Annotated in this window: 42 protein-coding genes and 2 riboswitches; of the genes, 34 read left to right on the top strand and 8 right to left on the bottom strand. The window is 25.6% G+C overall.

Annotated features, from left to right (window positions below; translation table 11 throughout):
* Positions 1-396 precede the first annotated feature (396 nt).
* Entirely contained in the window at positions 397-1,269 is an 873-nt protein-coding gene (locus QOZ93_RS11595; protein WP_111944324.1) for a patatin-like phospholipase family protein, read from the top strand.
* A gap of 139 nt (positions 1,270-1,408) precedes the next feature.
* On the opposite strand, the gene QOZ93_RS11590 is transcribed toward QOZ93_RS11595, so the two are convergent.
* Entirely contained in the window at positions 1,409-2,152 is a 744-nt protein-coding gene (locus QOZ93_RS11590; RefSeq protein ID WP_307356639.1) for a DUF4184 family protein, read from the bottom strand.
* A 203-nt stretch (positions 2,153-2,355) separates the two neighbouring features.
* Here QOZ93_RS11590 and QOZ93_RS11585 point away from each other — a divergent pair, with 203 nt between their 5' ends.
* The 9 genes from QOZ93_RS11585 (at position 2,356) to QOZ93_RS11545 (ending at position 11,229) form a co-directional block, all read left to right on the top strand.
* Complete coding sequence (locus QOZ93_RS11585) at positions 2,356-3,696, top strand: MATE family efflux transporter (protein ID WP_307356637.1); 1,341 nt, start codon at positions 2,356-2,358, stop codon at positions 3,694-3,696.
* 187 nt (positions 3,697-3,883) lie between these two features.
* Entirely contained in the window at positions 3,884-4,684 is an 801-nt protein-coding gene (locus tag QOZ93_RS11580; RefSeq protein WP_307356635.1) for a M15 family metallopeptidase, read from the top strand.
* 261 nt (positions 4,685-4,945) lie between these two features.
* Positions 4,946-5,278: a hypothetical protein gene (locus QOZ93_RS11575; RefSeq protein WP_111940391.1), complete on the top strand. Its 333-nt coding sequence runs from the start codon at positions 4,946-4,948 to the stop codon at positions 5,276-5,278.
* A gap of 158 nt (positions 5,279-5,436) precedes the next feature.
* A complete protein-coding gene (locus QOZ93_RS11570; RefSeq protein ID WP_111940393.1) occupies positions 5,437-6,168 on the top strand; it encodes an ABC transporter ATP-binding protein in 732 nt (243 codons plus the stop codon).
* Position 6,169: 1 nt separating this feature from the next.
* On the top strand, positions 6,170-7,003 hold the full coding sequence (locus tag QOZ93_RS11565) for a hypothetical protein (RefSeq protein WP_307356634.1): 834 nt from the start codon (positions 6,170-6,172) through the stop codon (positions 7,001-7,003).
* Positions 7,004-7,028: 25 nt separating this feature from the next.
* Complete coding sequence (locus QOZ93_RS11560; protein ID WP_307356633.1) at positions 7,029-7,817, top strand: ABC transporter permease; 789 nt, start codon at positions 7,029-7,031, stop codon at positions 7,815-7,817.
* A gap of 110 nt (positions 7,818-7,927) precedes the next feature.
* Positions 7,928-8,599, top strand: coding sequence for a response regulator transcription factor (locus QOZ93_RS11555; protein ID WP_307356631.1), 672 nt, complete (start codon positions 7,928-7,930; stop codon positions 8,597-8,599).
* The gene (locus tag QOZ93_RS11550; protein WP_307356630.1) at positions 8,581-9,963 is read left to right on the top strand and encodes a HAMP domain-containing sensor histidine kinase; all 1,383 of its coding nucleotides are present in this window, start codon (positions 8,581-8,583) and stop codon (positions 9,961-9,963) included. The genes QOZ93_RS11555 and QOZ93_RS11550 overlap by 19 nt, the downstream gene beginning before the upstream one ends.
* Positions 9,964-10,413: 450 nt before the next feature.
* Complete coding sequence (locus QOZ93_RS11545) at positions 10,414-11,229, top strand: GTP pyrophosphokinase (RefSeq protein ID WP_307356628.1); 816 nt, start codon at positions 10,414-10,416, stop codon at positions 11,227-11,229.
* 86 nt (positions 11,230-11,315) lie between these two features.
* On the opposite strand, the gene QOZ93_RS11540 is transcribed toward QOZ93_RS11545, so the two are convergent.
* Positions 11,316-12,548 carry an MFS transporter gene (locus QOZ93_RS11540; protein ID WP_307356627.1) on the bottom strand — a complete coding sequence of 411 codons (1,233 nt, stop codon included), beginning with the start codon at positions 12,546-12,548 and terminating at the stop codon, positions 11,316-11,318.
* 252 nt (positions 12,549-12,800) lie between these two features.
* Here QOZ93_RS11540 and QOZ93_RS11535 point away from each other — a divergent pair, with 252 nt between their 5' ends.
* From QOZ93_RS11535 to QOZ93_RS11515, 5 genes are all read left to right on the top strand, one after another.
* Positions 12,801-14,897 carry a methyl-accepting chemotaxis protein gene (locus QOZ93_RS11535; protein WP_307356626.1) on the top strand — a complete coding sequence of 699 codons (2,097 nt, stop codon included), beginning with the start codon at positions 12,801-12,803 and terminating at the stop codon, positions 14,895-14,897.
* 291 nt (positions 14,898-15,188) lie between these two features.
* Positions 15,189-17,282, top strand: a complete 2,094-nt coding sequence (locus QOZ93_RS11530) for a methyl-accepting chemotaxis protein (protein WP_307356624.1) — start codon at positions 15,189-15,191, stop codon at positions 17,280-17,282.
* 270 nt (positions 17,283-17,552) lie between these two features.
* Positions 17,553-17,996 carry a MarR family winged helix-turn-helix transcriptional regulator gene (locus QOZ93_RS11525; protein ID WP_111940411.1) on the top strand — a complete coding sequence of 148 codons (444 nt, stop codon included), beginning with the start codon at positions 17,553-17,555 and terminating at the stop codon, positions 17,994-17,996.
* A gap of 49 nt (positions 17,997-18,045) precedes the next feature.
* Positions 18,046-18,417 (top strand): HsmA family protein, encoded by a 372-nt coding sequence (locus QOZ93_RS11520; RefSeq protein WP_307356621.1) that lies wholly within the window; start codon positions 18,046-18,048, stop codon positions 18,415-18,417.
* Positions 18,418-19,202: 785 nt separating this feature from the next.
* A complete protein-coding gene (locus tag QOZ93_RS11515) occupies positions 19,203-20,633 on the top strand; it encodes an APC family permease (RefSeq protein ID WP_307356620.1) in 1,431 nt (476 codons plus the stop codon).
* Between the two features lie 84 nt (positions 20,634-20,717).
* On the opposite strand, the gene ytaF is transcribed toward QOZ93_RS11515, so the two are convergent.
* Positions 20,718-21,341, bottom strand: a complete 624-nt coding sequence (ytaF, locus tag QOZ93_RS11510) for a sporulation membrane protein YtaF (protein ID WP_307356618.1) — start codon at positions 21,339-21,341, stop codon at positions 20,718-20,720.
* A 295-nt stretch (positions 21,342-21,636) separates the two neighbouring features.
* Between ytaF and QOZ93_RS11505 the strand changes: the two genes are divergently transcribed.
* Complete coding sequence (locus QOZ93_RS11505) at positions 21,637-21,816, top strand: hypothetical protein (protein ID WP_307356616.1); 180 nt, start codon at positions 21,637-21,639, stop codon at positions 21,814-21,816.
* 77 nt (positions 21,817-21,893) lie between these two features.
* Here QOZ93_RS11505 and QOZ93_RS11500 read toward each other — a convergent pair whose 3' ends face one another.
* Complete coding sequence (locus tag QOZ93_RS11500; protein ID WP_307356614.1) at positions 21,894-24,347, bottom strand: ABC transporter substrate-binding protein; 2,454 nt, start codon at positions 24,345-24,347, stop codon at positions 21,894-21,896.
* Between the two features lie 344 nt (positions 24,348-24,691).
* Here QOZ93_RS11500 and QOZ93_RS11495 point away from each other — a divergent pair, with 344 nt between their 5' ends.
* The 5 genes from QOZ93_RS11495 (at position 24,692) to QOZ93_RS11475 (ending at position 30,752) form a co-directional block, all read left to right on the top strand.
* Positions 24,692-25,354, top strand: a complete 663-nt coding sequence (locus QOZ93_RS11495; protein ID WP_307356612.1) for a M48 family metallopeptidase — start codon at positions 24,692-24,694, stop codon at positions 25,352-25,354.
* 508 nt (positions 25,355-25,862) lie between these two features.
* Positions 25,863-26,177 carry a nucleoside triphosphate pyrophosphohydrolase gene (locus QOZ93_RS11490; protein WP_307356610.1) on the top strand — a complete coding sequence of 105 codons (315 nt, stop codon included), beginning with the start codon at positions 25,863-25,865 and terminating at the stop codon, positions 26,175-26,177.
* A gap of 215 nt (positions 26,178-26,392) precedes the next feature.
* Positions 26,393-27,577 (top strand): iron-containing alcohol dehydrogenase, encoded by a 1,185-nt coding sequence (locus QOZ93_RS11485; RefSeq protein ID WP_307356608.1) that lies wholly within the window; start codon positions 26,393-26,395, stop codon positions 27,575-27,577.
* Between the two features lie 128 nt (positions 27,578-27,705).
* Positions 27,706-27,807, top strand: a riboswitch (purine riboswitch).
* 130 nt (positions 27,808-27,937) lie between these two features.
* Positions 27,938-29,332: an NCS2 family permease gene (locus QOZ93_RS11480; RefSeq protein WP_307356606.1), complete on the top strand. Its 1,395-nt coding sequence runs from the start codon at positions 27,938-27,940 to the stop codon at positions 29,330-29,332.
* 301 nt (positions 29,333-29,633) lie between these two features.
* Positions 29,634-30,752, top strand: a complete 1,119-nt coding sequence (locus QOZ93_RS11475; protein WP_111940429.1) for an AI-2E family transporter — start codon at positions 29,634-29,636, stop codon at positions 30,750-30,752.
* 137 nt (positions 30,753-30,889) lie between these two features.
* Here the strand turns inward: QOZ93_RS11475 and QOZ93_RS11470 are convergent, their stop codons facing one another.
* Positions 30,890-31,792, bottom strand: coding sequence for a transposase (locus QOZ93_RS11470; RefSeq protein ID WP_307356605.1), 903 nt, complete (start codon positions 31,790-31,792; stop codon positions 30,890-30,892).
* 186 nt (positions 31,793-31,978) lie between these two features.
* Between QOZ93_RS11470 and QOZ93_RS11465 the strand changes: the two genes are divergently transcribed.
* From QOZ93_RS11465 to QOZ93_RS11430, 8 genes are all read left to right on the top strand, one after another.
* Positions 31,979-32,239, top strand: coding sequence for a hypothetical protein (locus tag QOZ93_RS11465; RefSeq protein WP_111940435.1), 261 nt, complete (start codon positions 31,979-31,981; stop codon positions 32,237-32,239).
* A 251-nt stretch (positions 32,240-32,490) separates the two neighbouring features.
* Complete coding sequence (locus QOZ93_RS11460) at positions 32,491-33,183, top strand: VTT domain-containing protein (protein ID WP_307356602.1); 693 nt, start codon at positions 32,491-32,493, stop codon at positions 33,181-33,183.
* A 269-nt stretch (positions 33,184-33,452) separates the two neighbouring features.
* Positions 33,453-33,647, top strand: a riboswitch (cobalamin riboswitch).
* Between the two features lie 628 nt (positions 33,648-34,275).
* The gene (locus QOZ93_RS11455; protein WP_307356600.1) at positions 34,276-34,995 is read left to right on the top strand and encodes a B3/B4 domain-containing protein; all 720 of its coding nucleotides are present in this window, start codon (positions 34,276-34,278) and stop codon (positions 34,993-34,995) included.
* A 444-nt stretch (positions 34,996-35,439) separates the two neighbouring features.
* Positions 35,440-36,699 carry a dicarboxylate/amino acid:cation symporter gene (locus QOZ93_RS11450; protein WP_111940441.1) on the top strand — a complete coding sequence of 420 codons (1,260 nt, stop codon included), beginning with the start codon at positions 35,440-35,442 and terminating at the stop codon, positions 36,697-36,699.
* Positions 36,700-37,055: 356 nt separating this feature from the next.
* Positions 37,056-37,643, top strand: coding sequence for a protein kinase (locus QOZ93_RS11445; RefSeq protein ID WP_307356599.1), 588 nt, complete (start codon positions 37,056-37,058; stop codon positions 37,641-37,643).
* Positions 37,644-37,906: 263 nt separating this feature from the next.
* A complete protein-coding gene (gene mgtE, locus QOZ93_RS11440) occupies positions 37,907-39,238 on the top strand; it encodes a magnesium transporter (RefSeq protein ID WP_307356597.1) in 1,332 nt (443 codons plus the stop codon).
* Positions 39,239-39,536: 298 nt separating this feature from the next.
* Positions 39,537-40,106: a 50S ribosomal protein L25 gene (locus tag QOZ93_RS11435; protein WP_307356596.1), complete on the top strand. Its 570-nt coding sequence runs from the start codon at positions 39,537-39,539 to the stop codon at positions 40,104-40,106.
* Positions 40,107-40,649: 543 nt separating this feature from the next.
* A complete protein-coding gene (locus tag QOZ93_RS11430; RefSeq protein WP_307356594.1) occupies positions 40,650-42,440 on the top strand; it encodes a DUF2207 domain-containing protein in 1,791 nt (596 codons plus the stop codon).
* Positions 42,441-42,500: 60 nt separating this feature from the next.
* On the opposite strand, the gene QOZ93_RS11425 is transcribed toward QOZ93_RS11430, so the two are convergent.
* Positions 42,501-43,427: a hypothetical protein gene (locus tag QOZ93_RS11425; protein WP_307356592.1), complete on the bottom strand. Its 927-nt coding sequence runs from the start codon at positions 43,425-43,427 to the stop codon at positions 42,501-42,503.
* A gap of 327 nt (positions 43,428-43,754) precedes the next feature.
* Between QOZ93_RS11425 and QOZ93_RS11420 the strand changes: the two genes are divergently transcribed.
* The 3 genes from QOZ93_RS11420 (at position 43,755) to QOZ93_RS11410 (ending at position 47,891) form a co-directional block, all read left to right on the top strand.
* The gene (locus QOZ93_RS11420) at positions 43,755-45,413 is read left to right on the top strand and encodes a glutamine--tRNA ligase/YqeY domain fusion protein (RefSeq protein WP_307356590.1); all 1,659 of its coding nucleotides are present in this window, start codon (positions 43,755-43,757) and stop codon (positions 45,411-45,413) included.
* 333 nt (positions 45,414-45,746) lie between these two features.
* Complete coding sequence (locus tag QOZ93_RS11415; RefSeq protein WP_307356588.1) at positions 45,747-46,814, top strand: LCP family protein; 1,068 nt, start codon at positions 45,747-45,749, stop codon at positions 46,812-46,814.
* Between the two features lie 174 nt (positions 46,815-46,988).
* Positions 46,989-47,891, top strand: coding sequence for a VCBS repeat-containing protein (locus tag QOZ93_RS11410; protein WP_307356586.1), 903 nt, complete (start codon positions 46,989-46,991; stop codon positions 47,889-47,891).
* A gap of 133 nt (positions 47,892-48,024) precedes the next feature.
* Here the strand turns inward: QOZ93_RS11410 and QOZ93_RS11405 are convergent, their stop codons facing one another.
* Positions 48,025-48,522 (bottom strand): dihydrofolate reductase, encoded by a 498-nt coding sequence (locus QOZ93_RS11405; protein ID WP_307356584.1) that lies wholly within the window; start codon positions 48,520-48,522, stop codon positions 48,025-48,027.
* Positions 48,522-49,313, bottom strand: a complete 792-nt coding sequence (locus tag QOZ93_RS11400; protein ID WP_111940461.1) for a thymidylate synthase — start codon at positions 49,311-49,313, stop codon at positions 48,522-48,524. Before QOZ93_RS11400 ends, QOZ93_RS11405 begins: the two co-directional genes overlap by 1 nt.
* A 206-nt stretch (positions 49,314-49,519) precedes the next feature.
* Between QOZ93_RS11400 and QOZ93_RS11395 the strand changes: the two genes are divergently transcribed.
* Together QOZ93_RS11395 and QOZ93_RS11390 are read left to right on the top strand one after the other, a co-directional pair.
* Positions 49,520-50,740, top strand: a complete 1,221-nt coding sequence (locus QOZ93_RS11395; protein ID WP_307356582.1) for a sensor histidine kinase — start codon at positions 49,520-49,522, stop codon at positions 50,738-50,740.
* 15 nt (positions 50,741-50,755) lie between these two features.
* Positions 50,756-51,520: a ribonuclease H1 domain-containing protein gene (locus QOZ93_RS11390; protein WP_307356581.1), complete on the top strand. Its 765-nt coding sequence runs from the start codon at positions 50,756-50,758 to the stop codon at positions 51,518-51,520.
* Positions 51,521-51,665: the final 145 nt, after the last annotated feature.

Genomic DNA, 51,665 nt, shown 5'->3' with positions numbered 1-51,665 from the left:
CCTTAATACTAAAGGCTTATTAAAGTGCGACATTTTTAAATTATTAATCTTATAGAAGGTAAAATATTATTAAATTTTCTATAAAACACAAAAAACGCTGCCGCGTTAGTATAAATTTTTATGCTAATGCGACAGCCCCTTTTCATTTTTAAGAACTAATAAAATGAGCAAAGAATTTTTATTCAAAATAAGGTGTGAGGTTAAAATTATTATTTACCTAAAAATTAAGTGTTATACATTTAAGTTTGTTTATAATTAGTAAACATTTTTGTATATGTATTTACTAATGAGGTCAACATTGCAATAATATATTATATAATTAGTGTTTTTACACATATAATAAAAGTTAGTTTTAAAAAATAGTAGGCTACATATGAAAGGATGAAAAAATTGGATATTCAAAATGTAGGATTGATATTAGAAGGCGGAGGAATGAGAGGGAGTTATACTGCTGGAGTATTAGATTTTTTCTTAAACAAAAATATACACTTTCAATATATTATAGGAGTTTCAGCTGGTGCATGTAATGCTATGTCATATATATCAAAACAAAAAGGAAGAAATATTAAGGTAAGTATGGATTATATAGGTGATAAAAGATATATAGGATTAAGAAATTATATTAAGGAAGGTTCTATTTTTGGTATGAATTTTATTTTTAATGAAATACCCAAAAAATATATTCCCTTTGACTTTGATACTTTTGATAATTCAACATGCAAATTTTTAATAGGAACAACAGATTGTAAAACTGGAGAAGCTATATATTTTAATAAAAATGATATAACTGAGAATATGGAAGTTATTAAAGCATCATCTTCATTACCATTAATATCACCTATATTGAAATATAAAAATTATGAACTATTAGATGGTGGCATATCAGATTCTATTCCAATACTTAAAGCAATGGAAGATGGTATTGAAAAGAATATAATAATTCTTACAAGAAATAAAGATTATAGAAAGTCGCCTAATAAGCTTTATAGAATAATAAAATTAAAGTACAAAAAATATCCCAATCTAGTAAAATCAATAAAAAATAGATATAAAAAATATAATGAAACTTTAGCACTTATAGAGAAGTTAGAGAAAGAAGGAAAAGTTTTTGTTTTAAGACCTTCTAAACCTATTAGGGTTAGTAGATTAGAAACACATTCTGAAAATTTATTAGAGCTTTTTAATAATGGATATGAAGATGCCGAAAATAATTATGAAAAAATGATGAAGTTTTTGGGGGTAGATTTAAAAAATGAAAAATTACAATAGCACGGGCGATATAATAATAAATAAGAAAGAATTAAAAAAACATACAATGTATATGTATAAAATGTAATAAATCAAAGCAACGTATAAAAAAACAAATATTTATTATTAAGATAAATATTTGTTTTTTTATTTATATATATTAATAATGTTTAGTATTAATGGATGCAAGGATACAACCTACAAATAAACCATTTAAAAATGTAATTATTAAACTTCCAATACTTTTTGAATGGACAGTAATGTGACGGGTAAAAAATCCTATAAAAATAAATAACAATATATTTAATATGATAATAATATAATAATTAAGTTTATTTTTAAGAGAAATAAACTTAGGAGTTCTTTTAAGATTTCTTTTTTTATACATATATATAACAAGTAAAAAGGTTCCTATAAGAGTACTACCATGTTGTAATAATTTGTAGATTGGTATTGCATAATTTAAAATAAAAATATTATATCGTAATTGTGGAAATAAAAGTACAAATTTACCTGTAGAGTGAGTAAAACTATCCCATACTATATGAGTTAACATTCCCAATAATGTAGAATAAATAAAGATAAAAATTTCTTTTATGGAATTTAAACTCCAAGGAGTATATGCATAATGAATGTACCACCTATCAAATGGAGTAGGCATATGTAAGATAAAACATTTTTTTATTATCTTATGAAATAAAAAAGCTATTAAAAAACAAAGTGGTAAATTTAATACAATGAAACCTACAAGAGTATGCCCAAGATTACCCATAGGTTTAAAATTTAAGAAATATTGAAAATCAGGTGCTAGACTACCTAGTACTAAGCCAGTAAAATTAAAATATTTATTAAATTTTTCTTTTATAGGTAAAACGGCTGCTATATGTGAAAAAGTAAATGGCATATGTTAAAAACTCCTTATTATTTTATATTCTAAGATAATAACATTTCTAAGATAAGTATACAATGGGATAATAATGGTATTGATTTAAAATATAATATTATGTTAAATTATAAATTATGGTATGTAAGTGATAAAAATGTAGTTTAGGTTTAGCAATTTAAGTCTAAAATATTAAGATGATATATAATACCATGGGGGATAAGATGAGCAATGAATGTGTTGAAAAACAATTATTTAAAATAACTTGGCCTATTTTTATTGATACTTTACTTTTTATGTTTTTAGGAAGTATGGATGTTTTTATGCTTGGAAGGTTTTCTGATAATTCGGTAGCAGCTGTAGGAGCGGTTAACCAGATTATAAGCATGATAAATTTAATTTTTGGGATTATAACTGCAGGAACTATGATTTTGTGTTCACAATATTTAGGAACGAAAGATCCTAAGGAAAATATAATTCGACTTTCGGGAGTTTCCATAGTATTTAATGGTTTAATAGGAGCTATTTTAAGTATAGTTTTAGTGTTTAGTGGTGAAATTCTTTTAAAGTATATGAATATAGATAATTCTTTAATCTTAATTAGCTCAAGTTATATAAATATTGTAGGTGGTTTTTTATTTATACAGTCCATGGCTATGACATTTACGGCTATTATAAGGGCACATGGTTATACAAAAGTTTGTATGTATGTAACTTTTTTTATGAATGTGCTTAATATTATATGTAACTATATATTGATTTTTGGAAACTGTGGAGGACCAATATTAGGTGTTAAGGGGGCGGCAATAGCTACTGTACTAAGTAAAACAATTGGTTGTGTTATTTTAGGATATTTTCTATTTACAAAGGTTATAAAAGATTTTTCATTAAGATATTTTAAGAAGTTTCCTAAAAAAGATTTAATTAATATGCTTATTATAGGATTGCCAACTGCAGGCGAACAACTTTCATATAGTTTAATGCAAATTGTAATTACAATGATTTTGACTTTAATTGGTATAGAGGCTATGACTACTAATAATTATGCTAATAATATTATTATGTTTGTATATGTATTTGCTGTTTCCATTGGTCAAGGTTCAAGTATATTGGTTGGAAGACTTATAGGGAAAGGTGATACAGAATCGGCTTATAGCTTAGGTATATCCTCTTTAAAAAAGGCTATTTTAGTATCCTTATTACTTGCTATGATAATTGCAAGTTGCGGAAGATATATATTAGGTGTTTTTACAATTAACGAAAAAATAATATCGTTAGGAATAAAACTTTTACTGATTGATATTATATTAGAACCAGGACGAGCTTTTAATTTAGTTATAATAAATTGTTTAAGAGGTGCAGGAGATGTAAAATTTCCGGTATGTGTTGGACTTGTATCTATGTGGATATTAGGTGCAGGAGCTGGATATATATTGGCTATTCCATTTAATTTAGGATTAAATGGAATTTGGATTGCGCTTGCTTTAGATGAATGGATTAGAGGAATAATCATGTATTTTAGATGGAAAAGTGGAAAGTGGAAAGGCAAATGTTTTGTAAATTAGAGAGCAGTCTTTTAAAATTATTAAGCCAAAATTTACGTTTTTAATAAAAAGTTGTTTAAATATGCTAATTAATGTTTAAAGTGATATAATGTAAGTAAACTATAAAACTTTTATATAATTTTTTGTAGGATATATTTTTTATAAGATTAATTGCTTGAAAGTGAAGTTTAAGGAGAAAATACAATATATGAAAAAGAAGATACTATTGATAGGGATAATAATTATGGGAATAATAACTGGCATAATGTTAGAAATAGATTCGCATAATACTAAAGAAAAGACTAAGATAGTTAATGAACATAATGATATAAAGAAGGAACAAAAGAAAGAACAAAAGCAAATAAAACAAGAAAATATAAAAAAAGATATAGCTAAATTAGAAAAAATTAAAAATGATAAATATATGATTTTGGTCAATAAGAGTACTCATAAGTTAAACAAAAATGATATTCCAGATAATTTAGTTGTACCAAAGATTAAGTTTAATAAGTGGGCTACTAATACAAAAATGGAAAAGGTAGCTGCAAGTGCTGTAGAAAAAATGTTTGAAGCAGCTAAAAAAGATAGAATAGATCTTTTGGGTATTTCTGCCTATAGAGCATATAATGTTCAAGTAGAAGTATTTGAGCAGGAAATAGAAGTAAAAGGAAGTAAAAAGAGGGCTGAAGAAGCAGTAGCTCCTCCAGGATCATCAGAACACCAAACAGGTTATACTTTAGATTTAACTTGTGTAAACCGTGTAAATTTAGATAAAAATTTTGAAAAGACAGATGATTTTAAATGGTTACAGGAAAATTGTTATAAGTACGGATTTATTTTAAGATATCCCAAAGATAAAGAAGATATAACAAAATATCAATATGAACCTTGGCATTATAGATATGTAGGAGTAGATAATGCTACATATATAATGAAAAATCATTTAACCTTAGAAGAATATATAGAAAAAATTGACAAGAAAATAGAAAATTTAAAAAAAGAATTATAATGGATTAAGATGTGGAAAGTGAAGTATATAGTTTAAAAGTATTAATTAAAGAACTATAGATAATAAAAAATTATCTATAGTTCTTTTTATATTTATGAAATTTATAAGAATTATTTAAGGAAAATTTAGAAATTTTGTAAAACAAATATGTTGTAATCATAATAATTATTATGTTATTTAGTATATAATATATATGGGGTATGGATTATTTTAGTATTGATTTATTTAAACTGAAGGATAAAATTTTAGGGGGTTATTATAATGGAAGGAAAAGTTTATCTATATCCAATAATTTCGTTTATGGTGTTAACCTTTTTAATGGTAACTAATACTTTTAATATGGAAATTATCTTTGTAATAGGTATAGTTTTATCAATATTAATGTGTTGTACTGGTGTAATACAAATAATAAGACATTGGAGAGAAAATAGACTATATTTAAATATTATTAGTATGATTATGGTTATACTTTTATTATCATTTAGTATGATTTGGGGATTTATAGTTCAGGAAAGTAGAGAATATAATCCAAAAGGAAACCTACATGAAATTTTAGTTAATAATAAAATAAAAAAGGATATTAAAAAGCGTTAAATTTAACATAAAGTATAAAGATATTATTGCAATAGAAAAATAGATTTTATTTACTCAATATAATGAGGAAGATAAAGTCTATTTTTTTATTTTCTTGATAAATTCTTGAAAAGTATTTTATATGATGTTCTTGAAAATTGAATTGTGGAGGGATGAAAATGAGTAACATTGTAGAAGTTAAAAATCTTACAAAAACTTTATCAAGAAGGATGGTTTTGGATAATATAAGTTTTAATATTAAGAAAGGAAGTATAGTAGGATTCTTGGGTCCTAATGGAGCAGGAAAAACTACAACCATAAGGGCTCTAACTGGACTTATTGGTGTAAAAGGAGAGATCAAGATAAATGGAATCCTAATTAAAAATAGAATTTTAGCTATGAAAGAAGTTGGAGCGATTGTAGAAAATCCTATATTTTTTTCTTACATGACAGCATATGAAAACTTAATGGCTTTGATTATTTTGGATAAAGAATTAAAAAAATGTGATTATAAAGAACGAATTGAAGAAGTAATTGATATAGTGGGGCTTACAGGAAGAGAATATGAAAAGGTAAAAAATTATTCATTAGGTATGAAGCAACGTCTAGGAATTGCTCAAGCACTTTTAAATAAACCTAAGTTTTTAATCTTAGACGAACCAACTAATGGACTTGATCCTATAGGTATAAAAGATTTAAGAAAGCTTATTTTGAAGTTAAACATAGAAAATGGAATAACTTTTTTTATATCAAGTCATCTTTTAGATGAGTTACAAAAAATAAGTACAGATTACATTATAATTAGAGAAGGCAAAATTTTACAACAAGGAAATAAAAAACAAATCTTAAATGAATATGGAGAAGAAAGCTTAGAGGAAGCATTTATTAAAATTATAGGTGGTGGAAATTAATATGAAGGAATTAATAAAAGGTGAATTCTATAAATTTTTTCATAGTAAAGTAATGATTTTATCCTTTTTATCTATACCACTTTTAATAGGATTATTGTGCAATTATTTTCTTAAAAATAATATAGTTATTTCCAATACAAAAGAAAATATTCCTAAATTTGCTTCGAATATAAGTCTACCATATTTGATAATTTACAAAGAGTTTATGGTTATAATGAGTATTTTAGTGATTTTTTATGTTTCTATATTTATAACGGAAGAATTAAAATCAGGTGCAATTAGAATGCAATCAACTAGAGGATATAGTTTATGGAATATTGTATTTAGTAAAGCAATTATAATTTCCTTAATTATTTTTATTGATTTTGTAGTTTGTTTTATTTTATCTAAAATAATAGGAAGTTTATTTTTTAATAAGGTTGAGTTTGCATATACATTTTTAAATTATAAGAAAATTAAAGGAACCTCAGCGTTTTTATATACTTTAAAGTTCTATGGATTATCATATTTAATAATTATGGCTATGGTAACTTTTATGACATTTATTTCTGTGATATCAAAAAATAAACTAGTTACAATTTCAATAGGGCTAGCTATTGTGATAATGGATATATTTTATACAGATATAGTACAAAAGTTAGCTTTTTTAGGAAAAATAAAGTTTGAAACCTTTCAATATATAACCATAAATCAACTTCAAGTTACTGGAGTACCATCTTTTATTGCAAATGTGAATAATTCTAGAAAAATAATATTAGGGGTTTTGAGTGCTTATTTTATAATTTTTTCTTTATTAACTTTAATTTATACGAAAAAATATGATTATGTAGATTAATAAATAAGTTATATGGGGTGAAGAAATGATAAAACTTTTAAAAAGTGAACTTTATAGATTGTTTCATAGAAAAAGTATATATTTGATTTTTATTTTTTCTCTTATTTTAGTAGGAATAATAACTAAGTTATTCAGTATTAAATTATTTTCTGGAATTAATTATAGAACATCCAAGTGGGCTATAATGATTTTTGCAGATAGATTTAATAATCCTCAAGGAATGATATGTAATAGGTGTATCGAAATAGTTTTTATAATAATACCTTTTATTACAAATACAATTATAGGTGAAGAAAGAGATTTAGGTAGTTTAAGGATGATACTGTTAAGACCTTATAAAAAGGGACAGATTATTTTAAGCAAATTAATAACTCTTATAATAATAGATTTTTTATATTTATCTACAATCTTTATTTCAAGTTATATATTTTCCATGTTTATGATGCCTACTATAAGTTATACAAAGTTATTATTTAATTCTAGTAACATAAGTTTTTGGGAGAGTTTTATATTTAATATAAGGGTATATCTAATTTATTTAGTAGAGATAATCTTAATTAGCTATATATTTTCTATAGTAGGTACCTTTATAAAGAATACAGTGCTTGCATTTATAGTGCAAATAGCAATTTTAGTGTCAACATCATACTTAGTTACATCCTTTAGGTATTATATAATATCTCCTTTAAATTATATTTATGATATTTTATCTAAACATAAATCACCTACTATAATTATTTTTGAATGTTTAATTATAATTGTAATAGGCATGTTTTTAAAATTAATATGGAATAGGTTTGACTATGTAGATTAAAGGAGTAATTTTACAAGCTATATCATAAAGGAATATTATAAAACTATATTAAGAAGTGAATAGTTTAAAACTTAGTCTAGTTTTTTATTATTAAATAAGGAGGAATATTTATGGCAAAAATTTTAATAGCAGATGATGATCTCGAATTGTTAGATTTATTAAAACAGGTTTTAGAAAAAGATGGTCATATTATATATACGGCTACAAATGGAACAGAAGCTAAAAGGATGGCGTTAGAACAACCAGAACTAATTTTATTGGATGTAATGATGCCTGAAATGGATGGATTTCAGGTATGTAGATTAATTAGAGATAATGTAGATTGTCCAATTTTATTTATAACGGCTAAATCTAGTGTAGAAGATACTGTACTAGGACTTGGAGTGGGTGGAGATGATTATATAATAAAACCTTTTAGAATAGTAGAATTAAGAGCAAGGGTAGAAGCACATTTAAGAAGAGAAAAAAGAGAAAAATTACACAGGCTTATTATTGAAAATGTAGCTTTTGATATAACAGCTTCAGAAATTTATATAGAAGATAAAAAGGTACCTCTTACCCCTAGTGAATATAAGATAAGTGAACTTTTAGCAACTCATAAAGGTCAAGTTTTTTCTAAAGATCAAATTTATGAAAAGATTTGGGGGTTTGATAGTGAAGGATTTAGTTCTACAGTAACAGAACATATAAGAAATATACGTCGTAAATTTCAAGAATATAAGTCTAAAAGTAACATTGAAACAGTTTGGGGGATAGGGTACAAATGGGAAGTAAAGAAATAAGTATTAAAAGGATGATTCTAAAAGGTACTATAAAAACAGTTATAGGATCAATTTTAATAACATTACTGTTTTGGTTTGTTTTCATATTTTCAGTAAAGATGCATATTGTAAATCCTGCTAATTATTTTGAAAAATTGTTTCCGGAAGTTAAGCAAAATATAATAAAAAATGGATTTAACAAAAAAGAATTACCAGAAGGATATAAATACGCTATATATAATAATCATGAAGAGCCAATAGAGTTTAATATAAAAAGTAAAGACTTAAAATATGCAAAAGAAGCTTTAAAAAAAGGTGTTTCCTTTAAGGATATGATGATAAGTTCAGAAAGATTTTATAGCGTTAGAACAAAAGATAAAAAGATAGTTATTCATTATAAAATTTCTACAACATATACTAAACCCATTTTAAATAAAATTTTTATAAATCCATCAAATCTTTTTACTATAACAAACCTAGGAACTATTATTGTATTAGTTTATTTAGTAGCTAGAAATATTTCTAGAAAAATTAACATTGGATTTAAAGAACTTATTGATGCGGCAAATAAGATAGCAAATCAAGATTTAGATTTTGAATTTTCGCATACTAAGATTAGGGAAATTAATTTAGTAGATAGTGCATTTGTTGAGATGAGAAATGCTTTAAAAATTTCGTTAAAGGAACAATGGGATATGGAAGAAGAGAGAAAAACACAGATTTCGGCTATAACACATGATGTTAAAACACCCCTTATGGTTATATATGGGCATGCAGATTTATTATTAGAAACGGAAATAACATTGGAACAAGAAAAACATATCCAAGGTATTTTAAGTGGAGGTGAACAAATAGAAGGATTAATGCAGACAATGCTTGAAGCATCTAGAACCAGTGCCAGAAAGAATGTTATTAGAGAAAAAATAAAGTTGCAATCTTTTTTAGAAGAAATATATGTAAAGGCCAAAGAGATGTGTGAATTAGGTAATATTAAATTTAAATTTGAAACAAATAAAGATAATAACGTATGTATAAAAGAAAAATATATATCTATTAATAAAAATTTAGTGGAAAGAGCTTTGCTTAATATAGTTAAAAATGCAATAGAATTCTCGGAAGAAAATGATGAAATAGAATTTTTAGTACAACAGGAAGAAAAAAGTTTTAAATTTATAGTGCATGATAATGGAGAGGGATTTTCACAAAAGGACTTAAAATATTGTACTAATCAATTTTACAGAGGTGATAATTCACGCAAAAGAGATGGCCATTACGGATTAGGACTATATATAACAGAAATTATTGCTAAACTTCATAATGGAAAATTAATTTTAAGAAATCATCCTGAAAAGGGAGCTATAGTGGAACTTTGGATAGGAGAGTAAAATATATCTTTATTTCACCTAAAAAGGAATTTTTGATAAAAATCAGATCTTAGATAAAGAGAATAGAGAATATAATTTTATTTTACATAAAAACTTGTTAAGTAAGCAAAAATGCTAGTATATATAAATTACTTACTTTCTAAAGTGATAAGTAAGAATATTTCGTAAAATAAGTAAATTATTAATACAAGATTTGTTGAAAGAAGAAATAATATATGATACAATTATTTACAGTAATTGGTAAATTATAAATTCATATATAGCTTGCAAGGAAAGGGCATAAATAAAACTTCTAAAGGAAAGGACTAAAGGATAGCATATAACAAGGATATAAGAAAAATTTTATATATCTAAGAAATATTTACTTGTAAAATTATTTTTATGAAATAAAATAAGTATAATAAAATATTTTGATATATTAAAAAAATTATAATTTTGGAGTAATGATATATGAAGAGCAAACTAGTAAAAGAAAAATTTCTTAAGCAATATCCTTTAATTGAGGAGGATATTAATAAGAATAAGATACAATGGGATGATTTAGTAGAAATATATGATGATTTTAAAAAATATAGAGATACCTATGAAACACAAGCAGATTTTATAGCCAGAACATTAAGACGACATAGTAAAGTTCATACGGTTAAGGCTAGAGTAAAAAATCCTGAAAGATTAGTTGAAAAAATTATTAGAAAAACAGCTGATAGAAAGAAAAAGTATGGAGAAACTTTTCAATTTAATGTTTCTAACTATAAAGAAGAGATTACTGATTTAATAGGTATAAGAGCAATTCATATTTTTAAGCAGGACTGGGAATACATACATGAATCAATTTTAAATACATGGAGAGTTATTGAAATTACTGCCAATGTAAGAGAAGGAGATGATACCAAAAGGTTTGAAGAGTTAAACATAGAAATTAAATCAAGAAAATCTGGTTATAGATCTGTTCATTATCTTATAGAATTTTTTCCAACAAGTCAAAGAGTCATTGCAGAAATTCAGGTAAGGACTATATTTGAGGAAGGTTACGGAGAAATAGATCATCAGCTGAGTTATACTCATAAAAAAATTCCAGAAGTTATTAAACAAAATCTTCTTTTATTTAATCGTATGTCAGGAAGTGTAGATGAGATGGCTTCATTTATAAATTTGCTTAATAAAGAATGGTGTGAACGTGAAATTAAATATGATGATGTTATAGCATCTAAAGATGACGAAATAAAATTATTAAAAGAAAAAATTAAAAAATATGAAACAAAGTAAAAAAACATATTAAAATAATTAAATAGAAATATATTTTGAAATACTTTGGGAGAGTAATAAAAAACAAAATATATTTCTATTTATATCTATTTAAGTAAGTATTCTTTTTCTCTATTTTTATATTTTATAAAGAAAACGAATACTAAGGTAATTACTCCACTAGTTATAAAGGTTGGCAAGACACCTATATTATTGCTTAGTATACCAGAGAAGAGACTTCCAATAGGGGTAAGTCCTCCAAATACCAAACTATATACGCTCATAACTCTTCCTCTATATTCATCACTAGAATTAAGTTGCATTTCTGAATTTGCTGTAGTACAAAAACAAATATTGAAGAAACCAACTAATAAAAGAAGAATTCCATCTAATATAATGTTTTTATTAAGGCCGACTAATATAAGGATTAAACTTCCACTAATACTACTTATGTAAAGTAATATTTTTTTGGGTCCTTTTTTACTTTTCATTACTTGGACTAAAGCACCTATAAAGGAACCTAATCCCATAAGAGACATTAAAAATCCATATTCCTTAGATCCTTTTTGTAAAACATCTTTAGAAAGAAGTGGAATCATTACATTAAAATTCATCAAAAAGGCACTTACTACTGCAGCCAAAAAAGCCACGTTGATTAAAATTTTTTTATTTTTTATATATATTAAACCATCTTTGATGTCTGATAATATAGTAAGATCAGATTTTTTTGATGGCTTTTTTTCTATAACTTGTATTTTAGTTATTCCATATATAACAGGTATAAAACTTAGGGCATTTATAAGAAAACATAATGTCATACCAAAATAATTAATGAATATACCGCTAACAGCTGGGCCTATTATTTTTGCACCATTAAATACAACTGAGTTTAGTGAAATCGCATTCATTAAATCTTCTTTTCCTACTAGTTCTATCATAAAAGATTGTCTCGTAGGCATATCTATAGTACTTATACATCCTAATAATGTTGCCAATATAAGCACATGCCAGTATTTGGTTTTACCCGTACATACCAATAAAGTTAAGGTTAAAGCTAAAATTGCAAAGGCACTTTGAGTAAATAAAAGAATTTTCTTTTTAGAAAATCTATCTATTATAACTCCAGAAAATAAAGAAAATATTAAAACTGGTGTAAATTGTAGTGCATTTACTAGTCCCAATAAAAATGGGGAATTTGTTAAGGTTAACACTAGCCAAGATTGACCAGTATTTTGCATCCAAGTACCAATTAAAGATATACATTGTCCAAACCAGAAGTATTGAAAATTTCTATGATATAAGGCTGGAAATGTATTGCGCAATTTACTCCTAATATTCATAAAAATCCTTCCTAAAATTTGTTTTTATAATACTATATTTTAATATCGTATAGATATTTCAATACTTTAGAGGTAATTTTTTGAAAATTTATGAAATTTGAATAAAAGATTTTTTGCATAATTATTAAAATAAGTAGAATATTTATATAAATAATTTTATGATGAATATTGTGAAAATATGTAGTATAATGTCATTAAAATAAAAATAATACAATAAGGCATGTAATAAATTTTAGGCTTGGAGGAAAAATAATGAAAAAAAATAATGAAAAGGGTTTTAGAAAGTTAAATACTAAATTAGTAATTTCTTATTTAGTATTATCTTTTTGTATAATCTTTCTCTTAAATATTGTTATGTATTTTATGATTGGTAAGGAGACATATAAGGATTATGTTTCAGCATCTAAAAGAGAAATAATTCAAATAGATAATGGGATTAATAGGTATATAAAAACTTTAGAACAAAATATAAAAATGTTTTCACAATCAGAGTTATTAAAGGGTGTGAATTCAAAAATTACTTCCTATATAAATTTAAAAGGTATTAACGGAAAAATACCTATGGAACCATTAAAAAAAGATCCATATGAAGGTGAAATATATAAACGTTTTGATAATTTTTTAAAAGCACATGAAGATGTGAAAAGTGTTTTTGTTGGAGTTGCTGAAAATGGAGGATATGTTCAATGTCCTGCTGAAGATAGAAAAGAGGGATATGATGCAAGAAAACGAGGCTGGTATGAACTAGCTTTACAAAATTCAGGACAAGTAATAATAGATAAAGCAGGAAAAACGTCTACAGGAGAACTTTCAATAAATCTAATATCTACAATTCAAGATGATTCAAATAAAATTAAGGGTGTTTTCGGTCTTGATATAAGTTTAAAGGGATTAACAGACATAATAAAAAAAATGAAGGTAGGCAAAAATGGATTTGTTATACTTACAGATAAGTATGGAAAAATTTTAGCTAATCCTAAGGATGAGAATAGTGTTTTAAAAAATATAAAAGATATTAATGTTAAAGGATTGGAAAAGGTTTATAAATTACAAGGTAAGGAAGAAAAGATAAAGTTTATTGATGGTAAAGAGTATATTGTAGGAGTACATAAATCACAAAATAATAAATTGGATTGGAACTATATATTTTTTATTGATAATAATGAACTATTAAGCGGTGCTAAAAAAATAGGAAGCATTAATGCTGTTTTAGGAATAATTTTTATGGCAATATGTGTTTTTGTAGCAGGAATCTTAGGAAAGAAAATTTCTAAGCCTATTGTATCTTTAGCTGAAAGTATTAAGATAATAGGAACAGGAGATTTTTCGAAGGAAATAGATGAGAAAAACTTAAAAATTAAAGATGAGATTGGTGAAATGGCAATATCTACTGAAACCATGAGAGGTAAAGTAAGCGATATGCTTATAGATGTAAAAAAAGGATTTAACTCAGTACAAGATGGAACAAAGGATCTGTCTAAAGCATCTATACAAATGGCACAAGCATCTACGGAGGTTGCTAGTACAATACAAGAAGTAGCAAAGAGTGTTATAAATCAAGCTGAAGAATTAAGTAGTGTAAGTTTTATAACAGAAGAAGCTAAAAAACAATTAACAGAAATGAATAAATTTTTAAACGAAATAAGTAATAAATCTAAGAACATAGATGATTTTGCCAATGAGAGTAATGTTGATATGATGGAGTTGGCAAAAACAGTAGAAAAAATCAAAAATGTTTTTGGATCATTCTTAAATAAGGTTAAAAATTTAGATAATCAGATTAATAAGATAGAAGAGATTACAAGTCTGATAAATTCAATATCTGGACAAACTAATTTACTTGCATTAAATGCAGCTATAGAAGCAGCTAGGGCAGGAGAAGCAGGAAAAGGATTTGCAGTTGTAGCTGGTGAAGTTAGAAAACTTTCAGAGCAGACAAAGGAATCAGCAGATAATATAAATGTATTAATTAAGAACATAGTACAAGAAACTACTAATATTCTAAGTACATCTAATAATTTAGATAAAGAATTAAATAATCAAGGTATAGTTATAGAAAAGAGTTTAAGTTCTTTTGAAGCAATAATAACATCTGTTGGGGATATAGTACCAATGATAGATAATTTAGAACAAACCGTTGAAAAAATAAACTCAAAGAATGAAGAAGTTGTTTCTAGTATAGAAAGTGTATCGGCATCAGCACAGCAAGTATCAGCATCAACAGAAGAAATATCAGCATCTGCAGAAGAAATGAATGCTACGGCAGAACAGGTATCAGAAACATCACAAAAGCTTAATAAATTAACTAATGCAGTTATGGATAAAGTAAATGTGTTTAAATTAAAATAATAAATTGTAATTTAAGTAAAAAGGCAATTACATCAATATATGTAGTTGCCTTTTTTTTAACAATAGAATTAAGAAATAAGCTTTCCGTTTTTATTAAATTAAAGAATAAAAAAATTATCTTTAATGTAAATTAAAAACATAGTTGTAATATAAATTCCAAATAAAAGTGTTAGAAAACAAAGAAAATGATGAAAATTTCAAAAATAGGTAGTATAATATTCTTAAATAAAAATTATAAATAAATTAAATTTTAAAAAAAACGTACTAAATTATGGAGAGGAAGTGTTTGTTTTGGATAAAGGTGGTAAAAAGAAGTATAGAAAGTTAAATAAAAAATTAATTACATCTTATTTAGTGTTATCATTTTGTATTATATTTTTCTTAAATATTGTTATTTATTTTATGGTCAGTGGAGAAACAAAGAAAGATAATTTAAAAGCAGCTAAAAGAGAAATACTTCAAATTGATAATGGAATTAGTAGATATATAGGGACGTTACAACAAAATGTAAAGATGACTGCTACCTCTGAACTTATGTCTAAGTTAGATAAAAGAATAACATCATATGTTAGTGCTACCGGTGATAAAAAAATACCTATGGAACCATTTAAACATAACTCATATGAAGCTGAAGTTTTTAGAACCTTTGAAAATTTTTTAAGTGCTCATGATGATATAAGAAGTATGTTTGTGGGGGTAGAGGAAAATGGAGGATATGTGCAATATCCTGCAAAGTCCAGAAAACCTGGATATGATCCTAGAAAAAGAAGTTGGTATAAACTTTCCATGCAAAATCCTGATAAAGTAAATGTAGATAAGGCGTGTAGAACTTCAAGTGGAGATGTTTCAGTAAATATAACATCTGCCGTTAAAGATGCTTCAGGAAAAATAAAAGGTTCTTGTTCACTAGATATTGGTTTGCATAAATTAACAGATATAATAAGCAAATTAAAAATAGGTGAGAAAGGATTTATAATATTAACAGACAGCCAAGGAACAGTATTGGCTAATCCTAAGGATAAAGAAAGTGTATTAAAAAATGTAAAGGAACTTAATATTGAAGGTATTGAAAATATTGATTCAGTTAATGAAAAAGAGAAGAAAATTAAATTTCGTGATGGAGAAAACTATATTGTAAGTTGTCAAAAATCTAGCAATAAAGATTTAAATTGGAATTATATTTTCTTTATAAATAATAATGAATTATTAAAAAGTGCTAACAAAATAGGTAGTATCAATGCTGTTTTAGGAATAATTTTTATGATAATATGTGTTTTTGTAGCCGGAATTTTAGGAAAGAAAATTTCTAAGCCTATTATATCTTTAGCTGAAAGTATTAAGATAATAGGAACAGGAGATTTTTCAAAGCAAATAGATGAGAAAAATTTAAAAATTAAAGATGAGATTGGTGAAATGGCAATATCTACTGAAACCATGAGAGGTAAAGTAAGCAATATGCTCATAGATGTAAAAAAAGGATTTAACTCAGTACAAGATGGAACAGAGGATCTATCTAAAGCATCTATACAAATGGCACAAGCATCTACGGAGGTTGCTAGTACAATACAAGAAGTAGCAAAGAGTGTTATAAATCAAGCTGAAGAATTAAGTAGTGTAAGTTTTATAACAGAAGAAGCTAAAAAACAATTAACAGAAATGAATAAATTTTTAAACGAAATAAGTAATAAATCTAAGAACATAGATGATTTTGCCAATGAGAGTAATGTTGATATGATGGAGTTAGCAAAAACAGTAGAAAAAATCAAAAATGTTTTTGGATCATTCTTAAATAAGGTTAAAAATTTAGATAATCAGATTAATAAGATAGAAGAGATTACAAGTCTGATAAATTCAATATCTGGACAAACTAATTTACTTGCATTAAATGCAGCTATAGAAGCAGCTAGGGCAGGAGAAGCAGGAAAAGGATTTGCGGTTGTAGCTGGTGAAGTTAGAAAGCTTTCAGAACAGACAAAAGAATCAGCAGATAATATAAATGTATTAATTAAGAACATAGTACAAGAAACTAATAATATTCTAACTACATCTAATAATTTAGATAAAGAATTAAATAATCAAGGTATAGTTATAGAAAAAAGTTTAGATTCTTTTGAAGCAATAATAACATCTGTTGGGGAAATAGTCCCAATGATAGATAATTTAGAACAAACCGTTGAGAAAATAAATTCAAAGAATGAAGAAGTTGTTTCTAGTATAGAAAGTGTATCGGCATCAGCACAGCAAGTATCGGCATCAACAGAAGAAATATCAGCATCTGCAGAAGAAATGAATGCTACGGCAGAACAGGTATCGGAAACATCACGAAAACTTAGCGGATTAACTAATGAGGTTATGCATCAAGTGAAAATATTTAAGTTAAAATAATTTTGGCAGTGAATAATTTGAAAATAAAAGTTAGATTATAAGGTTATACAAATATGTTATTAAGATAAATATAAAAGAAATTTAGAGAAGGTGCACTATTAATAATAAGTTAATAGTGTACTTTTTTATTAAAAATATTACATAATAATGAATAATAGTAAAAAGTTATATATTGACTAGTGATAAAAAAAGTAATACTATTAATAAATAGTTAGCATGCTAATGATTAGTATACTAACTTAACTTAGATTATAATCGGGGGAAGAGAATATGAAAGGTTCTTTAGAATTTACTATAGCAATGCTTATAAGAGATATTAATTCCAAAATGAATCAAAAAATTATGGAAGAATTAAAAACTACAGGACTTACAGTACCACAAATAACTGTAATTAAATTAATAGCCCATCATAAAGAGTTAACAGTTACAGAATTAAGTGAAAGAATGAGTGTTACTAAGGCAACTATGTCGGGGATATTAGATAGGTTAGAAAACATGGATATTATTGAAAGAGTTAGAAGTGAAGAAGATAAAAGAATGGTTTATGTTAAGTTTTCGGCAGAGGGTTTTAAAATGGCATTACAGATAAAAGAAATTATGAACAACTGTTTTAAAAATATTTTTAAGGGGATAGAAGAGGAACGTTTAGAGGGCATAGAAAAACAATTAATTTCGTTGGTAGGAATAATAGAAGAATCTTTAGATAAGAAATAAGAAAAATAAGGTTTTTACATAAGAAAAAAATAAAAGAGGTGATTTAAAAATGTTATTAGCAAAGGCAATAACTTTTATTACAGCAGCACTTATATTTTATACAATAGGTGTTTTTGGAGAAAAAAAACAAGGCGTTTTAAAAAATTGGCATGTAATAATTTTTTGGGGCGGTTTGATATGTGATACTTTAGGAACAAGTTTCATGGGAAAAATTGCAGGAAGTATGTTTGAATTTAATATTCATGGTATAACTGGACTTTTAGCAATATTACTTATGTTATTCCATGCAATATGGGCTACAATGGTTTTATTAAAAAACAATAGAAGATCTAAAGAAACATTTCATAAATTTAGTATAGTAGTGTGGATTATATGGTTAATTCCATATGTATCAGGAATGATAGTAGGTATGATGAAATAAATCTATAGAATATATGGATTTAATAATATGAAAAAGTATAAAGATCTTAAAGTTAAGAAATAAGAATAACTTTAAGATCTTTTTTAGTGTATTGACGAAGCTTTATTATGATAGAAATATATAAGTAAATATAAACAAGAGTCATGAAATAATAAACAATTCTAGTTCTTTTAGAGAAAAAAGGGTGTGAAATTGTGGATAAGTTAGTGATAACTCTGGAAAAATATAATCTTTTAATGAAGGTTTTAATTTTAAGTTTTATATGTATAAGTTTTTTATATGCAGATGGAATTCCAAGGAAGATAATTATTTTTTTCCTTTTAAATATAACTTTGTATAAAGTTCATTGTCTTATTTTTTATGATATATGTTTTTTATGAGATTTATATAGATTTTCAAAAATTTATTTTAAAAGAAAATATAGAATTAAAGGAGAAAAATAAGGAGTTAGTATATTTAAAAAATTATATAGAGTTAAGCAAACAAAATCATATTATGTAGTATTGCTTATTTTGTTATAGGGATTTATATAGCTAAAAGAGAAGAAAGACCAGGTAGATATTAAAAAGTGTTTTTGTTATGTAATATAAATTAGGAGATATTTATTTTAATTAAGCTTTAATAAATTTAAAATTTATAATATTGACATAATAAAACGAAGTTAAATTATTAAAAAAAATGTTGTAAAATGTTGATTTCACGTTATGTTTGCATTAAAATTACTATGCACACAATAAAATGTATACGCAATAAAATATATATAATGTTTATGGAGGTAAATTTTAATGTCTGAAAACAAGGAGTCGCGCAATATTTTATGGTACAGCTTAGCGTTTATGGCATTTTCTGCTGTATGGGGATTTGGTAATGTAGTTAATGGATTTTCAGAATTTGGTGGATTAAAAGCCATTGTATCATGGGTTATTATTTTTGCAATTTATTTTGTACCATATGCACTAATGGTAGGAGAACTTGGTTCTTCATTTAAGGAATTAGGAGGAGGAGTAAGTTCATGGGTTCATGAAACTATTGGCCCTAAAGTTGCATATTATGCAGGTTGGACTTATTGGGTTGTTCATATGCCATATATTTCTCAGAAACCTCAAGGAACAATTATTGCTGGATGTTGGGCTATATTTCAAGATAATACTGTAAGTAAAATAAATCCATTAATTTTACAATCTATGTGTTTAGTTATATTTATAATAGGATTATTGATTTCTTTAAGAGGAGTTAATATTTTAAAGAAGATAACAACTATTGCTGGAACATCAATGTTTATCATGTCTATACTATTCATTTTACTCATGATAGCTGCACCGTCTATTACAGATGCTAAATTAATAAATATTGATTGGTCAACTAAAACGTTTTTACCAACTTTTGATCTTAAATATTTTACAAGCTTAGCTATATTGGTATTTGCAGTTGGTGGATGTGAAAAGATTTCACCTTATGTAAATAAAATGAAAGATCCTGAAAAAGGTTTTCCTAAGGGAATGATTACACTTGCTATTATGGTAGCTATTTGTGCTATTTTAGGAACTATATCTTTAGGTATGATGTTTGATTCTAATAATGTTCCAAAAGATTTATTAACTAATGGTGCCTATTATGCATTTCAAAAGTTAGGTAATTATTATCATGTAGGAAATACTTTTGTTATAATTTATGCTATAACAAATTTAATTGGACAAGTTGCAACTTTAATATTATCTATTGATGCACCTTTACGTATTTTACTTGAAAGTACTGATAAGGAATATATACCTGAAAAGTTATTTGTAAAAAATAAATATGGAGCTTTTACTAATGGACATAAATTAATAGGAATAATTGTTTCCATATTAATAATAATTCCAGCCTTTGGAATAGGTAGTGTGGATTCCATGGTAAGGTGGTTGGTTAAATTAAATGCAGTATGTATGCCATTACGTTATTTATGGGTATTTGTTGCATATATTGCGTTAAAGAAGGCTGGGGATAAGTTTTTGGCAGAATACCGTTTTACAAAAAATAATAAATTAGGTATTATAATGGGCATTTGGTGTTTTGTATTTACGGCTTTTGCTTGTATAGGTGGTATGTGGTCAGATAACGCTTTCCAGTTAGCATTAAATATATTAACACCTTTTATATTAATAGGATTAGGATTAATAATGCCTAAGTTAGCAGAAAAAGAGAGAAATAAAAAAAATATTAGTACTTTAAAATAATTATATGAATTTCAAAAAAGCTGTCTTGCAATAGAAATTTTATTTCTGTTGTATGACAGCTTTGTTATTTTATAATATATATTTTTAGAATAATCGCTTAAATGCCAAGGCTATTAATAGTACACCTGATAACCAAGATAAGTTAATGTTTGTTTTTTCTACGAGCTTTCTACCTATAAATGTACCTAGCAGTATAGCTAATATACCACAGATAAAAGAGCAAAGCACTACTAGTAAGTAGTTTATATCACCTAAACTTCCTGCGAATCCTACAGCTAGTGAATCTAGGGATAAGGCTACTGCTAGATAAAAAGCTTCTTTATAACTAAGAATTTTTGATTTATTTATGTCTGCTTTAGTTTCATCTAAATATATATCCAATACGAATTGTATATCAGATACTTTTACGGTAACTTTTTTATTTGCATTAGTATGTTTCCGTAAATAAGTTTTTATAAGACTTTCAAATAAATAATATATTCCTAGTAAGAATAAGATTACAAAACTTATTATCAATGTAGCTCTATCAGGTATAAATTTTTTTAATATAGAGCCTAAGAATAATGATATAGCAAGAAATGCAGAACATACTAGATTGATTACAGTTAAAGATGAAAATGGAATCTTTATTTTATTTGTTCCATAAGCAATACTTGCTACAAAAGCATCCAAGGATAGGGCTGAAACTAGCAACAATACTTCTAACATAACAGCACTCCTTTGCTTTTATTTAATTACGGATACTAACATGATATTCATTTTATATATAAAGAGTTCATATGTTTTTTTTGAGATTTTTATTAAGTTTATTTGTTTATTCGGCACAAGATGTAAAGATATGAAGAAATTCAGAACGTAATAACGGTATAAATATTTTAAGTATAGATTAAAATATAAAAAGATATTAAAAATAAATATGTAGGAAGTTTTAAAATAGAAAATTGTGTTTGTATCTATACAAAATAAAAATTTTTTTAGAATAAAAAATAAGGGAGATAGAAAAATGAGTAATGACTTGCATGTAAATCCAAAAAAAGTTGCTAAAATTGGTACATTTACAAAAAATGCCGTTCAAAATTTTGAAAATAACATAGTAAATCAAACTAATTATTTAGAAAAAGTTAAAAGAGATGAAGAAAGAGATAAGGAAAAAGAAGAAAATGATAAAAATCAATTAGAGTAATATAATAAAAAAACTATGAAATTAGAAAAACTGATTTCATAGTTTTTTATGTTTAGAATATAAAAAGGATAAAAAAATTAACTATTAAACATAACATTTTCATAGGATATTCCACCCAATGGATTTACAGAAACTCCTGATAGAGTATCCTTGTACATATATGCCAAATTAGAACTAAATAAATATAACCATGGAGAATCATCCATAAGAAGTTCTTGTATTTTTAGATATTGTAAGTTTTTAGCTTTAGGATTTAAGAATTCCTTACCTTGAGATAAAAGTTTATCTACAGTGGTATTTGAATAATTTCCAAGATTATATTGTGAATGTGAATGAAACAATGCTTCTATGTAAATATCTACATTTAATGAATCAGCGGTCCAACTAAATAAAAATAAATCATATTTTTCAGTAAGTGTATGTTTATCAAAGTAATTATGGTAATCTTCTTCATAAATTTTTGCATTTAGACCAATATCTCTTAGATCTTGTTGAATAAATTCTGCTAAGGATTTAAAGTAAGAAAAATATGCAATTTTAAACTCTTTATTATTTAAGTTATATTTTCTTATTATTTGTTTACTATAATTTTTATCACAAGGTATGGTTTTTAAGTTAGATTTTATTAATCCCTCAGGGAATGGACCTTTAGCTGGAGAGCCTAATCCATTAAATAATTCATTTATAATTTTATTTCTATCAATAGCATAGTTGAAAGCGTTTCTGATTTCTGAATTAGTACACCAAGGCTTAGATGAATCAAATGTAAAACCACCATACCAAAGATTTAGAACAGGACTTATGTTTATATTAATATTCTGAGATTTAATTAACTTTTTATAAAGTGTTGGATTATCTGTTTTTAGTATATCTAAATCTCCTTTTTCAAAACTTTCTACAATAGAATCTTTATTATATTTAAAATTAAGTTTATCAACATATGGGGAACCGCCATAATAATCATAGAAAGCTTTTAATTGTATATTTAATTTAGAATCATTTGTAGGGTCAAATATAAAAGGACCACATCCTACAATTTGATTATTGTTCAGATAAGCTTGTTTACATATAACTGCACAACAACAATTAGCTAAATTATATAATATACTACTATAAGGAGAAACTAGTTCTATTGAAATACAATATGAATTTATAATTTTTATTCCTTTAACACTAGTACATTCATTGTTTTGAAATTCTTTTGCTCCTACAATCTCAGATAAAAAGTATGAGTTACCAGAAGAATTTTTAGGATCTAACAATCTTTCTAAAGAGAATTTTACATCTTCAGCTGTAATTTCCTTCATGTTATGAAATTTTATATTTTTTCTTATGTTAAATATCCAAGTAACACCATCATTTTCTAAGGACCAACTTTTAGCAACTCCAGGTAAAATATCACCTTTAGAATTTATACAAAGTAAACCATTATGTAAACAAGAAACTACTTCATAACTAATTTGATCTAGACCTTTAATTGGGTCTATAGAGGCTACTTGACCAGGCAAAAATATATTTAAAGAAGTTAAATTACCCTTTGTATCTTCTAATGTTTTTAGTAATTTTTCTGATGATGATTTTAGATTATTAAATACCAATTCTAAAGAATCAAGAGAGGCTTCTGTATAATTAGTGTTTAATTCTAACCATTCTACTAAGGTGGAAACTTTAGTAGAAATGGTTTTTAAATTTTCTATAGAAGATAGTATATTATCTAAAGATTGAACTTGTTCTGTAATGGCTAAATTAATTTGATCAGAGGTTTTTTTGTTGGATTCAATAGCTGAAATAATATTGTTGAAGACGATTTTTGTATTTTTAGAGACCTCCGTTCCTTCTTCTACTTTTGATATACATATATCCATAGCTTTTGCACTTTCAAGAATACTGTCTTCCATATCTTTTATAGTCCTAGCTATTTGTTCAGCAGAATCATCACTAGTTTGAGCAAGCTTTTTTATTTCACCTGCTACAACAGAGAAACCTTTGCCAAATTCACCAGCTCGTGCAGCCTCTATAGAAGCGTTGAGAGATAATAAGTTGGTTTGTTTAGAAATTGCTTTAATTATATCTATAAGTGAATATACTTCTTTTGATTTCTCAGTTAAGTTAGTAATTATATGCTTAGTGCTTATAACAGAGTTTTCTATTTCTTGTATGGCGGTTAAAGAATTATTCATTGCATCTGAACCTTTAACGGCTGTATTTACTGTGTTTTCTGATATTTGTTTGGATTCTTCTGTATTTGAAAATACTTCTTGTGATAATGATGAATATACAGTTAGTTCCTCGGACACATTATCTATACATTTTAATTGTTCCGTCATACTATCAAAGACTCGTTCAGTAGCTTCTTTTAGGTTTAACAAAGAAAAATCGGTATGATCTAAATTAGTCCCTAATTTCTCAAGAGCTATATTATGATTATGTTTGAGAAGTGCTGAAGATGGATTAGTTGAAGGTATATCTATTTCTTTAAATTCTATTTTTTCAGTTTCCGGTGATTGTTTAGATTTAAAAAGTTTAAGCATTGTTTATATCTCCTTTAAATTCTTATGTATTTTAGCAAATATATTTATGATATTATTAATATTATATAGTAATTTCATAATTTTTAAAATATTTTCAAGATTATAAAATGCATTAGGGGATTTTATAATGGCCTTTACCAATATAAAAATGTTTATGCAGTAACGTATTAAGTAGAAGTAATAGGGATTTTAAGAACTTAAGGTGGTTTATAGATAATTTTTTCATAACATAAAAAAGTTTTTTAAAAGAATATATAATATAAATAAAATCAGCAATATAAGAAAAAGCATGAAGTAAAGATTTTAAACGGCTTAATGTATTTATAAAGGAGAGGTATATGTCTATGGAGATAGATATAAAAAGAAAAAAAGTTAAAAATATAACTTTAAAAGTAAAAAGTCAGGGTACGGTTCATTTAACTGTTCCATTAAATACATCAGATGAGTTTATAAATAAATTTTTAAAAAGTAAGGAAAAGTGGATTAAAAAAAAGATGGAATTTTTTAAAGATAATTATAAAAATGATATAAAAAAAAGTTATATAGAGGGAGAAAATCACAAATATTTAGGAGAATATTATAAGTTACAAGTTATTAGCAGTAAAAAGGAGTTTGTAAGTTTGGATATAGAGAATAAGGTGATTAAGCTTTATGTGAAGGATAAACAAGACTTAGAAAGAAAAAAGGAGTTACTACATAAGTTTTACATAGAAAAGGTTAAAATAATATTGAAGGAATTAACGGATAAATATGCTAATAAATTAAATGAAACATATGCCAGTATAAAGATAAGAGGCATGAAGACAAGGTGGGGAAGTTGTAATCCAGTAAAAAAATATATAAATTTTAATCTACAATTAATAGAAAAACCAATATCTTCAATAGAATATGTTGTTCTTCATGAATTAGCACATTTAAAACATCCTAACCATAGTAAAGAGTTTTGGAATTATGTAAGTTTTTATATGCCTGATTGGAAGCTAAGAAAACAAAAGTTAAATAATTAGGGACGGTTCATAAATTAAGTTAATATGACTATTGCTTAAACTATTAAAATATAAAACATTTAATTAGTGAGTCATACGGTTATTTGAATAAACAACGTAAATTTGAAATTATTTTAGAGAATTTTATATGTAGAGTACAATTTATTTTTTATTATTAAGAAAAAGATAAGATAATAAAGATGTGTTTCTATTTTGCGACTATAATATTGTATGCTAATAGAGAATAAAGACCTAGAATAAGTATTATATAGTTATATCATAAAAAATGAGATAATAATTTATAAATTTACAGTTTATATTATATCGTAGGGATTATAAAGATCTTATATTTTTGTAAAGCATGAAGAGACTTGATTATAGTGTATGAAATAAATATATATAGGAGAATTTTAAGTTAATTTTATTATATAGATTACAAGGTTTATAAAAAGATAATAGAGTTACTAATGAGAAGATTAATATAAATAAAACTAATATAAGGAACTACATATTTATAGGAGTGATTAGGATGAGAATATATAATAAGCTAGTTAGGGATAGAATACCTAAAATTATAAAGGAATCTAGGAAGAACTGTTTGGTAAGTTTAGTTGAAGGGGAAGAAAAAAAGGAATATCTAGAAAAAAAGCTTAATGAGGAAGTTAAAGAGTTTTTAGAAGATAAGAACTTAGAAGAATTAGCAGATGTAATGGAAGTAATATTTGCATTAGGTAAGGAATTAGGATATTCAGAAGAAGAAATATTAAAAAAGAGATTAGAAAAAAGAGAATCAAGAGGAGGATTTGAACAAGGAATAATTTTGCATAAAGTTTATGAAGAATAAAAAGCATTGAGTTTCTTGGTTAGATATAAATTTAAAGTTTATGTTTAATAAAACATTTAATATATAAAATATCTTATGTTGAAAATATGAAAAAAAGATTAATATTTATAATTTTAAAAAATAAACATTTAAATAAGGTATATTATAAAATATAATTATTTTAATATACTAGTACATAATTTATGTTAATCGTATAAGATTAAGGAGGAGTTTAGATGTTAAACTTTCATTATAATATACCAACAGAGATTTTCTTTGGTAAAGGTCAAATTAAAGTATTAGGTGATGAAATAAGAAAGTATGGTAATAAGGTTTTATTAGTTTATGGTGGGGGAAGTATTAAAAAAACTGGATTATATGATGAAATTATTAAAATATTAAATGAACAAGGTATAGGGTTTATAGAACTTGCAGGTGTAGATCCTAATCCACGTATAACTACAGTAAGAGAAGGAGTAAGATTATGTAAAGAACATAATTTAAATTTTATTCTTGCAGTTGGTGGAGGAAGTGTTATAGATTGTAGTAAATTTATAGCAGCAGGAAATTATTATGATGGAGATCCATGGGATCTATTAATACGTAAAGGAAAAATAGTCAATGCTACACCTTTAGGAACTATTCTTACACTTGCGGCTACAGGTTCAGAAATGGATAAGGGGGGAGTTATAACTAATTTAGAAACTAATCAAAAACTCTCTAATAGTCATGATAGTATGGCTCCAAAATTTTCAATTCTGGATCCAGTATATACTTATACAGTGCCTAAATCACAAATTGCGGCAGGTACTATAGATATAATGAGCCATATTTTTGAGGTATATTTTACTCCAACTAAAAGTGCGTTTGTTCAAAATTGTTTGGCTGAGGGGTTATTAAGAACAGTATTTAAATATGGATCTGTAGCCATGGAAAATCCAAAAGATTATGAGGCTAGAGCTAATTTAATGTGGGCTTCAAGTTTAGCAATAAATGGGTTGTTGGGCTATGGAAAAGATACAAATTGGTCAGTACATGCAATGGAACATGAATTAAGTGCTTTTTATGATATAACTCATGGAGTAGGGCTTGGAATATTAACACCAGTTTGGATGGAATATATGTTAAATGAAGATACAGTAGAAGATATCGCTAATTATGGAATAAATGTTTGGGGGTTAGATAGGAAAAAAGATTTATATGAAGTAGCAAATGAAGCTATAAGGTTAACAAAGAATTTTATAAAAAGTTTAGGCATTCCTATGCATTTAAGTGAGGTTGGCATTAAAAGAGAAAAGTTAGAGGAAATGGCTAATACTTGTTGTAACAATATGGAAATGAGGGCAGGAACAAAAACAGTAGGAACTTATCCTCCATTAACGAAGGACGATATATTAGAGATTTATAAGAGAGCCTTTTAAAGGAGACAGTTAAATAATTAAATAAGTTTAGGGACGGTTCATAAATAATTTATTTTTAAATTCTTTATGAACCGTCCCTAAAAATGTTTACAAATAAATAAATTTAGAGTATAATCATTTTTAATTTAATAAATTATTAATAAATAGCTCATATACTTCTGATAATATGGTTCAGATGTTTCTACGAGATAACCTTAAATATTCTCGCTATGGGTAAATCGATAATTGCACTGAATATAGCAACTAGCATTGATTTACCTAAAATTAATGCTAGTTTTTATTTTATAGCATAAATGAACAAGATATTATCAATATTAGGGCTAATTAAACTATACTAAAAGGTAGAAGGGGTTAGTACTAATGAAAAAACTTTTAGAAAATGTTTTTAAATTACGTGAAAATAATACAAATATAAAAACGGAAGTTATAGGTGGTCTAACAATATTTATTACTTTTGCTTATGCATTGCTTGTTATTCCTAATATTTTAAAAATAGGAGGAATGAATGCATTAGGACTTAAAGGAGATGCGGCAGCGGCTTTAAGTATTGCTTCAGATCCTGTTATAGCTTCTGCATTTGCATCAGTTTGTGTTGCATCAGCATTAGGTACGTTAATTATGGCTTTTTATGCTAATTTGCCATATGTATTAGCACCAGGATTAGGATTAGTAGCTTTCTTTTCTTATAACATCTGTTTAAAACTTGGATTTACATGGCAACAAGGATTAGCAGCAGTATTTATTTCAGGAATTTTATTTGTAATTATAACTTATACATCTATTAGAGAGAAGATTGTATATGCAATTCCACAGAACCTTAAATATGCTATTACAGCTGGAATAGGATTGTTTGTAGCGTTAATTGGCTTAAAAAGTGGTGGAATTGTAGTAGCAAATCAAGCTACATTAGTTGCCTTTGGGAATTTTATGGATAAAACTGTAATTTTAACGATAATAGGTTTAATGATAATGGCTATTTTAGTAGCAAGAAATGTTAAAGGTGGTATGTTATTAGGAATTATAATAACTACAGTAATTGGAATACCTATGGGAGTTACTAGTTTAAAAGGAGCAAAAATGTTTACTCTTCCTCATTTTGGAGAAACCTTTTTTGCTATGGATATGAAGGGATTATTAACTAGTAATGGAGGTGGAATTGTCCAAGCTATAATTACTATATTTATGGTAGTTATAACTTTAAGCTTAGTAGATTTATTTGATACTATAGGAACATTGGTTGGAACAGCTCAAAGTGCTGGTATGATAAATGAAGAAGGTGAGCTTAAAGGACTTAGAAAGGCACTTGCATCAGATGCAATAGCTACAACTTGTGGAGCTATGTTGGGTACAACAACCTTAGCAACAGTTGTAGAATCATCGGCAGGTATGGCTGCTGGAGCAAGAACAGGACTTTCTAATGTAGTAGTTAGTATCTTACTTTTAATATCATTATTTTTCAGCGGATTAATAGGAATAGTTCCACAAAGTGCTACATCACCAGCATTGGTAATAGTTGGAGTGCTAATGATGAGATGTGTAACAAAAATAGATTTCTCAGATTTTACAGAGGCAGTACCAGCATTTTTTACAATAGCTATGATGCCTTTTACATATTCTATTGCTAATGGAATAGCAGCAGGAATGATATTTTATCCTGTAATGAAGTTAGCAACAGGAAAAGGCAAACAGGTACATAAAATTCTTTATGTATTTGCAATATTATTTATACTAAGATTTATATTAATGCCAGACTAAATAATATAGTTAATAAAGTAAAATAAAAAAGGGACGGTTCATAAATGTTATTTTTTAGTTTTAAAATAATATTTATGAACCGTCCCTTTAGAATAGAAGTTATTTGTTAAGTTGTAGGTGTAATAGTTGATAACTATATAATGATGTATTAAATAGATTTAGAGAAGTATAAAATATTTGTTGAATTTTTTTACAAAGTATATTTTTAAAAAATTGAGTGTTATTATATGATATAATCTTAAGATAATAATGTAAAAAACATGTATATTAAAATTAAAGGAAAAGATGAAAGGATGAAGAGATGAACTTAAATAAATTTAAAGATCGAAAACATATGGATATAATATTACCAGCTGCAATTGCTTTATTTTGTGTTGTGATAATATCATATATATTTATGAAAATATTAGATAATTCAGGCGCTATTTTAAGTGGATTAGGAGGTTTATATACTATAGTAAGTCCATTTATATATGCGGCTATTATTGCATATATTTTGAATCCTATCATGAAATTTTTTGAAAGAAAATTTCACATGAAGCGAGCCGTTAGTATACTATGTACATATTTGATGATTATAGGAGTAATGATTATTTTAGTAGTTTATTTACTTCCTAAAGTCGTAAACAATCTTACAGATTTTGCGAGAAATGTACCGTATTTTGCAAATGAAGCTCAAGAATGGGTTGATAAATTTCTTAATAACAAACATATTCATGAAATAGTTAAATCACAGTTTGCAGCATTTAATCCTCAAGTTATAATTTCTAAATTTAGTGATTTTTCAATGACTGCTCTAAATTCCTTTTTAAATGGAATGGTTTCTTTTACAAGTTCATTTATTAAATGGATTTTCGGATTTTTGATATCTATTTATATCTTATTTGATAAAGAGAGATTTAAAGAAATAACTAAAAATATGACTTTTGCCATATTCAAGCAAAAAAAAGGAAAGCTAATCATAGGGTTGTGTAAAAATCTAAATAATATGATAGGTACTTATATAGGGATAAAGGCTGTAGATTCATTAATAATAGGAGTGTTAGCATCTATAGGATTAGCTATAATTAAATCTCCATACAGCGTTTTAATAGCACTGATTGTTGGTATAACTAATATGATACCTTACTTTGGACCTTTTATAGGGATGATGGTAGGATTTCTAATAAATATTTTCTTTAGTCCAGTAAAAGCACTTGTAGTTTTAATATTTTTGTTTTTGTTACAACAATTTGATGCATGGTATCTAGATCCTAAACTTATAGGTGGCAAAGTAGGATTAAGTCCATTCTTAGTAATATTTGCAGTTACACTAGGTGGAGGATTATATGGTCCAATAGGAATGGTATTGGCAGTTCCAATAATGGCAGTTTTAAAAATTTATATAGATAAGTTTTTAAAAAATAAAAAAATAATATAAATATATAAATATTGGGGACGGTTCATTAAAATTTTAAATTTATAAACTTAGTTAAATATAATTTTATATTTAATCTAGAAGGTATATATTTAATTAAAATATGAACCGTCCCGGTTTACGGTTTAATTAATAAAGGACTATAAATTTTTACAATGACTAATTATAGATTTATATTGATCATCGTTTATTAATTTTATTCCAACAGAACAGAGTGTTGATACACGAGCTTGGGTTAAGTTGCCTATATATTTACATATGTCCTTACATGTAAAATTGCAAAATCTTCGTATTAAAAATACACAAATAGCTTTTGTATTCGTATGAGTTTTATTATTTTTTATTAAAAATTCTTTAGGTGTTGTTTTTAGGTGACTTGATACTATGTTAATTATAGTTGTAGGAGATATGGTAGATGATTTTAAATAAAGTTCACTTCTATATTCACTTTTTTCATGGGAGAAATTTATATTTTCTTTAATAGAAATGTTATCTGGAAGTTTTAAGATATTAATGTAACGAACTCTAGCTTTAATTATATCCGGACTTAACTGTTGCATTATAAAATTTGCATCTAATATATCTAGGTTATCCTTTCGTATACCTAGATAAATACCTAAACTAGAAAATCTATAATTTTGAATATTATTTTTGTAGGTTAGTATATCTTTAGGATTTTTATGTATATAAGCGGATAAAGTTAGTAAATATTTATCATTATTTACTATTAAACTTTTAAAGCGATCTTGAAACACATGACCATGTCTATTATAGATTTTATTGTAATATTGAGCATAACTCTGATTAATTCCATGCATAAATTTGCTTATATCAGCACCATTAGAATCAATAATGAAATGTCCATGGGTACTCATCAAGCAATAAGCATATATTTTAAAATTAAATTGAATTTGATATTTTTTTAGAATCATTAAAAATTTTTCCCTATCTTTATTGTTTTTGAATAAATTTATATCACTTATACTTCTAACCATAACATGAAAAATGGAATTTAATGATTTTTTTCTTGCACAACGTGGCATTGTTACTCCCTCGTTTCAATATAATAATTATTATAAACTATTGACAATTTTGAACGAAAATATTCCAATAAATAAAGATAGTTGTTAAAAAATAAATAAATGTTATATTGATTTACACTATAGATTTTTAGTGCTAAGATTATATTTAAGGAATATTTTGCTATATAAAATGTGAGGAGTGATATTATGGGAAAAGGTAAAAAGTTTTTACTAGGGGGATCCCTAATATTTGCAGGGTTTATATTGGGAAGTATAACAAAGAGAAGTAACAAGAAAAATAAAGGTACTAGTGACTTAGAGAGTGATAATACAAAAAAAATGTATAAGTTATATGGAAGCGATAGTTTATTTTGTGGATATGGTGAAAATTATTCAGGAGATGGAAAGAAAACGGAAAGAGATAAAGAAATAGATGATGGAATAGATGATTATCAAAATTATGATTAAATAAAGGGACAGTTCATTAAAACAATAAATATTAAAATTTACTAAGATGACTTTTGTGTTAAATAAAGGTCATCTTATTTAATTTTAATATTTATAGAATTGATGTTTAAGAAATTAATGAACTGTCCCAAGACTTAAATTTTTAAAAAAGAATTTTATGTATATTTAAATCTAACCAAAAAGATGTGGTAATATTAAATAATGATAGCTTTAAATTTTATATAAAAATAAAATATTAAGGATGGAGTTTAATGGAATTAATAATTTATATTTTACATATAGTGTTACATTTAGATAAATATTTAGGACTTATTATTTCGTGGTTAGGATTTAAAACATATATTGTATTATTTTTAATAATTTTTATTGGGGGAGCTTTTATTATAACTCCATTTTTGCCTGGAAATTCATTATTGTTTATTTCAGGTACATTTGCAGCTTTAGAATCTTTAAATGTATATGTTTTAGTTATAAGTTTACTTTTAGCATCTATTCTTGGAGGATCTGTTAATTATCATATAGGAAGATTTTTGGGAGAAAAAATTATAAATAATAAGATTGGAAAACTGATTTTAAAACCTAAATATATAGAGAAAACTAATGAATTTTACAAAAGAAATGGAGGTAAAACATTAATTTTATCTAAATATGTTCCTATTGTGAGGACATTTGCATCATTTATGGCTGGAATGGGTAAAATGAGTTATAAAAAATTTGTAGCATATAATATTTTAGGAAGTATTTTATGGGTAATACCCATGAATATGATTGGATATTTATTTGGAAATATGCCATTTGTTAAAAATAATTATAGTTTTGTAATGGGAATTTTAATAATGGTATATATTATAATTGGAGTATTAACGTTTATAAGATATATAATAAGAAATAGAAACAGAAAATTAGAAATTAGAAATAAAGATAACGATGCTATTGAATTATAAATAAAAAGGGGGACGGTTCATAAAAATTATTAATTAATAGTTTTTATGAACCGTCCCCCTATATTTATATTTATAGTTACATATTTATTTATATTTGTATTTATATTTATAACAAAATAAAAGTTGGGAATAGTTTGACAATTATATGAAGATATGTTATAATCCAATTGTTTAATAGTTAAATAAGTTATAATATATAGTTTTTTACTTAACTATTGTATGTATTGTTGAATAATTAAAGTAGTTATTAATGGGTTATTAAAGCAAAATTAAATAAAAAATCTTTTGGTGAAAGTTATGAAGATAGCTTTTTAAAAGGGAAAATGGTGAAAATCCATTACGGTCCCGCCACTGTAAAGAAGAATATTATCTTAATATACCACTGTAATATACGAAGTATTATGGGAAGGTGAGATTATATGATGATTCTAAGTCAGGAGACCTGCCAAGTGATTATGAAAAACGTGTTCTTACGAGGATGAGATAGTTTTATGATACGATATATTTATACATATAATAATTTTTGTTTATTATAATAGTATAGTATGTTTTTTATGCGTGTTATTAAAACATCTTAAGAGTAATATTAAGGTGTTTTTTTATTTATAAAAATTTATATTGAAAATGTTGACTTAGATTAGAATTTTCATCTTACTTAAATTAATCAATATAGAGATTTAGTTTAATAAATATCTTATTAAAACAGTTATAAAAATTAATTAGCATATACCCTAGTCCCCCAAACTAGGTTATATATACAAAAAAGGCTTTAAATTCACAGTTAAGCCAGGTTAAAAATAGTTAAAAGGCATTTATCCTAATTAAACCCACAAACCCACAAAAATATCCTTAAACTTTGATATAATTAAGTTTAAGGATATTTTTTTTTGAAAATTAACATTTTAATAAGAAATTAAGGAATTAAGGAATTTTTAAATTCAAATTAACTTTTTAAGAGATTGTGAAGGATATATATAATTTATTATATTTAATATAAAAATTAAGCAGTATAAGTATTTCGATTGGTAGTAATTTCTATATTATAAAAATGGATATTTAAGGATTCTAATATATTAAAAATGGAGGAGCAAAATGGATATAAGTATACATAATGAATTAAATTTTAAGTTACAAGAAAAAATAACTAACAAAAATTTGAAATTAGAAGATATTTGTAAGAATGGATTAGTTGGTAATATTACTATTGGATATCTTGAAGGCAAAGTTAAGGTTAGAAAAAGTTCGCAAAGCTTATTAAAAGAAATAGCACTTCAGTGTGAAGAGATACAAAAATGTTATGAATTAAAAGATGTTTTAGAAATATACAATATAAAAAGTTGTAGAGAGGCATATAGAGCATTTGGACATGATCCAAGTAAATATAGAGTAGCATCTGAATCCTTATTTAGAAGAATAGTTAAGGGAAAAGGGTTATATGAAATAAATAATATTGTTGAAATAAACAACTTAATTTCTTTAAAAACAGCATTGCCAGTTTGTGCTTATGATAGAGAAAAAATTAATGGAAATATTATCTTTAAGTTGGGGGAAGAAAATGAACTTTATGAGGGGATAGGCAGAGGACATATTAATATTTATAATTTACCTTGTTTTTATGATCAATTAGGTCCTTTTGGAACGACTACATCAGATAGTGTTAGGGCTATGATAACGGAAAGTACTAGAGAGTTATTGTTATGTATAGTTAGTTTTCATGAAACAAATAAAATGGAGGAATATTTAAACTATGCTAAAGAGCTATTAATTTTAGAAGGAAATGGCTTACAAATTACTACTAAAGTTGTTAAATAAAATATTGTTTTAAAAAGTTAATTCAATAAATATGAATTTACATATAATTAATAATTGCATTATACTGTAAAAACAGGATAAGTATATATTGTAAAAAATCATTTACATATATAAACTTATCCTATTTTTAAATATGTAAAAAAATGTAATGAAAGAAAGAAGTTATTTTAAATATTGCTATTTAAAAGTAGAAATCATAAAATAAATTACTGCAAGCATTGATATAAGCTATAAATAAATAATTAGAAAATTTAAAAACAAGAACAAGTGCAAGAAAAAACATATAAAACTTGCAAAAAATAATATTTTTTAAAAAGAAATTTCAAAAAAAGTATTGAAAAAATCAATATTAATATGTAATATATATATATGAAGAGCAAAGGAATAAATATAAAAATGAAATTTTAAAATAAAAAATATTGCAAAATACATGGAGGGCGAAATATGAAAAATAAAAAAATATCTTCCACGGGAAAAATTTTAGTAGCTTTAGTTTTAGGAGTAATTTTTGGAGTTATATTTAGCAAGTTTGTTCCAAAACATATAAATGATGTTGTGATTAAGTGGATTATAGGTCCGCTTGGAGATATGTTTTTAAGAGCAATTAAAATGGTTGTAGTTCCATTAGTATTATTTTCATTAATAGTTGGAACAGCAAGTATTGGAGATATAAAGAAGCTAGGTAGAATTGGTGGAAAGACAGTTGGATTTTATCTTTTAACAACTGCATTTGCTGTAACTTTAGCTTTAATAATAGCAAATTTTTTAAAGCCAGGAATTGGAGTTAACGTAGCACATACTGCAGCAAAACAAGTAAATGCTGCTAGTGCACCATTTATAATGGATATATTTACAAACATGATACCAACAAATCCTATACAAGCTATGGTAGAAGGAAATATGCTTCAAATAATCTTTTTTGCTATAGTATCTGGAATTGCCATTACATTTATAGGTGAGAAAGCAAAGCCAGTAGTTATGTTGTGTGAGCAAGTAAATAATATTCTTTTAAAAATAATAACTTTAGTTATGATGACTGCACCAATTGGAGTTTTTGCCTTAATAGCGAAAGTTATAATGAGCCAAGGTACAGGGGTTTTATTATCATTAATGAAATATGTATTAGTTGTAGTTGTTGGATTAGCTATTCATACTTTTATAATCTATGGTGGGGCCTTGAAAATATTAGGAGGAGTAAATCCTATAAAATTCTTTAAGAAATTTTGGCCTGTTATGTTAGTTGGATTTAGTACATCAAGTAGTAATGCTACAATTCCTATAAACATGGAAACATGTAATGAAAAATTAGGAGTTTCAGAAAGAGTTAGTAGTTTTACAATACCTTTAGGTGCCACAATAAATATGGATGGAACAGCTATAATGCAAGGAGTGGCAGCCATATTTATAGCTCAAGTTTTTGGTGTTCATCTAACATTCCAACAACAGTTAATGATAGTTTTAATATCTACATTATCTTCAGTAGGTACAGCTGGTGTGCCAAGTGCGGGAGTAGTAATGCTTACAATGGTTCTTCAACAAATTGGATTGCCTATGGAGGGTGTAGCTTTAGTACTAAGTGTTGATAGAATAGTAGATATGTTTAGAACAACTACCAATATAACTGGTGATGCCATATGTACTATAATAGTTGCAAATTCTGAAAAAGAATTAAACAAAAAAGAATATGATAAAATAGTAGCTTAATGATTTATATCATATATTAAAATAAATTAAAACAAAAAAGTCTATCTCAAATAGAAATAAATTTTCTATGAAGAGATAGGCTTTTTTTATAAATAAAAAAGTAAGTTTATAAGTAATAACATACTTACATTAAAAAGGAAAGTATTAATATATCAACTTAATAAATAATATTTAAATCTTAAATTAATAATTTTATCTATACAACTTATAGCCAAAAAAATAGATTAAAAAAATAAAAATCAAAGAAGAAATTAATAATATATGATAAAAATAATAATTAATTGCATAAATCTAATGCCATATTTTAAATTATACATATTATAATAGTATAATCAATGTTTCATAAGTGAGGAGAGATGGGTAAAAGGAAAAATTTCTATATACCATTTGATAAGAAAGTTGAAAAATACCTAAGAAAAGGAGAATTTTTAGGAAGTGGCCATAATGGAATAGTATATTCTTTACCTAAAAATAGAGTGATTAAGATTTTTAATGATCCTAAAGTTTGTGAAAGGGAATATGATATCTTAAGGAGAACAAAAAAAAGTAAGTATTTCCCTAAAGTTTATGATGTAGGGGAAAATTTTATTGTAAGAGAAATGGTGCATGGACAAAGATTAGATAAATACTTAAAGAAAAATAAAATGAATAAAAAATTAGCTCATAAACTTGTAGGATTAATTAAAGAATTTAAAAGGCTTAAATTTACAAAGTTAGATATACGATGTAAAGATATTTATCTGTGTGATAATGGATATTTAATTATCATTGATCCTAAAAATAATTATACTAAAAAAGTGAATTATCCAAGGCACTTAATGAAAGGATTAAAAAGTTTTTCTGCTCTAAATGATTTTTTTAAATATATAAAAGAATATGATGAGGAATTATATGATTATTGGAGTTTTCGATTTAAATTATATATTGAAAAGAAAATAAAATAATAAAAAGGTATGGAATTAATAATAACATAAATCATAATAAACTTAATTTTATAAATAGACTTTCACTTAATATAAATAAGTGGAAAATGCGGAAAAACTGTGATATAACTAAATAGTACTTTAAAAATTTTTAAAAGAAAGATGGTGATAGTTATGGATGAAAGCCCCTTACCGAGTTGTAGAAAATTTAGATTAGAAAATAGAATAGAAGGAGTCATAACTATTACTAGGTTAAAGCTCCTCCTTTAAAGGGAGGTATACCCATGGAAAAGGTTTTGGAATTGCTAAAAAGTAATAGACTGGTTGAAGCAAGGGATGAACTAATAAATAAAAATGTTGTAGATATAGCTCAATTATTAGAAGAAGTTGAATCAAATGAGTTATTAATCATATTTAGAATACTGCCTAAAGATATAGCTTCAGAAGTATTTAGTCACATTCCTAGCGAACAGAAAAAATATATTATAGAGTCTATTACAGATAGAGAAATTAGTGGTATAATGGATGAATTATTTTTAGATGATACAGTAGATTTTATAGAAGAGATGCCTGCTACAGTAGTAAAAAGGGTTCTTAAAAATACGGATGAACATAAGCGAAAGCTTATAAACCAGTATTTAAGATATCCAGAAAATTCAGCTGGTAGCATAATGACTATAGAGTATGTTGATTTAAAAAAAGAAATGACAGTAAGACAAGCTATAAATTATATAAAAGAGACTGGTGTTAATAAAGAAACTATTAATATTTGTTATGTAATAGATAATAACAGAGAATTAGATGGGATAGTTTCAATAAGAGATTTAATATTAAGTGATGAAGAAGCCAAACTTGAAGATATAATGTACACAAATATAATATATGTAAATACTTTAGATGATCAAGAAGAAGTCGCAGCATTATTTAGAAAGTATGATTTTATATCAATGCCAGTAGTTGATAAAGAGAAAAGATTAGTTGGAATTATAACTATAGATGATGTTGTTGATATAATAGAGGAAGAAAATACAGAAGACTTTCATAAGATGGCAGCTATAGAGCCTTCAGAAGAACCATATTTAAAAACAGGTGTTTTTAAGCTTGCAAAACATAGAATAATTTGGCTTTTGGTGCTTATGATTTCTGCTACATTTACAGGAAATATAATAAAGAAATTTAATGACGTACTACAATCAGTTGTAGTTTTAGCAGCATTTATTCCTATGCTTATGGACACGGGAGGAAATGCCGGTTCTCAGTCTTCTACGTTAGTAATTAGGGGATTAGCATTAGGTGAAATAGAGTTAAAGGATATTTTTAAAGTAGTTTGGAAAGAGTTGCGAGTAAGTCTTATAGTTGGAATTGTACTATCATTGGCTAATTTTGTAAGAATATATTATTTAGAAGGAACGTCTTTTAAAATAGCAGTGACCGTTTCAATTAGTTTGGTATCTACAGTTATATTAGCTAAGGTTGTAGGTGGAGTATTGCCTATAATAGCTAAGAAATTTAAATTAGATCCAGCTATTATGGCGAGTCCATTAATAACAACAATCGTTGATGCGTTTGCATTAATAATTTATTTTACAACTGCTACAATATTATTAGGTATATAAAAAATGCTTGAAGGTGATTTTTTAATCATCTTCAAGCATTTTTTTGAGTATTATTCATGAAAATATAATTATGTTAAATAAATTATACATAGATAATGGAGGTTTAATTAGTTTTAAATATAAGGTAGGAAGTTACAATTGTACATTGTAACTAAAATGTTTATTAGCATACTAACTATGAAATATTTAACAATAAATACATATATATCTTGACATGGAAATGTAAAGTTATATAATTAAATTAATGTCATTATTTACTTCTCATTACAGTAAGTAAAAAAAGAAAGGAGCGATTGTTGTGAGTAAGTTATTTATTAATGCTTTAGAAAGAAATGAAAAAGGAAAAAAAGTTAGAAAAGAAGGATTTGTTCCTGGAGTAATTTATTTAGAAAGACATGGACAATCTATTCCAGTTAAATTTGCTAAAAATAAAATAGAAAAAATTTTAGGTAAGGCTACTAAAGCTTCTATAATTGGGGTAAAATTAGGAGATGACATTAAAAATTGTGTAGTTAAGGACATACAAAGGAATTCATTGAATCAATCTTTAATTCATTTAGATATGGAGTCATTTAAAAGTGATGATAGTATAAGAGTTAAAGTACCTATTGAATTTGAGGGAAAAGCTATGTTAGATAATAAAAAACTAATATTGCAAACATTTCTAACAGAATTAGAAGTAAAAGGACAGGTTGAAAAAATACCAGAATTAATAGTGGTAAACTTATCTGACAAAAAATTTGGAGATACCATTACTTTAAAAGATATCCAAATAGATAATGACATAGAGGTACTACATGAAGATGATGAAATATTTGCATCAATAAGTGCGGCTCAAAAAGAAGTAGAAAATGATGATGAAGAATAATATTATATAATAATGTTTTATTAAATTATAAATATTAAGTTAAAGAGGTTATGTTAATTTTCTGAATTTTTTTATAATCAGGAAAAACATAACCTTTTAAATTATTATAAAATAAAGTTAAGAACATACAAACTTATGTAATTAACAAGATTATACAACAAAATTATACAATAAAATCAAACAATTTTTACTATATATTTATAATAAAGTCTACTATTAATTTTATAAGAATTTTAAGGAATTAAGAAAAATATTTTCAATTTTAAAAAGGGATAAAGCAGTTATAAATTTATACTTTATATGTATATTCTATATGGATATAATATTAAAAATTAATTATTTACGGTGAATTATATAGGGGTATATTATATATAAATTAAAAGGCTCTTATTAAAAAAATTAATGAACCGTCCCTAATTTATAGGATAAAATTAAGGTTAGAGATGTATAATGTTAATAAAAAATTATTAATACATAATATTTTGCAATTGTTGGGGATTGTAACTATATTAGATTAAAATATATTAGTGAAGGAGGATCAATATGAAAAATAAAAGGCTTATAAAATATTTATTGGTGAGTTTATTTATATGTATAATTTTTGTCCTGCCTAAAGGTACAGTTTATGCAGAAGATGGACAAACTACTATTAATAATGTAGATCTAAAAATAAATATTAAAGAAAATGGACAATATGAAATAACTGAATTTTTAACAATTAAATTTGATGGAAAGTTTAATGGGGGATTTAGAGACATATCTTCAAATCAACTGGGTAAGTTTGAAAATGTAAAAATATCCCTAATACAAGGGGATAAAGAAATACCATTTACAAGAAATGATTCAGCAGAAAATGGAGACATAAATGTTTTTGAAGTTATAAAAAGAGAAAGATCTTTTTATAGAATAAAAATGTATATTCCTAGTAATGATGTAGAAAGAACTTTTAAAATATCTTATGGTTTTTCAGAAGGAGCTAGGTTACATGAGGATATAGGAGAATTTTATTATAATTTTTGGGATAAAGGATATAATAGTCCACTAAAAAAAATAAGTGCTACAGTGAATTTTCCTAAGGGATTTAATAAAGATGATTTAAATATATTTTTAAAAGGCAATAAGGGGTTATTTAAAATATTAGATAATAAATCTATTTATTTTGAGAGCCAAAACATTAGTAGTAAAGATTATGTTACAGGACGAATACTTTTTCCAAAAGTTTTACTAAAAGAAGGAGTTAAAGGAACTAGAAATAAAGAAGATATACTGAAGGAAGAAAAGAATATTAAAGAAAGAGAAGTTAAAAAAGAAAAATTAAAAAGAAATTTTGATATTTTAGCAATTGGCAATACATGTATAGGTTTAGTTCTTATAGTAATATTTTGTTTAGGAAGAGAAAAAAATAAGACAAACTTAGATATAAGTGGAGCGCCTGCGGATATTACACCTGCATTAGTAACACGTTTATTAAGTCGTTCAATAGATATATCTACATTTATTTCAACATTATTAGATTTGAGTAGAAAAGGTTTTTTAAATATAGAATCTTTTTCTAGAAATGGAGCTGAAGATTATAAGATAACTATATTACAGGCAGATACATCTATTCTTAGAGAACATGAAAGATATATATTAAAAATTCTCATGGAATATTCAAATTTCACAGGAATATTGAGTTTGAAAGATTTAAGTAAATATATGAAATTTAATTATACAAAATTTGAACAAAAATTAGTTGTTTGGGGATCTTTAGTTAAAAAGGAATTTAAAACATTGGGATTTATAGATAAGACCAAAAGAACTTTTGCAAAATTAAATATATTAGTTGGATGTATAATAATAGGGTTATCTATTGTTGGTATAATTAGTAATTCAACTAAATGTATAGTAAGTATAATAGTTTCAATTGTTGTAATTATTTTAGGGATTGCATCATTTGAAACATTAAATTCAGATGGATATGCTGAAATTGGTAGGTGGAAAAAACTAAAAGGATATTTCGAAAATAGAAGGTTTGATTATATAAGCAGTGATTACCCATTAGATTTATATTTTTCTTATATGATTTGCTTAGGTGTAAGTAATAATGTTTTACAAAATTTTAGAGAGTTTATTATAGAAAGTAAAATATATAATGAAAATGATTGGATAATGAGATATTTTTATATAGATAGCTTTTCCACAAGACACTCCTTTGTTGGATATAGTAGACATAACTATAATAAAGCCAAAAAATATTATGAAGATACGCATAAAATTGATTCAAGTTCATCAGGTGGATTTTCATCAGGTGGAGGTGGTGGCGCAGGTGGAGGCGGTGCCGGAGGGTTTTAAATAATTAGAGTAAGGGATGGTTCATTGAGATAGTGATTTCTCATGAACTATCCCTTATACTTATTCATATAGTTTATTTATAAATTCTTTATATGGGATTGTATTGTTTATATTTGTATTATGGAATTCGCATTTTTCACCATAATTAATGAGATTATAATCTATATCTAAAAAAAATGTTTTTGAATTAATTAAAAGTTTTGTTGAGGTTTCATAGGCTTTAATAAGTGAACTTTTTTTATCTATACTAAGAGATATATCCATTTTAGATATATCCATATTCTTAAAGAATTTTTTATAATTAGTATTTGAAAGTTCTTTTAAATGGTTCTTATTTAATTCTTTTTCTGTTTTAGTTAAATTATTATCATCTTTATTTAATTCATTAACGGCGTTTTCTACAAATATATCTAGTAGTGTATTTAAATTCTCATTTATAAAATTATTTAATAATAGTTTTATTTCATCATGTTCTAATGTTAGATTTAAATAACTAAATTCTTTTTTACTTTTAAATGAAACATTTTTTTCCCGTAATAAGTTATTTATAAAAATTTTAAAGTTTTTCATTGAATTATTCAGTAGAAGTTCGCAATTTTGTAAGTTATTCACATAATCATCAACATGATCTGTAGAATGTAAAGATATAAATTTATTAAAATCAGGCAATTTTATATATAATTGATTATCCTCTATATATGTAATTAGAGTCTTATTAAGGTTACTTCCGTTTTCGCCAAAATTAAAATAAAGTTTATTTAAGAACTTATTCTTATCTTCATCAAATGTAAAGTTTGAATTTAAAATTATTCGAGGCTTTTCCTTAGAACGGTGAAGGGATATGTTGTAAGAACCTTGTATTTTTTTTAAATTGTTTGTTTTATTTATAGCCTTTTCTAATAATGAAGAATTGGATGAAAAAAAAGAACAACTTATTAGAATGTTTACCAATACTAATACTAACATTAAAGAAAAAAATTTTTTCATAACATCCCCCCTTATTCTATATAATTAATATAGCATTATAGAAATTTTAAATCAATTAAAAATAACAATATTAAAGCAAAAAAGTAAAAAATAAATATAAATAGAAAAAATATCTATAAATAACACTTATATTATACATAAATAATAAATTAGTATAGCCTATAAGTATTCTTATAGATAAGTATTTAAATATTTGGTATAATAAATTTATTGATTTTAGAGATGGATATTTTAATATAATGTAAAGAAATTAAGTTTTTTAGTTATTAAAATGTTTATTGTTACGAAGTATATAATATAAAAAGTTATTAAAAGGAATGGTGAAAAATGGATAATATAAATACTTCATCAAACTTTATTAAAAACATAATAAAGGAAGATTTAAGTTCAGGAAAACATAAGGAAATCATAACTCGTTTTCCGCCAGAACCAAATGGTTATTTACATATTGGGCATGCAAAATCTATAGTATTAAATTTTGAGTTAGCTCGTGAGTTTGGAGGTAGAACAAATTTACGTTTTGACGACACAAATCCTATAAAAGAAGATACAGAATATGTTGAATCTATTCAAGAAGATGTCAAATGGCTTGGATATAATTGGAGCAATCTTTTTTATGCTTCAAATTACTTCGATACTATGTATGAAAAGGCAATTCTTTTAATAAAAAAAGGCAAAGCTTATGTATGTGATTTAACTCCAGAAGAGATGAGAGAATATAGAGGAACTTTAACTGAACCTGGAAAAGAAAGTCCTTATAGAAACAGAACAGTTGAAGAAAATCTAGATTTACTTGAAAGAATGAAAAAAGGTGAGTTTAAAGATGGAGAAAAAGTATTAAGAGCTAAAATTGATATGTCTTCTCCTAATATAAATATGAGAGATCCTATTATATATAGAATAGCTCATACTGAACACCATAATACTGGTGATAAGTGGTGTATTTATCCAATGTATGATTTTGCGCATCCTTTAGAAGATGCTATTGAAGGGATTACTCATTCAATTTGTACACTAGAATTTGAAGATCATCGTCCACTATATGAGTGGGTAGTTAGAGAATGTGAAATGGAGCATACTCCAAGACAAATAGAATTTGCAAGATTAAATATTACTAATACTGTTATGAGTAAAAGAAAATTAAAATTATTAGTAGATGAAAACGTTGTTGATGGTTGGGATGATCCTCGTATGCCAACTATTGCTGGTCTGAGAAGAAGAGGATATACTCCAGAAGCAGTTAGAAATTTCTGTAAGGAAATTGGAGTTGCTAAGGCTAGCAGTATGGTAGATGCTCAAATGTTAGAGCATTTTATAAGAGAAGATTTGAAGCTTAAGGCTCCTAGAGTTATGGGTGTTTTAAATCCATTAAAAGTTATTATAACAAATTATCCTGAAGATCAAACAGAGATGCTTGAGTTAGAAAATAATCAAGATGTAGAAGAAATGGGTAAAAGACAAGTACCATTTAGTAGAGAAATATATATTGAGAGAGAAGACTTCATGGAAGAACCTGTGAAGAAATATTTTAGATTGTTCCCAGGGAATGAAGTAAGATTAAAGGGTGCATATTTTATAAAATGTAATGATTTCGTTAAAGATGAAAATGGAGAAATTGTAGAACTTCATTGTACTTATGATCCAGAGACTAAGAGTGGTACTGGATTTACAGGAAGAAAGGTTAAAGCTACTATTCATTGGGTAGATGGTAAAAATGCAGTGCCAGCGGAATTTAAATTATATGAGCCGTTAATTTTAGATGGACAAAATGAAACTCCAAACTTTCTAGATGGAATTAATCCTAATTCACTACAAACGGTTAATGGATTTGTAGAACCATTCATGAAGGATGCTAAAGGAGGAGAAAAATTCCAATTCTTTAGACATGGATACTTTAATGTGGATACTAAACATTCAACAAAAGATAACCTAGTATTTAATAGAATAGTTTCTTTAAAAAGTTCATTTAAAATAGATAAAAAATAAAATAATTTTATAAGTTAGATTTAGAAATATAAGGTTATGATTTTATTATTGTATTAAAAAATGTCAATATAAATCATAACCTTATTTTATTAACTAAGGTGTATGGATTATAGAAAAGAAATAAGATACTAAAATAATTATTATAAAAAGGTTTTAAATGTAATTTAAGCACATAAGAACCAATTAATGTTTACAAGTTGTTTAAAAAAGTACATAAAAGTTGAAAAATATATAAAAGTTAAGTAAAATTATAAAGTATAGTATGTCAAAGGTTTTCAAAAGAATATAATAACCCAATATTTAAAAATAAATGGATAGGGGATGAAGTAAAAAATGAGAAAGAGAAAAAAATCATCTGCTAAGAAAAAGGCATTATTAGCAATTCTTAGTCTCTTGATAATACTTCTATTAGTTGTCACATCAGGTTTAGTATATTTTTGGAGTAAGTTGAATTCAATCAAAAAACAACCACTAACAAAAGTAGAAACCACTAAAGAAAGTGAAAAAAAAGCAAAACAACATAATGAAGTTGTAAATATAGCATTGTTTGGATTAGATAGTAGGGATGTACATGGAAATGATGATCCTAGATCCGATTCAATAATGATTTTAAGCATAGATAAGGATAGAAATTCTCTTAGACTTTCATCTATAATAAGAGATACTTATGTTCAAATTCCTAAAAGATCTGGAAAAGATAAAATAAATCATGCTTATCATTTTGGTGGACCAGAATTAGCAATTAGTACAATAAATAAAAATTTTGGACTAGCTATTAAAGATTTTGCTTCTATCAATTTTTATGGACTTAGAAAAGTAATAGATACAATAGGTGGAATAGAACTAGATATAACTAGTGAGGAGTTAAAGTATATAAATAATTATATAAGAGATGCTGCTAGAGATGAAAAAATTACACCGACTTATGTAGATGAACCGGGAAAACAAAAATTAAATGGTTTACAAGCTACTGCTTATTGTAGAATAAGATATACAAAGGGTGGAGATTTTAAGAGAGCTGAAAGACAAAGAACTGTACTTACGAAAATAATAAATAAAGTAAAAACAATAAATAAGACTAAGTATCCAGCATTATTAGATGCAATATTACCTAATGTAAAAACTTCTTTAAGTTCTACAAAAATTTTAGATTTGGGTATGGAAATCTTATCAATGGATATTTCTAATATACAACAGCAACAGTTTCCAACTGATTGGACAGGAGAAGGCAAAACAATTAACGGATATTATTATTATATTCCTAAGTTAGAGAAGGTTAAAGAAGAACTTCAGGCTTATGTATATGAAAATAAGAAACCTAAAAAACCAATAGAATCATCTTCTGAAACAAACTTAGATGATAATGATGGCAAAAGGAATAATACTGATTCAGAGAATTAAATATTTAAGAAAACACCTTGAAATTATTTCAAGGTGTTTTCTATTTAATGTATAATATTATATTTTATATTAGATATAATATTACAAAGTTTATAAGGATATAGTAACAAAATAATAGTATTTCTATAAGTATTCTGCATACTATAATATAAGAAATTTGTTTGGAGGAAGAGCATGTTTATTAATTTACCATCAAATTATTATAAGTATGAAGAAAGGTATAATAACAAGAGTATTAAAGATGAACTTTTATGTGTAGAAGATAATTTAGGTAACTATAACGTAGAAAGAAAAGTGCAAAATAAAGGTGGGTTTTTATATAGCCCATGTACATCTTGTATGAAGGGGAATCCCTTGAAACAGGATTTTTTAAAGGGTTATGTGATAATTAAATCAGAATTTAAGGATGTTACAGGAGATGGATTTTTAGATTATATATATTTGGTTGGTAAAAATTATCCAGGGGCACTGGAGGAATATAAGGATGATATACATTTATTTGTTGTAGATGGAAAAACGCAAAAGTTATATGAAGCCAATATGAAAACTAATAGTGGATATGATCCTAGATTATTTTTAGGTGATTTTACTGGAGATGGGATAGACGAAGTCATGGTAAGTATGGCTTCAGGTGGCAGCGGTGGATTTTATTTTTATTATATATTTAGTTTTAAAAATGGTATTGTAACTAAAATGTTTGATTATGAAGAATTTAGTAATAGGAAACAGTACACTGTTAAATATAAGGATAATTATAAAGTTGAAATTTTAAGCACAGATAATAAAGAAAAGTATTCCATAGATATAAGCAATAGAAGCAAAGATTACTTATACCAATTCTATGATTCAAATGGTAGAGTAATAACTTCAGAACAAGGAGAGGTTACAGAATTAAATTCATTATTACCAATTTATCCATCATGGGGGGAAGAAAGGTTTGAATTATTGGCGATACAAAGAGTGATAGGGACATTTAGTGCAGATCAATTTGGTTTTTTGCAAAGTATATTATCCTGGGATGATAAAAAAGATTTTGAAGTTATATGGTCAGAGGTATCTATTGTTAATGAAGAATAAAGAAAGATAAAATAATAATTAATGAAATAAATATAGTTAATATTAATTTAGAATGCAAAATAAATAAGATATAAAACTTAAAACAATTAAGTTTTATATCTTATGAATATCAATAAAAGTATAGTAATAAAGATTATTTATTACTAACTTTAGTATATATTAGGTATTTATAGTTGTATATATTTTTTTCATCTTTTATACCGTCTATTTCATTAGTAAGTATCCAATCCTCATTAGAAATTTCGGGGAAAAATGTATCGCCTGTAAAATCTTCGTAAATTCTAGTTATATAAAGCTTTTTACAAAATGGAAGAAGGGTTTTGTATATTTCTCCACCACCAATAACAAAATGTTCTTCAGAATCTTCTATGAGAGAACTTAAATCTTTAATTGAATGAAGAATTTTTACATCTTTGTTTTCAAATTTATAATCAGAATTATTAGTTATTACTACATGTTCTCTATTTTTTAAAATGCCAGGAAGAGACTCAAAGGTTTTTCTACCCATGATAATTTTTTTGTTCATAGTTATGGATTTAAAATGTTTTAAATCATTAGGTAGATGCCATATTAGAGAATTATCTCTACCAATAACATTGTTGTTTCCAATAGCAACTATAATAGACAACATTATACTGCAACCTCCATAGAAATTTTACCATGATGTTTATAATCTATTAATTTTATATCATCAGGAGTAAAATCATAAAAATCTTTAATTTCTGGATTGATCCATAATTTTGGTGCAGTATATTGTTCATCTTTTTTAGTTAATTGAACTTTAATTCCTTCTATATGATTTTCATAAATATGAGCATTGTTTATAACATGAGTAAATAATCCAGGTTTTAATCCGGTTACTTGAGCTATTAAATGAACAAGGACAGCATATTGAGTCATGTTAAATGGAACTCCTAGTCCTAAATCAGCACTTCTCTGAACAAGCATACAATTTAATCTACCATCAGAAACATCCCACATAGTTAAAAATGCACATGGTGGTAAAGCACCAGTTTCTATATGAGGTATTTGCCATAAATTAATCATCATTCTTCTATCTTGAGGGTTATTTTTTAATGAATCTATAAGCTTATCTATTTGATCATATTTTTTAACTACCCATCCGTAGGCTGTGCCTATAGTACCATCTTCCATAGTCCATTCATCCCAAATATGGACATTTTGTTCTTGTAGTTTTTTAACATCATTGGATTGATCTTTATATATCCACAATAGTTCTTTTACAGCGGTTTTAAAGGCTACAAATTTTGTGGTTAAAATAGGAAATTCCTTTTCTAAGTCAAACTGCATAATCTTATGAGGAAGTTTATATGTAGCTATTCCAGTTCTGTTTTGAGCGTAATATCCATTATTTATAACATCTTCTACAATTCGAAGATATTCTTTGTCAGCTAAACTCATTTGATTATCCTCCTTAAAATAAATATCATAACATATATTATATCAAAAAAAGTTATATATATAAATTGATATAATATAGCAAATTTTACAGAAGATCATACAAATTATCGAAAATTCAGAAAAAAAGAGGATAATTATGAAAAATATAGAATTATATGAAAATGAATGTTAATGATCTATTTTTGGATTTTAAAGGGGGAAGGTTCATGGAATATGATAATAGTGACGAAGTAGAATGTTCCTTGGAGGGGGTTTGTTTTAGGGCATCTGGGACATATATAAAAAGCAATTTTCAACAAGTTAAGAATTTTCTAAACTTTCTAAAAGAACCTGTATTTTTGTGTTATGAGAATAGGATATTTTTTATGAATTTGATGGCCTTAAGAATTTTTAATGTTAATCCAAAAGAAAAGTTTTATAATTTTTTTATTAAAGATTTAAAGAAAAGTACATATTATTATGGAGAAATTGTAGATCAAGTTTTACAAATTTTAGAATCTAATTCTTTCAATGTTATGAAACAGTATGATGGTTATAATATAAGTACTTTAAATATAAATATAAATTGTCCTAGATTAATAGAAGAATTTAATAGTAATGAGTTTAAGTTAATTCTAATAAGTAAATATATTTTATATGAAGATAGTATATTAAATAATGTAGCACATGAGGTTAGAACACCTTTAAACTTAATGTTAACATCATTACAATTAATACAAGATATTGAAGAAAGACAAAAAGGGATTAATGATAATAAGGTTCTTTCTTATATGAGAATAATGAATACAAATTGTTGTAGGTTAATAAGATTATCTGAAAATTTTATGATAATGAAACAAATAGAATGTTGTATATTTAATTTATATAAAAGAAGAGTAAATATTAAAATGTTTTTAGAAGAAATATATAATTGTGTTAGTTATTATTCAAATAAGAAAAATGTTGAGCTAAATTTAAAGATAAATATTAAAATACAAGAAATATTAATAGATGAACTTAAAATAGAAAAGGTATTATTAAATATATTATCTAATGCAATAAAATATACTGAAGCATTTGGAAAGGTTGATATTAATGTTTTAGAAGATAATATTTACCTAATTATAGAGATTCAGGATAATGGGGTAGGTATTTCGGAGGAAATTCAAGGAGAAATTTTTAAAAGATTTAAACGCGGAGAAGAGTTATATACAAGAGAAAATGAAGGATTGGGAATAGGGTTATATATTAGTAAAGTATTTATAGAATTACATAATGGTGATATTGAAGTATATAGTAAAAAAAATGAGGGTAGTAAATTCGTTATAAAAGTACCTAAATATGGTATAATACAAGGGAATGAAAAAGTTTTTCAAAATAAAGTAGAAGGATTAACAAGAATGCAAAGAACTAATATAGAATTTGCTGGTGTATATATAGAGTGCTAAGGAAAGGATTTTGTTATGAAAAAAAAGGTTTATGCAATAAAAGAAGGATATGATTTTATTAAAAATGTTAGGGTTAAAAATAAGTTAGTAAACACATGGGATGAATGTTTAACATATGTAAAAGGAGTTAAAGGGGCTAAATATAAAAGTTTTACAAATTTAGAAGAGGCAGAGGAATATTTAAATGACGATAAAACTCTACTTATAAAGGATAAGGATATTTATCCAAATGATTGCCTACATGTCTATGTAGATGGAAGTTTTAATATTGATACTGGAAGGTATTCTTATGCATTGGTTGTTGTTAAGAATAATATAATCGAATATATGGAAAATGGAGTTGCAAAGGATCAGTCAGGAATAAAATTAAGACAAATTTTAGGTGAATTAAAAGCCGCTACTAGAAGTTATGAATATGCAATAGAAAATAATATAAAAAAAATAGTTTTATTTCATGATTATGAGGGAATATTTCATCATGCAATTGGTACTTGGAATAGAAAAGATATTTCATCACAGGTTTATTATGAAAAATTTAATAAATATAAAAATGAATATGGACTTGAAGTTATTTTTGTTAAAGTAGATAGTCATACAGGAGATCTTTTTAATGAGATTACAGATAATTATGCCAAGTTAGCAGGTGGATTACAATTAACTAATGCAGTGGATAAAGGTATATTACAAGAAAAAATTAAAGTAAAAAGTGAAAAATTAAAATTAGAGATAGAAAATTTAATAAGTAGTATGAATTATAATAAGATAGAAGTAGTTAAGTAATAAAATAATAAATACATATTATAAATGAAGAATTAAATAGTTATAAAAAAGGGGCTGTCGCATTAGCATAAAAATTTATACTAACGCGGCAGCGTTTTTTTGTGTTTTATAGAAAATTTAATGATAGTTCACCGCCTATAAGCTT

This window comes from Hathewaya limosa (assembly GCF_030815255.1).
Lineage (GTDB): Bacteria > Bacillota > Clostridia > Clostridiales > Clostridiaceae > Hathewaya > Hathewaya limosa.
This window is presented reverse-complemented; position numbering and strand designations above follow the sequence as displayed.

What these genes read in the sequence shown, in the direction of transcription:
- QOZ93_RS11565 (WP_307356634.1), top strand. Translation starts at nt 6,170, where the DNA reads ATGAAGGAATTAATAAAAGGTGAATTCTATAAATTTTTTCATAGTAAA.
- QOZ93_RS11490 (WP_307356610.1), top strand. Translation starts at nt 25,863, where the DNA reads ATGAGAATATATAATAAGCTAGTTAGGGATAGAATACCTAAAATTATA.
- QOZ93_RS11400 (WP_111940461.1), bottom strand. Translation starts at nt 49,313, where the DNA reads ATGAGTTTAGCTGACAAAGAATATCTTCGAATTGTAGAAGATGTTATA.
- QOZ93_RS11480 (WP_307356606.1), top strand. Translation starts at nt 27,938, where the DNA reads ATGAAAAAACTTTTAGAAAATGTTTTTAAATTACGTGAAAATAATACA.
- QOZ93_RS11590 (WP_307356639.1), bottom strand. Translation starts at nt 2,152, where the DNA reads ATGCCATTTACTTTTTCACATATAGCAGCCGTTTTACCTATAAAAGAA.
- QOZ93_RS11415 (WP_307356588.1), top strand. Translation starts at nt 45,747, where the DNA reads ATGAGAAAGAGAAAAAAATCATCTGCTAAGAAAAAGGCATTATTAGCA.
- ytaF (WP_307356618.1), bottom strand. Translation starts at nt 21,341, where the DNA reads ATGTTAGAAGTATTGTTGCTAGTTTCAGCCCTATCCTTGGATGCTTTT.
- mgtE (WP_307356597.1), top strand. Translation starts at nt 37,907, where the DNA reads ATGGAAAAGGTTTTGGAATTGCTAAAAAGTAATAGACTGGTTGAAGCA.
- QOZ93_RS11545 (WP_307356628.1), top strand. Translation starts at nt 10,414, where the DNA reads ATGAAGAGCAAACTAGTAAAAGAAAAATTTCTTAAGCAATATCCTTTA.
- QOZ93_RS11570 (WP_111940393.1), top strand. Translation starts at nt 5,437, where the DNA reads ATGAGTAACATTGTAGAAGTTAAAAATCTTACAAAAACTTTATCAAGA.
- QOZ93_RS11410 (WP_307356586.1), top strand. Translation starts at nt 46,989, where the DNA reads ATGTTTATTAATTTACCATCAAATTATTATAAGTATGAAGAAAGGTAT.
- QOZ93_RS11525 (WP_111940411.1), top strand. Translation starts at nt 17,553, where the DNA reads ATGAAAGGTTCTTTAGAATTTACTATAGCAATGCTTATAAGAGATATT.
- QOZ93_RS11505 (WP_307356616.1), top strand. Translation starts at nt 21,637, where the DNA reads ATGAGTAATGACTTGCATGTAAATCCAAAAAAAGTTGCTAAAATTGGT.
- QOZ93_RS11520 (WP_307356621.1), top strand. Translation starts at nt 18,046, where the DNA reads ATGTTATTAGCAAAGGCAATAACTTTTATTACAGCAGCACTTATATTT.
- QOZ93_RS11550 (WP_307356630.1), top strand. Translation starts at nt 8,581, where the DNA reads ATGGGAAGTAAAGAAATAAGTATTAAAAGGATGATTCTAAAAGGTACT.
- QOZ93_RS11445 (WP_307356599.1), top strand. Translation starts at nt 37,056, where the DNA reads ATGGGTAAAAGGAAAAATTTCTATATACCATTTGATAAGAAAGTTGAA.
- QOZ93_RS11475 (WP_111940429.1), top strand. Translation starts at nt 29,634, where the DNA reads ATGAACTTAAATAAATTTAAAGATCGAAAACATATGGATATAATATTA.
- QOZ93_RS11395 (WP_307356582.1), top strand. Translation starts at nt 49,520, where the DNA reads ATGGAATATGATAATAGTGACGAAGTAGAATGTTCCTTGGAGGGGGTT.
- QOZ93_RS11470 (WP_307356605.1), bottom strand. Translation starts at nt 31,792, where the DNA reads ATGCCACGTTGTGCAAGAAAAAAATCATTAAATTCCATTTTTCATGTT.
- QOZ93_RS11460 (WP_307356602.1), top strand. Translation starts at nt 32,491, where the DNA reads ATGGAATTAATAATTTATATTTTACATATAGTGTTACATTTAGATAAA.
- QOZ93_RS11455 (WP_307356600.1), top strand. Translation starts at nt 34,276, where the DNA reads ATGGATATAAGTATACATAATGAATTAAATTTTAAGTTACAAGAAAAA.
- QOZ93_RS11450 (WP_111940441.1), top strand. Translation starts at nt 35,440, where the DNA reads ATGAAAAATAAAAAAATATCTTCCACGGGAAAAATTTTAGTAGCTTTA.
- QOZ93_RS11420 (WP_307356590.1), top strand. Translation starts at nt 43,755, where the DNA reads ATGGATAATATAAATACTTCATCAAACTTTATTAAAAACATAATAAAG.
- QOZ93_RS11535 (WP_307356626.1), top strand. Translation starts at nt 12,801, where the DNA reads ATGAAAAAAAATAATGAAAAGGGTTTTAGAAAGTTAAATACTAAATTA.
- QOZ93_RS11390 (WP_307356581.1), top strand. Translation starts at nt 50,756, where the DNA reads ATGAAAAAAAAGGTTTATGCAATAAAAGAAGGATATGATTTTATTAAA.
- QOZ93_RS11425 (WP_307356592.1), bottom strand. Translation starts at nt 43,427, where the DNA reads ATGAAAAAATTTTTTTCTTTAATGTTAGTATTAGTATTGGTAAACATT.
- QOZ93_RS11430 (WP_307356594.1), top strand. Translation starts at nt 40,650, where the DNA reads ATGAAAAATAAAAGGCTTATAAAATATTTATTGGTGAGTTTATTTATA.
- QOZ93_RS11555 (WP_307356631.1), top strand. Translation starts at nt 7,928, where the DNA reads ATGGCAAAAATTTTAATAGCAGATGATGATCTCGAATTGTTAGATTTA.
- QOZ93_RS11585 (WP_307356637.1), top strand. Translation starts at nt 2,356, where the DNA reads ATGAGCAATGAATGTGTTGAAAAACAATTATTTAAAATAACTTGGCCT.
- QOZ93_RS11500 (WP_307356614.1), bottom strand. Translation starts at nt 24,347, where the DNA reads ATGCTTAAACTTTTTAAATCTAAACAATCACCGGAAACTGAAAAAATA.
- QOZ93_RS11560 (WP_307356633.1), top strand. Translation starts at nt 7,029, where the DNA reads ATGATAAAACTTTTAAAAAGTGAACTTTATAGATTGTTTCATAGAAAA.
- QOZ93_RS11465 (WP_111940435.1), top strand. Translation starts at nt 31,979, where the DNA reads ATGGGAAAAGGTAAAAAGTTTTTACTAGGGGGATCCCTAATATTTGCA.
- QOZ93_RS11405 (WP_307356584.1), bottom strand. Translation starts at nt 48,522, where the DNA reads ATGTTGTCTATTATAGTTGCTATTGGAAACAACAATGTTATTGGTAGA.
- QOZ93_RS11540 (WP_307356627.1), bottom strand. Translation starts at nt 12,548, where the DNA reads ATGAATATTAGGAGTAAATTGCGCAATACATTTCCAGCCTTATATCAT.
- QOZ93_RS11515 (WP_307356620.1), top strand. Translation starts at nt 19,203, where the DNA reads ATGTCTGAAAACAAGGAGTCGCGCAATATTTTATGGTACAGCTTAGCG.
- QOZ93_RS11575 (WP_111940391.1), top strand. Translation starts at nt 4,946, where the DNA reads ATGGAAGGAAAAGTTTATCTATATCCAATAATTTCGTTTATGGTGTTA.
- QOZ93_RS11495 (WP_307356612.1), top strand. Translation starts at nt 24,692, where the DNA reads ATGGAGATAGATATAAAAAGAAAAAAAGTTAAAAATATAACTTTAAAA.
- QOZ93_RS11485 (WP_307356608.1), top strand. Translation starts at nt 26,393, where the DNA reads ATGTTAAACTTTCATTATAATATACCAACAGAGATTTTCTTTGGTAAA.
- QOZ93_RS11580 (WP_307356635.1), top strand. Translation starts at nt 3,884, where the DNA reads ATGAAAAAGAAGATACTATTGATAGGGATAATAATTATGGGAATAATA.